The sequence below is a fragment of the Hahella sp. KA22 genome (assembly GCF_004135205.1).
GTDB lineage: Bacteria > Pseudomonadota > Gammaproteobacteria > Pseudomonadales > Oleiphilaceae > Hahella.
The window spans coordinates 5,505,172-5,562,842 of the sequence record NZ_CP035490.1 but is presented as its reverse complement, the minus strand read 5'-3'; the positions used below and the strand labels follow the sequence as shown (position 1 = coordinate 5,562,842).

The window sequence follows — 57,671 nt, the reverse complement described above, 5'->3', positions numbered from 1 at the left end:
CCGTCCCACGCGCAGCTTATCCAGCGCTTCCATATTCGCGTGCATCCTTTTGGCGGGGATGCCGTTCACAACAACATCTTCAGCGTCTCCAGGGGAGCTCCACATGGACATGACTTCGTTGGAGTCGTTAGCATCCAACTCATCATTTACTGGCTCAGGTGGAGGACCGTCGGCGGAAAAGTCCGCATCAGCCTGTGTCGCCGTGCTGGCGGGGGGCTGTGACGTGGTGGTCTGAGATTGGGCGTCAAGCGGCGCCGGAGAGCTGAATTCGGCAGCGGGGGCCGCGCCTCCAGGTTGTGCTTCATTGGAAGCGGCTGGCGTGTCGGGGCTTGGCTTGGGACCGTCGGAATAACGAAGTATTCCCACGACCGACGCCAAGGCGACCAGACCGGCTGCGCCCAGGATCAGTGGCTTCTTCATTTGCGTTCCTTTCTGACTGTGTTTGGAATAGAACAGTTAACATTCCGCTCACATTCATCCATAAACGAGCGATCTTACCGGGCGGTCCGAAAATTTAGCCAAATGCCACCATCGTCTCAATCGTGCAAATGGGCGTTGGACTAATGGCTTACTTTGGTTTGTCTACTTGGTCAGGATTTTTGATGGCGTAAAAATTTGGGTTTTAGGGGTGGCGGGTTTAGATGATGTAAAAATAAGGAGTTAGGCCTTTTTGCTTACCATTTGTTACATAAGGCGACACTTCTCTAACAGACACGAAGACGGGAGAAATTCATAATTCGTCTCGTAAGGGATGACTCTTTGAGGTTGTAGTTCTATCGAACTTTCCTTGTTTCATTGTGGGGCTATCTTAGCCCCTCTTTTTTTGCCTGCCCTTCAGACTTCAGACTTCAGACTTCAGACTTCAGACTTCAGACTTCAGACTTCAGACTTCAGACTTCAGACTTCAGACTTCAGACTTCAGACTTCAGACTTCAGACTTCAGACTTCAGACTTCAGACTTCAGACTTCAGACTTCAGACTTCAGACTTCAGACTTCAGACTTCAGGACTGAACTGCGCCTTTATTTTTTAAATGCGATTAAATGTTCCGCTTTCAGGCGAATAGCGACCTCCGCATCAATAGGGAAGTCCTGGTGGCTAGGCGTCAGCGCTTCCAGTTTGCGGCCTGAGCTGAGCAGAAGTCGATAGAGGGTTGAGGAGCCGGCGAATATCTTGTCGATAATCTTGGCTTTTTGAGGAGAGGTGTCGTCGAATACCAGGTCGTCAGGACGAATCAATACTTCAACAGCCTGTTGCGGATTCCAGGGATAAGCTCTGTTGCCGCGAATGACGCCAAGTTCAGTTTCAACGCTGTCATGGGTGGTTAACACGCCAGGTAATAAGGCTCCGCGGCCGATAAAGTTGGCGACAAAGCGGTTGGCGGGCTCGTGATACAGGTTATAGGGCGTATCCCACTGCTGTAAGCCTCCGCCGTGCAAAATACCAACATGGTCGGCCATGGCGAAGGCCTCATTTTGGTCGTGGGTCACCAAAATTGCGGTGATGTCCCGTTTTTTGAGTATTTCTCTGACGTCCAGGCTAAGACGCGAACGAAGTTCCGCATCCAGATTGGAGAAGGGTTCATCCATTAGTAACAGCACTGGATCTGGCGCAAGTGCCCGAGCTAAGGCGACGCGTTGCTGCTGGCCTCCAGAAAGCTGATGGGGGTAAGCATTGGCGTAAGCCGTCATGCCGGTGAGCTCCAGCATGTCTTTCAGCTTTGCGTCTGCTTCCGTCGCGCTACGATTATGCAGGCCAAACTTGATATTCGCGGCGACGCTTAAATGAGGAAAGAGCGCATAATCCTGAAATACCATGCCGACTTGGCGTTTCTCCGTCGGCACAGTGGCGGATGGTGTAGAAACAGGCGCGCCGTTTACTCTCACCTCTCCCGCAAAGACGGGCTGAAAGCCCGCCAGTACGCGTAGAACAGTAGTCTTGCCACAGCCGCTGGGGCCTAGCAAGCTGGCTATTTCGCCTTTGTTCAGCTGAAAAGACAGGTGAGATACGACAGCCTGATCGCCATAGCCGCAGCTGAGGTCTTTGGCCTCCAGCAGGGGAGCGCTCGCCACCATGTTAAACCTGCTTTCCGTAGAGCAGGAATTCCATGAGGGCCTTTTGTGCATGCAGGCGGTTCTCTGCTTCATCCCAGACGACGGAGCGCTGATCGTCCAGCATGTCTGTGCTGATTTCCTCGCCTCGGTGTGCGGGCAGGCAATGCATGAACAGCGCATCGGGTGCGGCTTTGTTCATTAGTTCAGGGGAAACCTGGAATTTGGCGAAGGCCTTTTCCCGCTCAGCCTGTTCTTGCTCTTGTCCCATGGAAGCCCATACGTCGGTAACGACCAAGTGAGCGCCTGCGACAGCGTCGGACGGGTTACGGAATATTTTTACGCGGTCCACGTTCTGCTCTACTAGCGACTGCATGGGCTCATATCCTTCAGGGCAGGCGGCCGCCAGTTCAAACCCGAATTGGCGCGCTGCATTGATGTATGAGTTACACATATTGTTGCCGTCGCCAATCCAGGCGACTTTTTTGCCTCGGATAGAGCCTCTGTGCTCGACATAGGTTTGTATGTCTGCGAGAAGTTGGCAGGGGTGGTAGTCATCGGTCAGCGCATTTATGACTGGCGCAGAGGAATACTTGGCGAAGAGTTCAAGTTTGCTGTGTTCAAAGGTGCGGATCATGATGATGTCGACCATGCGCGACAGAACACGAGCGCTATCCTCAATCGGTTCTCCGCGGCCCAGCTGCGTATCGCGGGGCGAAAGAAATATGGCTGAGCCGCCCAGCTGCGCAGCTCCTGCCTCAAAAGAGACTCGAGTACGAGTGGAGGACTTCTCAAAAATCATACCTAGAACCTGGCCTTGCATCGGCGTATAGGCCAGTTTGCTTTTGTGCTTGGCTTTTAGCTGGATGGCCCGCTCAATCAGATATTCCAGTTCAGCCGGGGAAAAGTCACACAATGTCAGAAAATGTCTGATGCTCATGGTGCGTTACTCGCCATTTCAGTAGGTTTAAGTCAAATATAGAAGGAATGAAAGACGACGGCTGTCGCCTTTCATTATGCGCGGCTAAACCTACCTTGGTTTTTTTCGATCGTCCGCAGCGTAGAGCTTGATCAGTCGCACCAGTGTCGTTACTAGGTGTTCGGCTTCAACGTCCGTCATGGTCAGAGCCGGCAGCAACCGGATAACGCGATCAGACGTAACATTGATCAGTAGTCCCACGGTTTGCGCCAAGGGAACTAATTCGGGGCAAGGCTCGGTCATTTCTATACCGATCATCAGACCCTTGCCGCGAATGTCCTTGATGTATTCGGCGCCACCGAACTCCTGCTTCAGTTTGCTGAGGATTTGCTCGCCAAGAGTGCGGGCTCTTTCGGTCAAATTGTTGCTTTGAATCGTCTTGATGACCGCCATCGCCGCTGCGCAAGCGAGTGGGTTGCCGCCAAATGTCGAGCCATGAGAGCCTGGGTGGAAGACCTCGGAGGCGACGCCTTTGGCCAGGCAGGCGCCAATAGGTACGCCATTACCCAGGCCTTTGGCGGTTGTCACGACGTCGGGAGCGATACCATAGTCCTGGTAGGCGAAGTAAGTACCGGTGCGGCCATTGCCGGTTTGCACTTCATCCAGCATCAGCAGCCAACCTTTGGAGTCACACAGTTTTCTTACTGCATGGAGATATTCTACCGGGGCGATGTTTACGCCGCCTTCACCCTGAATTGGCTCCATCATTACCGCAACGATATTGTTGTTCGCGCGGGCGATATTCTCCAGGGTTTTCATATCGTTGTATGGCGCTCTAACGAAGCCTGACACCAATGGTTCAAATCCGGCCTGCACTTTGCGATTGCCGGTTGCGCTCAATGTTGCGAGAGTGCGGCCGTGGAAAGAGTGATCCATGACGATAATCGAGGGGGATTCAATACCTTTCTTTTTGCCATATAGGCGGGCAAGTTTGATGGCGGCTTCGTTGGCTTCGGCGCCGGAGTTGCAAAAGAAGACACTGTCCATACCTGCGACTTGGCACAATAGATCGCCCAGTTGTTGCTGTAGAGGAACCTGATAAAGATTGGAGCAGTGCAAAAGCTTCTTGGATTGGTTGCAAACCGCTTCAGAAACGGCGGGATGCGCATGACCCAGCCCGCATACGGCGATTCCGGTTACTGAGTCAAAATAGCGGTTGCCTTGAGTATCGTATAACCAGCAACCTTCTCCATGCGTAAAGGCGATGGGCAGTCTGCCATAAGTATTCATCAGGGTTGGACCGGCCATTTTCTTCGTCCTCTTATATACAACCTTAAACTCTATATATGGTTTAAAACCCTATATAACGCAAAAAGGCAGCCCCGGCTGCCTGTTCCAACAACTATAGTATAGATAATTGTTACACATGGCAACGAAGCCCGGGGAGGCCCTGATCTGGCTCAAATTTCCTGGTTAACAGACGATTATTTGTCCCTGAAGAGGCGTCGCTTTTCGCGTATACTTCCGCTCCAGAAAGGGCGAAGAGCTTTATTTTTGGCGCACTATGTCGATGCCTGTTTAAATCGTCATCGCCAGCGCTTAAAAACATAGTAAAATAGTCAACCAATCACTCAATGACTGTTATCAAAGGTTAGGTTTATGGATGTCATCGAAGTTATCAAAGAGCAATTGACCAGCAACCCTGTCATTCTGTTTATGAAAGGGTCGCCCAATGCGCCTCAGTGTGGATTCTCCGCTCGTACTGTCCAGGCGTTGATGGCCTGCGGTGAGAAATTTGCTTATGTGAATATTCTGGAGCATCCAGAAATTCGCGAAGCGTTGAAAACCTACTCTAACTGGCCGACCTATCCCCAGCTTTATATTAAAGGCGAGTTGGTTGGCGGGTGCGATATCGTCACTGAGCTATATGAATCTGGCGAATTGCAGGGAATGGTGAAAGGCGCTGCAGTCGCAGAATAACCATTTCGAACATGCGGCTTTGGGCCTGCAGCTATAACTTAGCTGGCAGGGGTGTACAGGATCTGCACTAGATAACTGTAGCCAAATACGCTGTCTGTAGAAGGTGGGCGTTGGTAGGGGTTGGCGGCGTATGCGCTGCGAATCGCCGCTGCGTCCAGCTTCTCGTCCCCGCTACTTCTCTCAAGTTCCGCTTTCACTAGCATTCCCGATTCTTGAAATTGCAGCTTGAGTACGACCATACGGGGCTCTGTGAGGTCGCTATATTCATATTGATTGTTGTAGAGGCGATTTTGCGCTAAATGGCGCACGAGGTATGGCCAGAATGTCGAGTGTGTTGATGGCTGGCTTTTCAATAGCTCCAGGATGGATGCGTCCATCTCATATGCTTTGCTTTCTGGTTTATTGGGGTTCTTGTCGCCGGTGGGAGGCTCGCCTTTAAACAGGTTGCTCACCCAGTTCAAGTTAGTGCGATTTGCGTTGCTGCGAGGTATTCCTGAGAAGGTTTCTTGTTGCGCGCCTTTCCATGGAAGTGCGTCGTCGGCTATGTCCTCTACCGCATCGGCTTGTGTGGGCTTGCTTTGAGTTTGGGCTTTATGGAGAGTGGGCGCCCTTGCGCTAAGGGTGACTGTAATTGTTGAGTTTTCTTTTTGTGGAAGTTGGATGGAGAATAGTAGAAACAGTATGCCTGCGTGAGCGAGGATGGAGAAGAAAATGGCGTTGGCGGCGCGTACGCCGTTAAATTCACTGTCAGACATAAAATACATAGAACTTGAGGTCTGCAGTGAATTTAACTTATTTCCTAAGGCGGTAGAAATGAGTTTCCGTCAGTTATGTGAAACGGGTAGGCCTATTCCACCTCAGGCTGCCTTGCCTGACATCTTCCTCAGGTTGCCAATAACGGCATCCATCGCCCTGTCGAAGAGGAGACCTTCTTCCAGTGCTTTAATGCGCCCTTTGCGTAATTCGTGAGCCAGTTCGCCTCGGGTCTTCTCGACGACTTTCAGCCCAAGGCGATTAACGAATATGTAGGTGTCAGAGTCCTCGATCTTAGTGGACAACTTGCATCTGAAGCGAGCGCCATTTACCAGAGAAAACTCAATCCAGGCTCCACACTCCATCTCATCCACTTTTGCCAGATATTCCGCTAGCGCCGCGTCTTCATATTCGCTTTGCCGTTCTACCGCTGTTTTTGCGGCAGGGGTGAGTTTTTGTTCTATCACCACTGGGACTGGTACGGGCGGCTTGGGTGCGTCATTCTGTGCGCTGGTTATAGATTGTTGCTTGAAGGTTTCTGTTAGCGCCTTCTTCAGTTCTCCCAGCATATGCTCAAGCTTGGCTGAGTTGTAGGAAACTTCTTTCAAGCCTGCTTTGAGGTTTTTGAGTAACTGGGGAACAACTTTGACCCAGCGCTGTCTGGCTTCAACTTCTGTATGAGGTTGTAAGCACCAAGTCAGTTCGTCCACCACTTTGGTGCATTGGTTCAGACGGTGTTCAGTGTCTTCTTTCAAGTAAGCCAGGAACATTACGCGGCTCCACCCGCCGCGAAGCAGTTCAACGGCAACAGGGGGGAGAGGCTGCGCGGCGATTTTCTCGCTGAGAATCTGTTCCACTACCTGATGGGCTTTATGGGACTTGACGCGACCAATTTCCGCTTCTTTGGTCCGCTGCTCAACCAGTTTCGCTTTTCGCTCTTCGCGGCTTAAATATTGGGAGAACTCTTGGTATATCTCTTCGAAAAGCTCGCTTTCGCCGTTGAACTCCTCAAGGATGCGCTGAACGGCGCGGTGGATTTGTTCGTAGAGCTTGTCGCGTTTTTTCTCTGATGCGTCACTCCAGCCAATGCCTGCCTTCGCCAGTGCGTTTAATAGCTTGCGGGCAGGGTGAGATGGCTTGCTAAAGAAGCTCTTGTCTCTGATTGCGACTTTGAGAATAGGAATTTGTAGGCGACTAATTAGAACCTGAATCGGAGCCGACAGGTTGTAGTCATCGAGGATGAACTCGAAAAGCATGGAGACTAGGTTGATGAGGTCCTCATCAACTTGATCAAGCGCTGTCGCCTTGCCTGACTTTTGGCTTTCTTCAGTCAATAAGCCTTGCACCGCTGAGCGCAGGTCTAAAGCTACAACAGGCCCTTCCGCCAGATTCTCAGTGCGGACGCTATGCTGCAAACGGGATAGGATTGAAAGTAAGTCGGCGTCTGCAATGAATTGCACATTTCCTGGGGGCGGAGCTTGTCGTCCTCCAGCTCCAACGGTTGCGCCCTGTTGCTGCTCAGAAGAGTCTGAAGGCGTGTTCCTGAGCGCGGACAGTAGCTCTTGTACTTGACTAAAAACATCGCCTGCGCCGTCATGACTGTTTGCATCGCTTTGCGCTTCCAGGGGGCGTGCGGAAACGTCGGAAGTTGACCGAGGGGTGACGCGGGACTTTTTGGCCGTATATTTCAGGTTAGGCATAACACCCGCCTGAATCATTATTTTGTTGGCTTCTTCAAGGCATTCAACCAAATTGCCCATTACGTAGCGGTCGAACTGCTTATAAACGATCAGCTTTTCTTTTATCTCGATATCAAGTCCGATGCAGGCGTCGGAAAATGCCTTGCAGATATGCTCCGGGTCTAATGGGTTTACCGCATTTTCTTCATTGGTTTCGCCATACACGCTGGATACGCGAGTTTGAAACTGCAATAGCGAGCCGGAGAAGTTAGCTCTTGCCTTGCTGATCATGCTGTTAATCGCGACGGACTCTTCCAGGGCGTCGTTCTGCACTAAGCTCAGTACATCTGCATCAACATTGTCGGACAATATCTCGCTGGACTTGTGCTGAGAGGGGGGCTGATTGAACAGGCGTGCGAGTTCCTGCTGAAAGTGGTTTTCTATACCCTTCCGCTTTATCCGAATCTCACGCATGGCTTCGAAATAGCGATTTTGCTCATTATTTGTATGAGCGTGATTCGCTAGTTCAAAAAAGGAATCATCAACACCATCGAACATGCTGTTGAGGAAGTTAAGGAGCATTGAGATGGAGTGATCGCGAATACGCGTAAGCAACAGCTCATCCGCGGGCTTTGGGTGAGCCTTCACGCGCTCGCGAATGTAACTTACACCGCTCCCCTTATTCATAAACTTCTCCTGTTGCACCCAAATGGGGCGTCAAAAACAAGCTGACAACAGATATTGTTATTTTTTTGGGTATGAGTTTGGCGGTGAGTCGTTATAATAATTGCCGTCTATTTTACGGCTTTATATACAAAAATCTACCATAAGTTACTAAAACGGTCTTGCCATCTGGGGCCGGATCGCGTCATTTCAGTCAAATCAAGACGGTCGCACCCTGGGGTAGACCGCCTTGGCAAGGGCGTTAATAGCTTCAGTTGGTATAAACCGGACCGATGCCAACGCTCCAAATTACAACACTGGTGGCGATTAGCGCTACGAGCATAACCAGACCAACAGTCAGGACGCTTGTGGCGAACATGAAGCCCCTTTCTTTGGGGATCTTCATCAGAATCGGTAGACCTTCGTAAAGAAGATATACAGAGTAAGATACCCCTACTAATCCTGCGAACATGTCTACCCAGATGTTGGGGTAAACTGCTATAGCTCCCATGATAAATAATGGTGTCGCTGCATATGCAGCCAGCTCAATACCTCTGGGCGCATTTTTGTCTACGCCATAAGTAATTGCCATGAAGTCGATGAATTTGCCCAGAATAAAAATTCCAGACAGCATCGCCACGTAGAAAAGCGCGCATAAGTTAAATGCGCTGACTTGCGTTAGTTTGACGGTTTCTTCGCTGCCGATGATCCAGCCCACTTGTGTGGAGCCGATATAGGCGGCGATGGTTGGAATCAAGGCCAGTAATAGCGTGTGTTGTACGTACAGTCGCCCGGTTGTGGCGCGCTCTTCGCGTATTGACAGCCATTCCTGATCGGGATGTGTAAAAAGACCTAACGTGTGGCCCAGGATCATATAGGAAGCCTCCTTCTTATTTTTATGGTCACTATTACTTCATAGTGTTCCGGCTATTTTTAGTCAAGAAGTAGCTTATATTTTGATCTTTTAAGCGATTTTTTTTTATTCGCTAACTGCATATGGAGGGGCGCCGGGCGTTGATTTGAATGAGTTTTCGGCGCGTAATGTTTACTGTTGGGCGGCCTTTTTCTTTTTGGTGCTCTTGGGGGGGGCAAATGGGTCGTGGACGATTGCAGCCTTGACGACATTATCTTTGACCTGTTTGATTTCCACGTTGTATCCATGCAGCTTTAGGCAGGTGGGGTTCTCTGGGATGGTCTCCAGCAGTTCTATAATCAGTCCGTTTAGCGTTTTGGGGCCGTCGGTGGGGAGTCTCCATCCCAGTATTTTATTGATCGTGCGGATTGTCGCAAAGCCATCGATCATGTAGCGGTTGTCGTCCATGGGGGTGATATCTGGGCTGGTGGCGGCGATATCTGTGGTGAACTCTCCGACAATTTCTTCCAGTATGTCTTCCAAGGTGGCTATGCCTTGTACGTCTCCGTATTCATCTACAACGACTGCAATTCGCCGTTTTTCTTTCTGGAAGTTAAATAGCTGGGTGTTCAGCGGAGTGCCTTCTGGAATGAAGTAGGGCTCCCGGCAGCTTTGCATGATCATCGCCTTGTTTATATCGTCCTGAGTGAGAAATTTGGCGGCATTGCGAAGATGGAGGATGCCTATAATGTTGTTTATGTCGCCCCGGTAGACTGGCAGACGGGTGTGTTGGGCGGATCTTAATTGTTCGACAATTTCGTCGATGTCGTCCTCAATATCGATCCCTGTGATTTCATTTCGGGGGATCATGATGTCTTCTATGGTGACTTTCTCCAAATCCAGAATGCTAAGGAGCATTTGTTTGTGCCGTTTGGGGATTCGGACTCCCGCCTCGTGAACCAGTGTGCGTAATTCCTCGCGTGATAAATGGTCAGCGCCCGCTTGGTATTCAGTGACTCCAAATAGGCGCAACAGTGAGTTGGAGGCAATGTTGACGCACCGTACAAAGGGGTAGAGAAGCTTCAGCAAAGGAACTAGCGCTACCGAAGCGGGAAAGGCTACTCGCTCTGGGTAGAGGGCAGCGAGTGTTTTAGGTGTGACCTCAGAAAAAACCAGAATGGTTATTGTCAATGCCGCTGTGGCGATAGCAACGCCGGCGTCTCCCCATAGTCGGGTGGCAATAACGGTGGCGATTGCGGATGCGAGTATGTTGACGAAATTGTTGCCAATCAGAATGACGCCGATTAGCTGGTCTGGTCGCTGCAGTAAGGTGTTTGCGCGCTTTGCGCCTTTGTGTCCGTTTTTGGCCATATGCCTTAAACGGTAGCGGTTTAGGGTCATCATCCCTGTTTCTGATCCGGAAAAGAATCCAGAGAGGGCTATCAGTATGACTAATACAATAAGTAGAAAGGTAGTGGATAAGTCGTTCAAGGGAAGCGTTAAACCATTTGTTGTGATTACGAAGTCATCATAGAAACGCTTAGAGGCGTGTCAAGATCAGATTCTGGGTTGAATGATAAACTCTAAAGCAATCTTGCTGCCTAGAAACCCTAAGGCTAGCAATAAGCATCCGCCAATTGTCAGTCTGGCGGCAAGCAAGCCTCTCCAGCCCCATAGGTTACGGCCAACAGCCAGAAGTGCGAAGATAAGCCAGGATAGGATCGACAGCGCTGTCTTGTGGACTAAATGCTGAGCGAACAGGTCTTCCACAAAGAAGCTGCCAGTTACTATCGCAAGAGTGAGAAGGATCAAACCTGTCCAGATCATCTCAAATAAAATATCTTCGGTGGTTTGGAGAGGGGGGAGCGCTTTTACAAGACGGCCGGTCATGTGAGCCTTCAGCTGCTTGTTTTGGGCGTAGAGAAGTAAGGCTTGTAACCCGGCCAGGCTAAATACGGAGTATGCAATGACTGATAAGGTGATGTGCGCCATGAGTCCCACATGCCCAGGCTCCACTACCTGTGTGGGGCCTTTAAAGCTGACGGCGGCAATGACTGTTATTATCGCTATGGGATAAATTAATAGCTTTAGGTTATGTACGGGTTTGATGTAAGCGAAGGAAACAATCAGAGCGCTGAGGAATAGGCTGATTATCGAGATGATTTTGAAAAAGCCGAAGTCCGTTCCCAGAGAAGTTGAGCTCAGGAGCCAAACGCTAACTGCGTGTGCTGCGACAGCCAGAAAGCCCATTGCTCCAGCCAGGTGTGGGCGTTGTGGTGTCTTGCCCTCGTAAACAGCGTATTGAAAGGCTGTGGCGATAGTGTAAAAAACGGTGGCGACTATGCTAAGGGTGACAACGCTCATTAAATGTCAGTCATGTCGGCTGGGGTGTGTTAGCTGTTTTGGCCCTGCTGGTTACTGTCTTTGTTTATGGGAATGAGGCGCTTTGGCTTATTCTTGCGCTTACTTAAAAGCGCCGAAAGTCGCCTAATAAACAAAGAGTTGGAAAAATAGGTTTCGGCTGGGTCCATTTGTTAGATGAAGTATGCCGTAGGGTTGGATATAATCCAAGCCCTTTTACGACATACCTGATTATTAAGGGGAACGCTATATGTTTGATAGTCTGACGGAAAGGTTGTCCGACAGCCTAAAAAAGATTACCGGCCAGGCGAAACTAACTGAAGACAACATCAAGGATACTCTCAGGGAAGTTCGCATGGCTTTGCTGGAGGCGGATGTTGCTCTCCCCGTCGTAAAAGAATTCGTAGATAGCGTTAAAGCGAAGGCCGTAGGTCAGGACGTAATGCGCAGCCTGACGCCGGGGCAGGAGTTTATTCGCGTTGTGCAGAATGAGCTTATTGCTGTCATGGGGCAGGCGAATGAAGACTTGAATCTTAATTGTCAGCCGCCGGCTGTGATTTTGATGGCGGGCTTGCAGGGTGCTGGTAAAACAACATCCGTGGGTAAGTTAGCGCGGTTTCTGAAAGAGCGCCGCAAAAAATCTGTCATGGTGGTGAGTGCGGACGTATATCGTCCTGCTGCTATTAAACAGTTGGAAACGTTGGCCGGGGATGTTGGGGTTAACTTCTTCCCAAGCACTGCTGACCAGGATCCCGTTGATATTGCAAGCGCGGCAATTGCCGAGGCGCGCAAGCGTTTTAATGATGTGGTGATTGTTGATACGGCGGGGCGCTTGCATATTGATGCGGATATGATGTCCGAAATCAAGCGTCTGCATGCTGCGGTCAATCCGATTGAAACTTTATTTGTTGTTGACGCCATGACGGGGCAGGATGCGGCGAATACCGCCAAAGCGTTCAATGATGCCTTACCTTTGACTGGCGTGATTTTGACCAAGGCTGATGGTGACGCGCGTGGCGGCGCCGCTCTGTCTGTGCGTTCTATTACTGGCAAGCCCATCAAATTTATGGGGATGGGGGAAAAGGTCGAGGCTCTGGAGCCATTTCATCCAGATCGGGTTGCGTCAAGAATACTCGGTATGGGGGATGTGCTCTCTCTTATAGAGGAAGCTGAGCGCAAGCTTGATAAGAAGAAGGCTGAGAAGCTCGCCAAGAAAGTTATAAAAGGGAAGTCCTTTGATCTCGAAGATTTCCGTGACCAGCTGCAGCAGATGAAAAATATGGGCGGAATGGCTGGTATGCTGGATAAGTTGCCGGGAATGGGACAAATCTCTCAAGTTGCGCAACAGCATATGAACGATAAGATGTTTGTGCATATGGAGGCGTTGATAAATTCAATGACTCCGCATGAGCGGCGGTTTCCAGATGTTGTAAGCAATTCTCGCAAGCGCCGGATTGCAATGGGGGCGGGTTTGCAAATTCAAGACGTGAACCGCCTTCTTAAGCAGCATAAGCAAATGCAGAAGATGATGAAAAAATTCAGTAAGAAAGGCGGCGTCATGAACATGATGCGGGGAATGGGAGGTATGATGCCTCCTGGCGGTGGAATGCCTCCAATGGGGCGCATGAGATAGTTCTGGCGCCTAATTGCCAGAGAGCAAACAAAAAGGTTTTCAATGCTTGAATTATTGCGTAGAATATGCGCCCTTTCAGGTGTTGAGCCAACAACATTGGTTTATTTACAACAGGATTCAAACTGAGATGGTTACAATTCGACTAGCGCGTGGCGGTTCAAAAAAACGTCCTTTTTATCACTTTAACGTGACTGATAGCAGAAACGCCCGTGACGGCCGTTTCATTGAGCGTGTAGGTTTCTTCAACCCCACTGCGCGCGGTAATGATGAGCGCGTCCGTGTGGATGCAGAGCGTCTGCAGTTCTGGGTTGAGCGTGGCGCTCAGATGTCTGATCGCGTTCGTGATCTAGTGAAAGCCAGCGCTTAAGCTGGTTGGTGAAGCACGCCGATGAGTGAGAAAATTTGCATAGGCAAGATCGTCGGTGTGTATGGCGTAAAAGGTTGGTTGAAGGTTCACTCTTTCACGTCGCCACCGGAGAATATGCTTCGGTACGCTAATTGGGAATTGGTGCGCGAAGATGGGAATCGCTCCGGCGCAAAGCTACGATCTGGTAAGCCTCAGGGTAAGGGGATCGTGATTGCGCTAGCTGGCGTGGATGATCGAGATCTGGCAAAAAGCTACGTTGGTTGTCGGGTTGAAATTGAGTCGTCAGAGCTTCCAGTTTTGGAAGAGGGTGAATACTACTGGCGTCAATTGGAAGGGCTCACCGTTTTTACCTCGGAAGGGGTTAATATAGGGCGGGTGAGTCATTTGATTGAAACTGGCGCTAATGATGTGCTTGTCGTTGCAGGATCTGCGGAAAGCATTGATAAGCGTGAGCGGCTAATTCCTTACTTGCCAGGTCAATTCATAGAGAATATTGATCTGGATAAGAATTTAATGATTGTTGACTGGGATCCGGATTTTTAAAGTGTGGTTTGGCGTCATAACTTTATTTCCGGAAATGCTGAAGTCGGTTACGGACTTTGGCGTGGTGGGCAAGGCTATCAAGCAGAGTTCGATAGAAGTTTGCTCTTGGAATCCCAGGGATTACGCAACCGATAACTATCGCACGGTAGATGATAGGCCGTATGGCGGTGGTCCTGGAATGCTGATGAAGGTAGAGCCTTTAGAGGCGGCATTGAGTGCGGCGAAGTCTGTGGCTCCTGTGGGAAGCAAGGTTATTTATCTGTCTCCTCAGGGGAGGCGAATGGATCAAGCTTTGGTTCGCTCAGCGTTAAATGCCCCGGGATTGATTCTTCTGTGTGGTCGTTACGAAGGGATTGATGAAAGATTGATTGAGGATGAAGTCGACGAAGAGTGGTCTTTGGGTGACTTTGTTCTTAGCGGTGGCGAGATCGCCGCTATGGCTATTATCGATAGTGTTTCTCGGCTTGCGCCAGGAGTGCTCGGTCACAATGAGTCTGCTGAGCAGGACTCTTTCGAGAATAGCTTGCTGGATTGTCCTCATTACACGAGACCAGAGGTATATCGCGATAAGCGGGTTCCTGAGGTTTTATTGAGTGGCAATCATGAAAAGATTAGGCGTTGGAGGTTGGAGCAGTCTTTGCTTAGAACGCTTCAGCGCAGACCCGATTTGCTCGAGCAGCGTGAGCTATCCGAAGAAGAGGCTCAAATCATACAAGAGTTGCAGCGCGGGCAGTTAATATCAGAAACGTAGGATTACTTCGGATTAGTTAGGAGCGAGCCATGAGCAGCAAAAACACAATCATTAGCCAGCTTGAAGCTGAGCAAATGACTAAAGAAATCCCAGAGTTTGCTCCGGGTGATACAGTAACTGTAAGTGTGAAAGTAGTGGAAGGCTCTCGTGAGCGTCTGCAGGCTTTCGAAGGTGTTGTGATCGCAAAAAGAAACCGTGGTCTGAACTCTTCTTTTACTGTTCGTAAAGTTTCATATGGCGTTGGTGTGGAGAGAACTTTCCAGACTCACAGCCGTTTGGTCGACAGCATCAACGTTAAGCGTCGTGGCGACGTCCGCAAGGCTAAACTGTATCACCTTCGTGATCTTAGCGGTAAGGCTGCTCGCATCAAAGAGAAGTTGGATTAATTCCTGCTTTTGTCCTTTCAGAAAAGGGTGGTCATCTGACCACCCTTTTTTGTTTGTGGTCACGCTGGGAGTTTGATAAGGAAATGTGGCGAGTGATATGAGTTTTTCGCAGGCCTGCCAGGATGTTATCGATAGGTTCATAGAAATGTTGTGGCTGGAGCTGGGGCTGTCCGAAAATACAAGGATGTCCTACCGGTCCGATCTTCTGCGCTTAGCGGAATGGCTGGCGAGAAGTGAGAAGACGCTTGTTGATGCTTCTCGGGAGGATATATTCTCTTTTTTGGCTGCCCGCATGAAGAAGGGCGCCAAGAGCGCCTCTTCGGCTCGTATGTTGTCGACATTGCGAAAATTCTATCGCTATTTGCTAAGGGAAGGAGTTATTCAGGAGGATCCAACGTTAAGGATTGAGCACCCCAAAGTTGGGCGGCTATTACCGGGCGCGATTTCTGAGGCTGAAGTGGATCGGTTGCTAGCGGAGCCGGATATTTCATTGCCGATTGAGGCGCGGGATAAAGTGATGTTGGAGGTGTTGTACGCCAGCGGGCTGCGGGTGTCCGAGTTGGTTGGTCTTCAGCTTTATCAGGTTAACTTGAGACAAGGGGTGTTGCGTGTCGTTGGAAAGGGGGATAAGGAAAGATTGACTCCTTTGGGTGAGCAGGCGATAGAGCAATTAGAAGTTTATATCAAAGGCGTTCGGCCCCAATTGACGGGAGGGCGAGAAGATGGTGTCCTTTTTCCCAGTTTGCGTGGCGGGGAAATGACAAGGCAAACCTTCTGGCATCGTATCAAGCTATATGTGTCACGCAGTGGGATTGCTAAGAATGTAACGCCACATACGCTTCGTCACGCATTTGCCACTCACTTACTGAACCATGGGGCGGATCTGCGTGTGGTTCAATTGCTTCTTGGGCACAGCGACTTATCTACTACTCAGATATATACCCATGTGGCCAAGGCGAGGCTGCAGCAACTGCATTCGAAACACCACCCTCGCTCCTGATTTTTTTATGTATTTGCTTCATTTGAGTATGGGCTTGAAAGGGTTAGGTTAAATCTATTTCACGTTACACAATTGACCTAGTTTTGATAGGAACATTTGTGTAGTTTTAGGGTCTAACTGTATATTCAAGAACGGATGAAGGTATATTCATGCACGTAATGCGCCCTTTTGTATTGGTATTAATGGCACTGTCGGTCGCTTTCGGAGCGCGCGCCGACGAGCAGCAAGAGCAAGCCGTGAAAGTGATTAAACAGCGGTTGGCTGAGGCTGTGCCTGGGCTGAAAATCCTAAAGGTTAGCCCCAGTCCAATACCGGGAGTTTACGAAGTCGAGTCCAATAATCCGCAGCTGCTGTACACCAGCGCCGATGGTCAATACTTTGTAGCGGGCGATATTTACCAGGTGAGCGAGGGGCGCATCACTAACTTGGCCGAGCGCCGGCGCGAAGAAACTCGCGCAGAGTTGGTTAATTCGATTGATGAGTCAAAAATGATCGTATTCAAGCCTGAAGTAGTGAAGGCTTCTATCACTGTGTTTACGGACGTGGACTGTGGATACTGTCGGAAGCTTCATAAGGAAGTTCCTCGTTTGAATGAGCTGGGCGTGCAAGTTAATTATTTGGCTTACCCTCGTGCGGGTGTAGGTTCGGGAAGCTACCAAAAAATGGTTTCCGTTTGGTGTGCTGATGATCAGCAGGCGGCTCTGACAGAAGCGAAACTGGGGAAAACTCCGGCTTCCAAAGACTGCAAAAATCCGGTTGCTGATCAATATAATTTGGGGAATCAGATTGGCATTAGCGGCACTCCAGCAATCGTGTTGCATGATGGCCGCTTGATTCCAGGATATGTGCCTGCTGATTCTCTCGCTAAAGGCTTGGGGTTGGACGTTAAATAGTAATAGTGGCAGTTTGGCTAGCGGAAGAGAGACTCTTCCGCTAGCAGCGAAAGTTTTTCTCTTCCTTCCTTATTTCGCACTCCCTTTCAATATTGTTGCATCTTTGAGCTCCCCCGGGAGATAGTCCCTCTTTTTGGCACGCTCTGAATTCCATGCTTAGTTCATAATTGCTCAGTCCAGTGAAAGGTGTGCTGCTATCGCACCCGGCGAAAAGCAACGGGACGAAAAGAAGAGCTTTTGTTGTGCGAGATTGAGCTGGTTTTCTGGTTTGAGTAGCCATCTATATTTTCGTAATGCCAGTCTACGCCGAAAGGAATTACTTAACAGGTTAGCCGTAGTTTTCCGGCGGCGCCATTTCCTATGATCAGGTTGTCTCAGAGTGAGATAATATCCTTTTCTATCCTTGTAAAATAAGCGCCGCGCTGCGTTGACACACTACGGGGTGCGGGGTATTGTGGCCTGTTCCCAATATTGTACTTATCTTAATCTTCGCCCTCTGGCCGTTCAGGAGATCGCAATGGAATTTCCGCGCATCAGTCGCTTGCCGCCCTATGTTTTTAACATTGTTGGGGAGCTCAAGCAGCAGGCGCGAGCGAGAGGGGAGGATATAATTGACTTTGGTATGGGGAACCCCGACCAACCAACCCCTAAGCATATAGTCGACAAGCTGACTGAAACTGTGCAACGGGATGATACTCATCGTTACTCTCAGTCCAAGGGTATTCCCAGGCTAAGAAGGGCTATCGCCCGCTGGTATAAAAACCGCTTTGATGTGGATTTGGACCCTGAGAAAGAGGCGATTGTCACCATTGGCTCTAAAGAGGGACTTGCCCACTTGGCTTTGGCGACAATGGGTCCAGGAGATGCAGTACTGGTGCCGAACCCAAGCTACCCGATTCATCCTTATGGTTTTGTCATTGCTGGCGCAGATATTCGACATATCCCATTGGGCGAGGATACGGACGCCTTTTTCACAGAGTTGGAAAAGGCAATTCTAGATTCATGGCCCCGTCCCAAAATGCTGGTCTTGAACTTCCCTGGCAACCCCACTTCTCAATGTGTTGAACTGGACTTTTTTGAAAAAGTCATCGCCATCGCCCGAGAGCATAAAATCTGGGTTGTGCAGGATATCGCTTATGCGGATATCGTATTTGACGGTTATAAAGCGCCTTCGATATTACAAGTACCTGGGGCGAAGGAAGTGGCGGTTGAATTTTTCTCATTGTCTAAAAGCTATAACATGCCTGGCTGGCGCGTTGGTTTTTGTTGTGGAAACGCAGAGCTGATAGCAGCTTTGGCTCGGATTAAGTCTTATCTGGATTACGGTACTTTTACCCCTATTCAAGTGGCGGCGATTGCCGCGCTGGAGGGCGACCAGGGTTGTGTAGATGAAATTCGAGCGATGTATCAGTCGCGTCGCGACGTACTATGTCGTGGTTTAGATAGTATTGGCTGGGATGTAACTCCGCCTAAAGCAACCATGTTCGTTTGGGCGAAAATTCCTGAACATTATCGCCACTTGGGATCACTTGAGTTTTCTAAAAAGTTGTTGCTGGAAGCAAAGGTGGCAGTATCTCCAGGTCTTGGCTTTGGGCACTATGGCGATGAATATGTGCGGTTCGCGCTGATTGAGAACGAACATCGTACGCGACAGGCGATCCGGGGCATTAAGGCGATGTTTCGTAAAGATGGTTTGATACTGGATTAAGGCACTCTTAAATGCGCCATAGTAAGCGCGTAATGTTGTGGAGACGTGGTAGATGAAAATAGCTATTTGTGGATTGGGCACTGTAGGTAGTGGAACTTTTAACGTGCTGGCGCGCAATGGTGCAGATATTGCGGCGCGTGCGGGTATGGCTATTGAAGTAATCCGTGTCGCATCCCGTCGGATGAATCCGGCTTGTGGGCTGGACTCAACGCAATTTACCACTGATATCTTCGCTGTAACTTCTGATCCTGAAGTCGAGGTCGTTGTTGAGCTGCTTGGCGGCACGACAATCGCGAAAGAGTTGATCCTCAAAGCGATCGAGAACGGCAAACATGTAGTTACCGCCAACAAGGCGTTAATTGCAGAGCATGGCGGCGAAATTTTTGAGTTGGCTGCGCGCAAGGGCGTCACGGTGGCGTTTGAAGCGGCTGTGGCCGGTGGCGTGCCGGTGATTAAGGCGCTGCGTGAAGGCCTTGCTGCAAACCGAATCAACTGGCTGGCTGGGATTATTAACGGCACTGGCAACTTCATTTTGACGGAAATGCGTGACAAAGGTCGCGCGTTTGAAGATGTGCTGAAAGAGGCGCAAGCTTTGGGATACGCAGAAGCAGATCCGACGTTTGATGTGGAAGGCATTGATGCTGCGCATAAGCTGACCATTTTGGCGTCCGTTGCGTTCGGCATTCCTTTGCAATTCAAGCGTGCATATACGGAAGGTATAAGTGCGATAGCGCCGGAAGATGTTCAGTATGCGGAAGAGTTCGGTTACCGCATCAAGCACTTGGGCATAGCGAGACGTTTGGAGCACGGTGTCGAGCTGCGCGTACATCCAACGCTGGTGCCAGAAACTCAGCTGATCGCAAAAGTCGATGGCGTTATGAACGCCGTGATGGTCGACGGTGACGCTGTGGGTCCGACTTTGTATTACGGCGCTGGCGCTGGCGCTGAGGCTACAGCGTCTGCGGTAGTTGCAGACTTGGTGGATATCGCCAGGGCGTTGCGTCAAGGCGTGGCGGTTGGCGTTCCTTCTCTGGGGCATAACCCTGAGCACCTCAATGACCTTGAGGTGGTTCCAGTGGAGGAAGTGGTTAGTGCTTACTACTTGCGCATCCTTGTGCAGGACCACCCGGGAGTGCTAGCCAATGTCGCTCAAATTCTGAGTGAACACAGCATCAATATTGAGTCGATTGTGCAGAAGGAAAGCGAGCAGCATGACGGGCTGATCCCCATGATTATGCTGACTCACCGGGTGCAGGAGATGAATATGAATCATGCACTGGCGGTAATCGAGGCGCTCCCTGATGTGGTTGGCAAAGTGACGCGCATTCGCGTTGAATCATTCAGTTGAATAAATTTAGAAAACCTTGCCGGTGCAGGGTTTTCGATTAACAGTATTAGATGAAAGCGCAGTGCGGTAATCCGCGTTGCGCTAAAGGCAAAGGGTTTAAATCGTGAAGTATGTAAGCACCAGAGGTAAAGCGCCTGCGCTTAACTTTGAAGAGGTTCTGTTGACCGGGTTAGCTTCGGATGGCGGCCTGTACGTACCTGAATTTTTACCTCGTTTTACCCCAGAGGATATTGCCTCTTGGGCTGGATTGAGTTACCCGGAGTTGGCGGTCAAGGTCATGTTTCCATTCGTGGAAGGCTCTCTGTCTATGGAAGAGTTCTCCGCCATCGTCAATGACGCATATTCAGAGTTCGCTCATTCCGCTGTGGCGCCGCTGAAGCAGATTTCTGCGAATGAGTGGGTGATGGAGCTATTTCACGGACCCACTCTGGCGTTTAAAGATTACGCGCTGCAGTTGTTGGGGCGTCTGGTCGATCATTTTCTTGAAAAGCGTGGACAGAAAGTGGCGATTCTGGGAGCCACTTCCGGTGATACTGGATCTGCGGCGATTGAAGGTTGTCGTCATTCCAAGCATGTCGATATTTTTATTCTTCATCCCCATGGCCGCGTTTCTGAGGTTCAGCGTAGGCAAATGACTACGGCGCCAGGCGGCAATGTTCATAATCTGGCGATCGAAGGAAACTTCGATGACTGTCAGCGGATGGTGAAGGCGAGCTTTGGCGACCAGACGTTCCTGGGCGGCCGCCCTCTCGTTGCGGTGAACTCGATCAACTGGGCGCGGATCATGGCGCAGATCGTTTATTATTTCCATGCCGGGCTGAGTGTGGGGGCGCCTCATCGTAGTGTTGCTTTCTCCGTACCTACAGGGAATTTTGGCGATATCTTTGCGGGGTATCTGGCGCGCAATATGGGCTTGCCGGTGAGCCAGTTGGTCATTGCCACTAATCGCAATGATGTGCTACATCGCTTTATGAGCAATAACCAGTACAACCTGCAACCGTTACAACATACGCTATCTCCAAGTATGGATATTGTCGTGTCCAGCAACTTTGAGCGCCTGTTGTTTGATCTACACGGTCGTAATGGCTCTTTGTTGGCGGAGCTTATGGAGAAAATGAACAAAGAGGATGTCGCAATTGAAGAGTATCGCTGGCGCCATGCCAGGGAGCTATTTGACTCCTACGCTGTGGATGACGAGTCTACTCTGGCGAGCATCGATCAGATTTACTCTGAAACGGAAGAGATTGTAGACCCGCATACAGCGATCGGCATCAAAGCCGCCCGGGCATGCCGCCGGGACAAAAACACGCCAATGGTGGTCCTGGCGACTGCACACGCCGCGAAATTTCCCGAAGCTGTAACTAAAGCCGGCGTTGAGGAAGAACCGAAGCTACCTGCTCATATGTCTGATCTGTTCGACAGAGAAGAGCGCTTCACGGTGTTGCCGAATGACTTGCAGGCGGTTCAGCGCTTTGTGCAGGATCAGCTCAAGAAATAATCTCCATTGACAGATCGTGGCGGTGACTATTTACATGGTCCCGTCACGAGTCACTTCTATTTAGCCAACCAACAAATTGGATAGCCGGTGAGCGAGCTCTCCCAAACCATACCGAAAAAACGTATCGAACGTCGTTCTGTTCCGGCGGAATTTCTTGAGCAAGCTGGACTTCCTCCTTTGCTGCAGCGGATCTATGCCTCCAGAGGCGTCGCCAGTTGTGATGAGCTGGAGTACTCGTTAAGCCATCTGTTGCAATTGGATAGTCTGACGGGCGCGCAAAGCGCTGCGGATATTCTGGTGGAAGCCTTACAGCGCAATCAGCGCATTATTTTCGTTGGCGACTTTGACGCTGATGGAGCCACCAGCACGGCTTTGGGGGTGTTGGCGTTGCGTATGTTTGGCGCGGCCTATGTGGACTACATTGTTCCTAACCGTTTTGAGTTCGGCTATGGCCTGTCTCCTGAGATAGTCGATGTGGCGTTGTCACGTCAGCCGGATGTGCTGATTACAGTGGATAACGGCATTGCCAGCATTGAAGGCGTCAAAGCCGCCAAGCGGGCGGGATTGCAAGTCATCGTGACAGATCACCACTTGGCGGGTGACGAGTTGCCGGAAGCCGACGCGATTGTGAATCCCAATCAACCTGGTTGCGACTTTCCTAGTAAGTCTATCGCCGGAGTCGGGGTGATTTTCTATGTGATGCTGGCGTTACGGCAGGCGCTGCGCGACAAAGGGTGGTTCGCCGCTACGGGCATGATAGAGCCAAACCTGGCTAATTTACTCGATTTGGTTGCGCTGGGAACCGTTGCTGATGTTGTGTCGTTGGACGCCAACAACCGCATTCTGGTAGAGCAGGGGTTGCGACGCATCCGCGCCAAGCGCTGTCGTCCTGGCATTAATGCTCTGCTGCAAGTGGCTGGGCGTAGTCAGGAAAAGCTTAGCGCTTCCGATCTGGGGTTCTCAATTGCCCCGAGGCTTAATGCAGCGGGTCGTTTGGAAGATATGACCGTAGGTATCGAGTTGTTGCTGACGGAGGATTCCGCCAAGGCGTTGATGATTGCGCAGGAGCTCGATGGGTTAAATCAGGCGCGCAAGGAAATAGAGCGCGACATGCAGGCCCAGGCGCTATCGATTCTGGATCGCATGAACTGGACTTACGACAACCCTCCTGCGGCAGTGTGTCTTTATGATGAAAGCTGGCATCAGGGCGTCGTGGGAATTCTGGCTTCGCGCATCAAAGACCGTATGCACCGCCCCGTTATTGCTTTTGCGCCCGGGGATAATGGCGAGCTAAAAGGGTCGGCCCGATCAATACCCGGGTTGCATATTCGCGATGCGCTGGATGCGGTCGCCACCAAGCGTAGTGGACTGTTGTCCAAGTTCGGCGGTCACGCCATGGCGGCGGGACTGTCTCTGCGTCCGGAAAACTTCGCTGCTTTTTCGGAAGCGTTTCAAGAGGTTGTCGCAGCGGCTGTGAGTGCGGATGATTTGCAGGCGAAACTCTTGACGGATGGTGAGCTGTCTCCCGAAGAGCTTTGTATGAATATGGCGATTACTTTGAAGAATGCGGGGCCGTGGGGCCAATCCTTCCCGGAGCCCTTGTTTGACGGCCAGTTTCGCATCGCCAGCTGCCGAATTGTCGGCGAACGCCATCTCAAGATGACGCTGGCGGATAATCGCTCGGGCAATTGCTATGACGCGATATACTTCAATATTGATCCCGCGACGCCATTCAGTGAATGGGATCGGGTAAAGGTGGTTTTCAGGCTCGACATAAATGAGTTTCGCGGGCATAGCAATCTACAACTGCTAATCGAATATCTGGAGCCTTGTAATTAGGCTGTCTATCGTCTTTTCCTAGGTGTAACTCACTGTTCAGTTTGTTTACAATAGCGGGCTTTCTTTACGGTCGGCGGATGATCCGCCGCCGTTTCAACTGTTTTTTGAGGCCCCGACGATTATGTTAGAAGTGAATCCAATAGTTAATACCATCAAGGACTTGCGCACCCGCGTAGAATCTTTACGGAGGTATCTTTGACTACGACGTCAAAAAAGAACGTCTGGTTGAAGTAGAAAGGGAGCTCGAAGATCCCGGCGTCTGGAATAATCCAGAGCGTGCGCAAGGTCTTGGTAAAGAGCGCTCCTCCCTTGAAGTGGTGGTGAAGACTGTCGATGACGTCACCGGTGGATTGACGGATTGCTCCGATTTGCTGGATATGGCGGTGGAAGAGCAGGACGCGGATGCGGTTGCTGAAGTGGAAACCGAATTGGAATCAATCCGCGCTCAAGTGGAGACCTTGGAGTTCCGTCGGATGTTTGCGGGAGAAATGGACCCCAATAACGCCTACCTGGATATTCAGGCGGGCTCCGGCGGCACCGAAGCGCAGGATTGGGCGAGCATGATGCTGCGTATGTATCTGCGTTGGGGCGAGCGCCGTGGATTCAAAACTGACTTGATTGAGGAGTCCCCCGGAGAAGTGGCCGGTATTAAAAGCGCCACGATCCATTTCCAGGGTGAATACGCCTACGGGTGGTTGCGCACGGAAACGGGCGTGCACCGGTTAGTGCGGAAGTCGCCGTTTGATTCTGGCAACCGCCGTCATACTTCTTTTGCGTCCGTGTTTGTCTCTCCGGAAGTGGACGACGATATCGAAATCGACATCAACCCGGCGGATCTGCGCATAGACGTCTATCGCGCGTCAGGCGCCGGCGGTCAGCACGTTAACCGGACTGAGTCCGCCGTACGTATCACGCACATGCCTTCCGGCATCGTGACCCAGTGCCAGAACGATCGTTCTCAGCACAAAAATAAAGATCAGGCGATGAAGCAGCTGAAAGCGAAGCTGTATGAGCTTGAAATACAAAAGCGCAATGCTGAAGCGCAGCAACTGGAAGATAGTAAATCCGATATTGGTTGGGGCAGCCAGATCCGGTCTTACGTTTTGGACCAGTCGCGTATCAAAGACTTGCGTACTTCAATAGAAAACTCCAATTGTCAGGCGGTGCTTGACGGCGATATTGATGAGTTTATCGAGGCGAGTTTGAAGCAGGGCCTGTAATCAGGCCCTTCGCTTATATCTCGACCCGTAATTTTTGCCAACTGATTGATAAATAGTGGATTAAGCAAACCATGACAGAGAACCAAAATCCTGCAATAGATGAAAACAAACTGATCGCTGAGCGCCGGGGCAAGCTGGGTAAGTTGCGGGAAAAGGGGCAGGCGTTTCCGAATGATTTTCGTCGCGACAGCTACTGTGCAGACCTGCAGGCTCGTTATGGTGATAAAAGCAAGGAAGAGCTGGAAGAAGCGGGCGTGCGCGCCAAAGTGTCTGGCCGCATCATGGCGATGCGTGGACCTTTTGTCGTCATTCAGGACACAACGGGACGTATTCAGCTGTATGTAGATCGTAAGGGGTTGCCGCCGGAGCAGTTGGAAAACGTCAAACTGTGGGATTTGGGCGATATTGTGGCGGCGGAAGGCGCTCTGCATAAATCAGGCAAGGGCGATCTCTACGTGAATATGGAAAACCCGCGTTTGATGGTGAAAGCGTTGCGTCCTTTGCCGGACAAACATAAAGGACTGACCAACACTGAAATGCGCTATCGCCAGCGCTATCTGGACCTGATCACGAATGAAGAAGCGCGGGAAACCTTCCGTATTCGCTCCAAAGTGATCGAAAGCATCCGCTACTTCCTGACCAAGCGTGACTTTATTGAGGCGGAGACGCCAATGTTGCAGGTCATTCCTGGCGGCGCTACGGCGCGTCCTTTTGTGACCTATCACAATGCCCTGGATATCGAAATGTTCCTGCGTATAGCGCCTGAGCTTTATCTGAAGCGTCTGGTGGTAGGCGGTTTTGAGCGGGTATTTGAAATTAACCGCAACTTCCGCAACGAAGGCTTGTCCACTCGCCACAATCCTGAATTCACCATGATTGAGTTCTACCAGGCGTTCGCTGACTACAAAGACCTGATGAACCTGACCGAGGAAATGCTGAGGTGGGTGGCTCAGGAAGCGCTAGGAACGACGGAAGTGCGCAACACTTCCAAGAATGCTGAGGGCGAGGTGGTCGATGAAATCGTCTATGACTTCGGTAAGCCTTTCCTGCGTATGACTGTCGTGGAGTCCATTCTGCACTTCAACCGTGAATTGACGCTGGCGGATATTGATAATATGGACGGCGCTAAAAAGGTGGCGACTGACCTGGGTATCCCTCTCAAAGCATCCTGGGGCCTGGGCAAGGTTCAAATCGAAATCTTCGAGAAGACAGTTGAGCATCGTTTGATGCAGCCGACCTTTATCACTGAGTACCCGACGGAAGTATCGCCGTTGGCGCGTCGCAATGACGATAATCCATTCGTCACTGACCGGTTTGAGTTTTTCGTGGGCGGCAGAGAAATCGCCAACGGTTTCTCGGAGTTGAACGACCCGGAAGATCAGGCTGAACGCTTCCGTAAGCAAGTGGAGGAGAAAGAGGCTGGCGACGACGAGGCGATGTTCTTCGACGAAGACTACATCACTGCGCTTGAGCACGGCATGCCGCCTACTGCGGGCGAGGGTATTGGCATCGACCGATTGGTGATGCTGCTGACCGATTCGCCCTCAATTCGAGACGTTATTTTGTTCCCTCATATGCGCCCGTTGGCGGACTGATCGTTCCGCCGTAATGAACGGATAGAGAAAAGGAGAATGCAGATGCAAAGCTGCGCAGAGGTGCTGTTTGGGGCTTTGGCCCCAGACACCCGCTGGAAGGATGCCCTGAAAGACGAGTTTTCCAAGCCCTACATGGTGCAACTGGAGCAGTTTCTTGGGGCGCAAGACGAGCAGGGCAAGGTGATATACCCCAGTCTGAATAATTGCTTCAATGCTCTTAACTCGACGCCTTTTGAAAATGTGTCGGTAGTTATATTGGGGCAGGATCCTTATCACGGTCCGGGTCAGGCGCATGGACTTAGCTTTTCCGTGTTGCCAGGGATTGCGCCGCCGCCATCGTTGGTGAATATCTTTAAGGAAATCAACAATGAGCTTGGATTAGGCGTGCCGGAGCATGGATGTCTGGCCTATTGGGCGCAACAAGGTGTTTTGCTGCTGAACAGCGTACTGACAGTGGAGCAGAGCAAGGCCGCCTCGCACCAGGGGAAAGGGTGGGAGCAGTTCACTGACAGAGTGATACAGCTGATAAACAGCGAGCGGGAAAATGTGGTGTTTTTGTTGTGGGGCAGTTACGCCCAGCGCAAAGGCGCCTTTATCGACCGCCAGCGTCACTGTGTGCTGGAAAGTGTTCACCCGTCGCCGTTATCCGCTCATCGCGGTTTTATGGGTTGCGGTCATTTCGCCAGCACGAATGATTATCTGCGCGCACATCAAAAGAAAGCGATTGACTGGCGGCTGCCCCCGAAGGATCGGTTGGATGAGAAGGGGCAGCTCATCAAGAAAGCGCCAGCCTCTGTAGAGTAAGGCCAATGCGGCGGACCCAGGTCCGCCGTTTTTTGTTTGCGTCAGGAAGGTGAAAGTAGCGCCATGGCGGCTTCCATTTCCGCGCTTAAGTCCTCCGCCTCGTTCATATCTATTTCCGGGTCGAGTCCGAGCCGGTTGAACGCCGATATCTGCCCCCAATCCATCTCAGTATAAGGATGCTGGCTGCCTATCAGACTTTGCAGCTTGGCGACCATCACCACGTCTGCGTAATCGACGTTGGGCGCTTCCCGATGGAAGTTGCTGAACTCTGTCGGTACGATTTGGAGTTCTGCAGGGAAGTCCCACTTTTTGAGAATGTACTGTCCAATCGTGGGCTGCAGGGTTTCGATCAGCTTGTCGAGCGTTTCGTTGTCGACATGAATGTCGTGGTGCTCGATATACGTCAGTACGGGGAGGGCGCCAATCTGGTGCACCAGTCCTGCGAGGGTCGCCTGATCGGGCTTTAACTTGGTGTAATGCTGCGCCAGCACGTGGCAGATGCCGGCCACTTCCGTACTGCTGCGCCAGATTTCTCGCATACGTTGATCTATTTGTTCCGAGGTGGCCTGGAACATTTGCTCCATCGCCAGCCCTGTCGCGAGATTAGCGGTATAGGCCATGCCAAGGCGGCCAATCGCCATGGTCAGGTTCGATATTTCCCTGCTGCCGCGTAAAAGGGGGCTGTTGCATACACGTATAATGCGGGCCGTCATGGCGGTGTCGTTGCTAATGACTTTAGCGAGGTCCTGAACGGAGGAGTCCGGACTTTCCGCCACTTCTCGAACTTGCAGAGCGACCTCCGGGAGGGTGGGCAGCACCAGCTTATCGGAATCTATTGCCTGAAGTATGTCTGCTTTGATTTTCTCTTCTAATTCTGCCATTTGCATATCCGTGAATAGGTTGGCTGCATTGGATTCGGGCCCACTGAGAAGCGCTTCAGCCTCTTGCAAGGTCCAATTTAAGTTATAGCAGAATTTTTGAGGGATGCTTGTCGGCGGCGCATAGAAACGCGCCGCTAAGGTATGGAATTATGCTAGAGCTTTTTCTTTGTGTTGCTAACTTCTTCAATCGCGTAGGGAAGTTCAAGCAATTGCAATGAGGTTTCCGGAGCCTCCTCCAGGCGTAGCGCTTTGTCTATTGCCGCAGATTTGTCCAGCACGGCGAGGGTTTGTCCTTGAGCGCTGCGCACGACCGAACCAATGCGAGCCCCGGTCTCGTCGATAACCGCTGAGCCGGGCGCAGGAGCGAAGCTATCAGAAGAGAGTAGAAACATGCGTTTCTTCAGAGTGCCGAGGTATTGCATGCGGGCGACGATTTCTTGCCCCGTATAGCAGCCCTTTTTGAAGCTGATGGCGCCCAGCGCCTGCAGGTTCAGCATTTGCGGGATAAATTCATCCAGGGTCTCTGGGTAAACCTCTCCCAATCCTGAAAGAACTTCCAGGCGTTCCCAATCCTCAATAGAGCCAGCCGCGCATTGATTATCCAGCTCCGGTAGTAACTTTGACGCCTGATCGCTATCCAGCCAGCACTCCACTCGGGAGGCTTTACCGGGTGGACGAATAAGCAATAGGCCTTCGCCGACATGGCTGGCGTCTATGGAAGCAGGAATGTTGGAAGAGAGAGGCTGGATCGCATCCAGATCTCCGCTCAATCCTATTACGCCCCAATCATCCAGCAGGGTGACGGTGCACTTATAAAACACCTTGTACTTATTAAGGTGAGCGAGAAAGCTTTGAGCGACCTCTTCGGGCAGTCTCAGCAAATAGCAGTCAGGCTTGGCTTGCGCTATGCGGAACAATGCAACCATGCGGCCTTTAGGGGTACAGCACGCGGCCAGCGAAGAATGGTTGCTGGTAATATCCTGAACGTCGCAGGTAAATTGACCTTGCATGAATTTGATGGCGTCAGGCCCTTTTATCTCCAGTAAGGCGACGTTGGTCAGCCTGTGGATATGCGGGGCGCCGTCGCTTTCCTGTGTCGCCGGAGTATTTGCGGGGGCGGCGAAGGTGTTCCAAAAGGACGTCATATAAATGGATCTCCCTTAATTCCTGGCGAAGCGTAAACAAACTCGAAAACGGCGAAATGCATCCGGATCACAATTATCCCGGACGAGAAATACCAGATCTCGCCAGCCTGTGCGGCAGACCAGCAAGGTAACAATTGGCGTGACGCAGGTGTCTCCGTGCAGACGGGTATCCAGCTCGCGTTGATTGCGTTTGAACAGTCTGACTTTCACGTCTTCATCGCCGTTTTTTTCATAGCGGATTTTTATCACGCTAGTCGGCCAGGTTAACAGAGCATACTGGCCGACGGTGAAGACAAAATGAGCGCCTAACAGGGCGCTCAAAGAAAGTTTTAGCCAGACCGGCATCGCCAGAGCCAATAACACTACGCCAATCAGTCCGAAAAAGACGGTAAAGAACAGCGTCAACTGCAGCGATGGTCGCAGCTCAATCGTAGCTTGGTTGAACACGGTCTAGGATGATTTTAACGATGCGCGCCAGATCAGGATCTTCCGGCGTGGATTTTTGCATAAACCACTGGAACATATCCGTGTCTTCGCACTCTAAGAGCATACGGTAGCGCGCTTTGTCTTCGTCCGGGAGTTCGGGGTAGGCTTCCTTGAGAAAAGGAACCAGCAGCACATCCAACTCCAGCATTCCGCGTCGGCTGTGCCAGAATAAACGCTTGTATTCTACATCTTCAGTCATTTGCGCCTCTGTATGTTGCCCGTGGGCCGTCATTCTGGCTGCATGATAACGGTCCCAGGCCCTCGCCGCCACCCATGGCGGCGTGAAACCTTATCGGGACGATTTATAAACGCTCACCAAGGCTCCGCGGGAAAGTTAACGGGGGTTAAAATCGTGTTTTCCGGCGTTTTGAGCGGGTGGGGGTAGTCCAGGGTGTAATGCAGGCCGCGGCTTTCTTTACGTTGGATCGCCGAGCAGATAATCAGGTCTGCAACCGTCACTAGATTACGCAGCTCAAGCAGGTCATTGGACACTTTATAGTTGCTGTAATACTCACGGATTTCCTGATGTAACAGGTCTACGCGATGCTTCGCGCGTTGCAGGCGTTTGTTGGTTCGTACGATGCCGACATAGTCCCACATGAAGCGGCGCAGCTCGTCCCAGTTGTGTGAGATCACAACATCTTCGTCGGAGTCTGTTACCTGACTTTCGTCCCAGGACGGAGCGGGCGGCGGCTCAGGCGTATGGGCGATACGGCTGGCGATGTCTTCTGCACAGGATTTGCCGAATACCAGACATTCCAGCAGGGAGTTGCTGGCCATGCGGTTGGCCCCGTGGAGTCCGGTAAATGCAGTTTCGCCTACGGCGTATAGAGAGTTCAGGTCTGTACGGCCGGCGCTGTCGGTAACTACTCCTCCGCAGGTGTAGTGTGCGGCGGGAACCACAGGGATGGGCTCTTTGGTGATATCGATACCGTAAGACAGGCAGCGTTGGTGCACTGTGGGGAAATGTCCGAGGATAAAGTCTTTGTCTTTATGGCTGATATCCAGATACAGGCAGTCCGCGCCAAGTCGTTTCATTTCGTGGTCGATAGCGCGGGCGACGACGTCACGTGGAGCGAGCTCTTCGCGCTCGTCAAATTGACCCATGAAGCGCTTGCCGTTGGGCAGCAGAAGCTTGCCGCCTTCGCCGCGAACGGCCTCTGTAATCAAAAAGGATTTCGCCTGAGGGTGATAAAGGCAGGTTGGGTGGAACTGGTTGAACTCCATGTTGCCCATGCGGCAACCTGCCCGCCAGGCCATAGCGATGCCGTCGCCGGTCGCCACGTCAGGATTGCTGGTATAGAGATAGACTTTGCTGGCGCCGCCGGTGGCGAGCACCACAAATTTGGCGCGGAACAGCTCTACATGACTGGTTTTTTTGTTCAGCACGTAGGCGCCGACACAGCGGTTGCCGGGAAGAAACAATTTGCTATGGGTGATCAGGTCGATGCCGACGCGGTCTTCGAATATTTCAATATTGGCTTTTTCACGCGCGCGATCGGCCAGTGAGCCTGATACTGCACGGCCGGTGGCGTCTGCAGCGTGAACAATGCGGCGATGGCTATGTCCGCCTTCCTTGGTGAGATGGTATTTCTGCGTGGACTCTTCGGATTCGTCTGTATCGAACTGCACTCCCTGGGAGATAAGCCATTCAATGGCCTCACGACCATGCTCAACGGTAAGGCGTACGCTGTCCTTGTCGCACAGCCCAGCGCCGGCCACCAGCGTATCCTGCAGGTGGGATTCAGTGCTGTCGTCATCGTCCAACACCGCCGCGATGCCGCCTTGCGCCCAAAGCGTGGAGCCGCTTTTGAGTTCAGTCTTGGACAATACCGCCACTCTTAAATCGGTGGGAAGATTCAGGGCGACGGTAAGGCCAGCGGCGCCGCTGCCGATAATGAGAACATCGTGTTCGAAGCTTAAACTCATAGCCTTTGCGTGACTCCAGCAATCAAGGAAAAAACAGCCAGGAAAAAGGACCGGATAGTTGTTGGGCCCAAGCAGAATAGCTGAATATACTAACATTAATGGCTAAGAGTGAACTATCCGAAAAAAGTTGTGTCTATAGGGCTATGCAAACAACTTTTATAGACGCAGCAAACGGTGGTTCTTTTATGTCAGTGCAGGTTTTGACCGCTCTTGAATCAACGCGTGGTCGCGCTGAATTACTGGATAATAAGGAAAATATGAGCGCTCCTAACAAGACGACAGACCAACAATTGGTCGAGCGGGTTCAGCGCGGGGACAAGCGCGCCTTTGACATGCTGGTGGTGAAATATCAAAGCAAAGTCATGGCGATTATCGCCCGCTATATTCGCGATCACCACGAAGTGATGGATGTTGCGCAGGAAGCGTTTATCAAGGCCTATAAGGCGCTCGCCAACTTTCGCGGTGAGAGCGCGTTTTACACTTGGCTTTATCGTATCGCCATTAACGCGGCGAAAAATCACCTGATGGCTCAAGGGCGTCGCCCGCCAGGGGAGGATGTGGACGCAGACGAGGCGGTTTTATATGAGGGCGGCTCCGCTTTGAAAGATATTGACTCCCCCGAGCGCCAAGTACACCGCGATCAGGTTAAACAGGCGATATTCCAAGCGTTGGATGAGTTGCCTGAAGATTTACGCTCAGCCCTGACGCTGCGTGAGTTCGATGGCCTTAGCTATGAAGAAATAGCAGAGATCATGCAGTGCCCCGTAGGCACCGTGCGATCGAGAATTTTCAGGGCCCGGGACGCGGTGGATACGCGAATTGCGCCGATGTTGGAACAGAAAATGCGCGCCTGAAATGGGCGGGAAGCGACGGGAGTCTTGAGCGTCATGGGTTTTTCCAACGGGGATGCCGGGAATCACCAAGGTTGGCGAAATGAAAAGTATTACAGAGAGGCCGGAGCGGCGCACAGGCTCCGGATTTGCAGAGGTTGACGGTTATGAATGAACGACTGAAAGAATCTATGTCCGCGCTTTTGGATGGAGAGGCGGATGAGTTGGAGGTGCGCCGTATACTGGCGCAGTCCCATGATGAAGAGGTGATGGCGACCTGGAGTCGGTATCAGCGTGTTCGCGATGAACTCCACGAAGAAGCTGCGCAATGGGCGCATGTTGACCTGCGTCAGGGCATTTGGTCTGCGCTGGAGGAAGAGGAAGGCGTTGATCGCAATGAGAACATTGTAGAAGAGGTGGCTGAGCCGGAAGAAGCTCGCGCTGGCGGCGGTTGGTGGCGCGGAGTCGCTGTTGCGGCGTCGGTCGCTTTCGCTGCTGTATTTATGGTGGAGTTTTCCGGCGGGCCAAACTCGACGCAACCTGCTCCTGCTGTCGCCAGCGGACAGCAAAGTGCGCCGGCGTTGAATGTGAACGGCGCCGGCTCTCATTTGGTGGCGGATTCCGGTGCGGAAAGCGAAGATGCTGTTCAGTTCTCCGCAGAGCATGCAAGCAGGCTGAACGCCTATTTGATGAAGCATGCCGAGCAGGCTGCGCTGAATGGCTCGCAGGTTATTTCTCCCTATGCCCGTTTGAGCGCCTTTGAGGTGGTAGAGGGGCAAGGAACAGAGCAGCGCAGGTAAGCAATGAAACTGGTAATTCGTAAAGTGGCGGTGATCAGGGATGGTGTCCGGCAGTGGAGTCTGGTCTGGATTCTGGCGCTGATGTCACTGACTTCTGCAACAGCGCAGGCTTCAGGCCCGCAAGGATGGCTGCAGCGCATGTTGGAGGCGCGTCAGGAACTCTCTTACCGCGGCGCATTTATCTACAGCCGTGGCGATGAAATGAGTTCTATGAAGGTCTTTCATCGTACGCAGAATGGCGTGGAGAGAGAGCGTTTGGTCGCCATGGACGGAGAGATGAGGGAGATCATCCGGGATGGAGACATGCTGATTTGCGTGTTTCCCGGCGGCAAGCAGGTTCGACTGGAGCAGGCTGCTTACACCGGGCCATTTCCGGGGGCGGTTTTGAATGGCGGCTCCGATGTTGATTCGGTCTACGAGTTGAAAATGGCCGGAGAGGAGCGGGTAGCCGGGCATGATGTGTTGAAGATGGCGGTCATGGCCAAAGATCAATACCGCTACAGCTATTACCTGTGGTTGGAAAAAAACTCAGGTATGCTGCTTAAGTCTCTTTTGACCAACCGTAAGGGAGAAGTGCTGGAGCACTTCCAGTATACGGTGCTGGAGCTGGACGCGAAGGTGACGGATCAGGAGTTGGCGCCTTCAATGCCTGAGACAGACGCCAAAGCGTTAGAGCCAAAACAAGGAGCAACCTCAGAGACGTTGCCCGAACAATGGATGCCCGCCTGGCTTCCGAAAGGGTTCAGCATGTCGCCTAACGTAACCAAGCGCAACGACGTTATGCCTGGAGATATGCGCACGCAGGTGTACGGCGACGGTTTGACCATGTTCAGCATATTTGTCGAAGAGAATAGCCCCCAGGCCATGCCGGAGGGGGCTTCCCGCATGGGGGCGACCACTGCTTACTCGAAACATATCAAGCACGGAGGCATGACCTACGTCATTACGGTGGTGGGTGAGGTGCCCATTGAGACGGTCAAGCGGGTGGCGGATAATATGCAGTCAAGTCCATCCGCTGGAGACGCCTCTTGATATTGGAAACCGGGAAAGTCGTTGCTGTTGGCGACCATGAAGTCTGGGTTAGGACCATCAGGGAGTCCGTCTGCCAGAGCTGCTCGGCTAGAAAGGGTTGTGGTTCGCGACTTCTCAATCAGATGAGCGCTGGCGCCTCGACTCAGATTAAAGTGGCGAAAACCTTTGATGTCGAAGTTGGAGATGAAGTGGAGATTGGCGTTGCTGAGCAGGCTTTGCTCAACGCCTCTCTGCTGGTTTATCTGGTTCCCCTGGTTGTGATGATTATTTTGGCTGGAGTCAGTCAATCACTGCTGCATTGGCCGGATCTTGGCGTCGCCCTGGCGGGCCTGTCAGGACTGGGCTTAGGCTTTGTTTTTGTTAAAATCTTGTCATCAAGGCTGTCTTGCAATCCCTCCTACCATCCCCAATTATTACGCAAGCTTTGTTAAGCGTCGTATAGCCTAGTTCCAATTATCTAAAGGAAATCTGACGCCACTATGTGAGCCGGGAGGCGTTGGCTCGTTTGGTTGGAGCGCCTGGGGCAAACGACTGTGCCCATGCTTCGTGTGGGTGGTTTGGGTAACCAAGTGGAGTTGCATATGAAGGTTTGTCAGAAATATACGGCGGTTTTGCTGTTCTGGATGAGCGCCGTCATCAGCATGCGAGCAGGGGCCGTTGATCTACCTGACTTCACCGGACTGGTGGAGAAAACTTCTCCGGCGGTGGTAAACATCAGCACCGTACGTAAAGTCGGAGACGATAGCGCCCAGTATTATTTTGGCGGTCCCGAGCAAGACCAGATTCCTGAATTCTTTCGCCACTTCTTTGGCGATCCATACCGTCGCAGAGGCCCGCAGGAAGCCCAGTCAATGGGATCAGGCTTCATCGTTTCCAAAGATGGTTACATCCTTACCAACAATCATGTCGTAGCGGGCGCGGATGAAATATTCGTTCGGCTGATGGACCGTCGCGAGCTGACGGCGAAACTGATCGGATCGGATGAAAAGTCGGATTTGGCGGTTTTGAAGGTGGAGGCGGATGATCTGCCCGTTCTCAAGCTGGGCAAGTCTTCTGAGTTAAAGGTGGGTGAGTGGGTCGTCGCCATCGGCTCTCCATTTGGCTTTGAATATACTGTGACGGCGGGCATCGTCAGCGCCAAGGGGCGCAGCTTGCCGAATGAAAATTATGTTCCTTTTATCCAGACGGACGTGGCGATTAATCCCGGCAACTCGGGCGGGCCGCTGTTCAACCTCGAAGGGGAGGTTGTCGGCATCAACTCTCAGATTTATACCCGCTCAGGTGGGTTCATGGGAGTTTCTTTTGCGATTCCCATTGATGTCGCATTGGATGTGATGAATCAGCTGAAAGATACAGGCGCGGTCAAGCGCGGCTGGTTGGGCGTGCTGATCCAGGAAGTGAATAAGGATCTGGCTGAGTCCTTCAATCTCAACAAGCCGCGTGGCGCATTGGTGGCGCAGGTCATGAAAGGCTCGCCCGCCGATAAGGCCGGTTTGCAGCCAGGGGACGTCATCGTCAGTTATAACGGCAATGAGATTGGATTATCCTCCGAGTTGCCGCATCTGGTCGGGCGCTCTACGCCAGGAGTGAAGGCGAAGATGAAAGTTGTGCGACGCGGGGATGAAATGGATGTTGACGTCGAGATTGGCCAGTTGCCGGCGGACGACAACGGCGTCGCCAGCGTACCGGCAGGTCAGACCGCTCCGCAGAATAACGCCCTGAATTTACAGGTTCGCGATCTGACGGATGAAGAAAAAAAGAGTATGCAGGTATCGGGAGGCGTCATGGTGGCGCAAGTGTTTCCTGGACCCGCCGCGACGGCTGGCATTCAGCCCAATGACGTGATCAGCAGCATCAACAACAAAGATGTTGGGTCCGTAGCGCAGTTCCATGAGGTGGTTGAGAAGCTGCCGGTTGGCAAGTCGCTGCCAGTACTGATTGTCCGTGAGGGCAATCCCGCATTCATTGTGTTGAAGTTGAACAACAAGTAGGTTCAGGTTTGGCTGGACGAAGCCGGCGGCCGGGTTTCTCAGGATGAAGCCCGGCCGTTGCTCGTTTTATTGTAGGGAAAACGGCGTTTCTCCCAATATCGGTGTGAATTCTGAGGGTATTTTGTTAATTCGCTGCAATTTACTCGGCGGAGCTGTTAAAATTTCGCCGCCTTCAACTTTGAATCTGAGTGACAGTAGTCCGTGAGTAAACTCAACCATATTAGAAATTTTTCTATCATTGCCCACATCGACCATGGCAAGTCCACTTTGGCTGACCGCTTTATTCAATATTGCGGCGGTTTGTCTGATCGGGAAATGTCCGAACAGGTGCTCGACTCAATGGATATCGAGCGAGAGCGGGGCATTACCATCAAAGCGCAGAGCGTAACGCTCTATTACGACGCAAAAGATGGCTCCCGTTATCAGCTGAATTTTATCGATACTCCCGGACACGTAGACTTCTCATATGAAGTTTCTCGTTCGTTGGCCGCCTGCGAAGGCGCTTTGCTGGTGGTCGACGCCGCGCAAGGCGTTGAAGCGCAGTCCGTGGCGAACTGCTATACCGCCATCGAAATGGGGCTGGAAGTTATTCCTATTCTGAACAAGATGGACCTGCCGCAGGCGGAACCAGCGCGCGTGCGTCATGAAATTGAAGAGATTATAGGCATTGATGCTGCCGGCGCCGTGGAAGCCAGCGCCAAAGCCGGTATGGGGATCCAAGAGAGCCTGGAGCAAATTGTTCAGTTGGTGCCGCCCCCTGAAGGCGACCCGGATGCGCCGTTGCAAGCCCTTATTATCGACTCTTGGTTTGATAACTATCTGGGCGTTGTGTCTCTGGTTCGAGTTAAAAACGGAACGCTGAACAAAGGCGATAAAATCCTGATCAAGTCAACCAAGACCCAGGAACTGGTGACTTCAATCGGCGTGTTTACTCCGAAGCGTACGGAGACCGGCTGTCTCAAGGCGGGTGAAGTGGGGTATGTCATCGCTGGTATTAAAGATATCCACGGCGCTCCCGTCGGCGACACCATTACACTGGCGAAAACGCCGGATGTAGCTTCTTTGCCTGGGTTCAAGCGCGTGCAGCCTCAGGTATACGCTGGCGTATTCCCGGTCAGCTCTGACGACTACGAAGACTTCCGTGATGCGCTGGACAAGTTGACGCTCAACGATGCGTCATTGTTTTTCGAGCCCGAAACGTCTGACGCCTTGGGATTCGGTTTCCGTTGCGGTTTCCTCGGGATGCTGCATATGGAAATTATTCAGGAGCGTTTGGAGCGGGAATACGACCTGGATCTGATTACCACTGCGCCGACAGTAGTCTACGAAGTTCTGACTAAAAAGAACGAAGTCATTAAAGTCGACAACCCTTCCAGGCTGCCGGACCCTGGTTTTATCGAGGAAATGCGTGAGCCCATCGTCGAGGCGAATATTCTTGTGCCGCAGGCTTATCTTGGCAACGTCATCTCCCTTTGTGTGGAGAAGCGTGGCGTACAAAAGAATATGCAGTTCCTGGGGAATCAGGTCGCGCTGTCCTATGAATTGCCGATGGGAGAAGTCGTACTGGACTTCTTTGATCGACTCAAGTCGGTAAGCCGCGGCTATGCGTCTTTGGACTACCACTTCGTTCGTTTCCAAGCCGCCAACCTGGTGCGTCTGGATATTCTGATCAATGGCGATAAAGTCGATGCGTTGGCGCTTATCGTTCACCGCGATAACGCCGCTTCGCGTGGTCGTCTGCTGACTGAAAAAATGAAAGAGCTGATTCCGCGTCAAATGTTTGATGTGGCGATTCAAGCGGCGATCGGTGGACAGATTGTATCCAGAACAACGGTTAAGGCGTTGCGCAAGAACGTATTGGCCAAATGTTATGGCGGCGATGTTTCACGGAAGAAAAAGCTGTTGCAGAAGCAGAAAGAAGGTAAGAAGCGGATGAAGCAGGTGGGCAGCGTTGAAATTCCACAGGATGCGTTTCTTGCCGTGCTCAAGGTCGATAAATAAGACAAATTGCGGACTGAAAGCAATAAATACAAACTGAATAGGACACACGATGGACTTCGATTTCTCTTTGATTCTGGTTGTACTGACCCTGGTCTCAGGTCTGATTTGGTTAGGCTTTTGGCTATTTGTTAAGGTCAGGACGCGTGGGGGAAGCAACGCGATGATCAAAGAGCCGGTTGTAGTGGAGTATTCCCGGTCTTTCTTTCCTGTTTTGTTTTTGGTGTTGGTGGTCCGCTCCTTTCTTATCGAGCCATTCCAGATTCCGTCCCAGTCCATGATGCCTACTCTGGAAGTGGGCGACTTTATCCTTGTTAACAAGTATTCCTACGGGCTGCGAGTTCCGGTTTTAGGGTACAAGTTCCTGGATTTGGGGGATCCACAACGGGGAGATGTGATGGTATTTCGCACTCCGGAAGATAACACCACCAACTACATCAAGCGCGTAGTGGGTGTTCCTGGCGATACAGTTGAATATAAAGACAAGCGGCTTACCATCAATGGGGTGCCTATTGACGAAAAGCTAATCGCTGCATTGCCGGCGGGCGCTCCCAGAGAGCTTTATTACGAAGAACAGTTGGGCGAGAAGCTCCATCGCATCATTAAGGAAAACTATCCAAACACTGGGCATGAAGGCAAATGGGTCGTGCCTGAAGGTAAGTATTTCATGATGGGCGATAACCGGGATCGCAGTAAAGATAGCCGTTATATCGGACTTGTGCCGGATGAAAATATCGTCGGCAGGGCATTCGCTATTTGGATGCACTGGGAAAAGTTTTTGTCATTGCCTTCATTCACACGAGTTGGTTCGATACAGTAAGTGCGCATTAGTGTAAAAACAGTGAGTTAATGTCTATTATTTAAATATTATTGATTAATAAGAGGATGATAAGGAGTGAATATGCGCAAGAGTCAACAGGGCGCTTCTCTTCTCATGGTGTTAGTTTGGATTATCATTGGCCTTTCTGTCATTACCTTGGGTATCAAGCTTACACCTATATATATCGAAGATTATGCTGTGGCATCATCTTTACAAGGTCTGAATAGAGAAGCCGATCTAACGAAAATTTCAAACAAGGAAATTTTTTCGCGAATTGATAAACACTTTACTGTGAACAATGTCCGTAATTTTGATAAGGATAATATTCATATTTCGCGTGAAAAAACCAAGTTGATCATAGATATCAATTATGAAGCACGCACCAGCATTATCAGCAATATTGATGCTGTACTTAGTTTCAAACATCACCTGGAAGCCAATAATCAGTGACAGCTAAGCTGGAAAGACTGCAGCGTGCGCTCGGATACACATTTAAAGAGCCTGCTTTGCTTACTTTGGCGCTCACCCACCGCAGCTTCGGTGGTCGTAATAATGAGCGTTTGGAATTTTTAGGGGACTCTGTCCTCAATTTTATTATCGCCGATTACCTCTTTGGCCGTTTTGAAGAGGCGCGGGAAGGTCAGTTGAGCCGTTTGCGCGCAAGAATGGTTAAAGGGGTGACGCTGGCTGAAATCGCCCGGGAATTTGATTTAGGGGAGTATCTGCGACTGGGGTCAGGGGAGATGAAGAGCGGCGGCTTTCGTCGGGAATCTATCCTGGCTGATGCGTTGGAGTCCATTATTGGCGCCATTTATCTGGATGCTGGCTTTGAAGGCTGCGCAGACAGGGTGCTGAACTGGTTTGAAACGCGTTTGCAGAAGCTTAACCTAAAGGATACTCAGAAAGACTCCAAGACACGTTTGCAGGAATATCTGCAGGCGCGCCAGCTTAACCTGCCTCGCTACGAAGTTATTTCCGTACAGGGGGAAGCGCATGCGCAAACTTTCCATGTGCGCTGTGAAATAGACGGCCTGTCTGACCCGACGGAAGGGACCGGCAGCAGCAGGAGAGTGGCGGAACAAAAAGCGGCTAAACAGGCCTTGGTGGCGTTAGGAGTGGATCAGTGAGTATTGAAGTAAGTTCACAAGAAAATAGCCGCTGTGGTTATGTTGCGATTGTAGGTCGGCCGAACGTGGGCAAGTCGACCCTGTTGAACCATATTCTCGGGCAGAAGATCAGCATTACTTCGAAGAAGCCGCAAACTACCCGGCATCAGATTTTAGGTATCAAGACAGAGGGCGACTATCAGGCTATTTATGTGGATACGCCCGGCCTGCACCAGCTGGACAAGAAAGCGCTCAATCGGGTGCTGAACAAAGCCTCCTCTTCAGCGATCAAAGATGCGGATGTGATAGTTTTTGTCGTTGATAGAAAGCGTTGGACGGAAGAAGACGACTATGTTTTGTCAAAAATCGCCAAGGTGAATCGCCCGCGCATTCTGGTGATCAATAAAGTGGATAAGCTGGAAAATAAAGATGATCTGCTGCCATTTATCGATAAGGTACAGAAGATGTGCGAGTTTCAGCACATTATTCCACTTTCCGCTCTGCGTGGACTGAATATTGATCGACTGGAAGCTGTTATTAACGAAATGCTGCCGCAGGGGATTCATTTCTTCCCTGAAGATCAAATCACGGATCGTAGCGAACGCTTTATGGCGGTGGAAATTATTCGTGAAAAAGTCATGCGCCAGTTAGGCAACGAAGTGCCTTATGAAATTGCTGTAGAAATCGAGCAGTTTAAGCGTGAAGGCGCATTGCTGCGTATCAGCGCCCTTATCCTGGTGGAAAGAGAAGGTCAGAAAAAAATTGTGATCGGCCAGAAAGGGGAGCGAATCAAGCGTATTGGTTCCGATGCCCGTAAGGACATGGAAAAGTTGTTTGAAAGCAAAGTCATGTTGGAAACCTGGGTGAAAGTGAAGTCCGGCTGGAGCGATAACGAGCGCGCTCTGCAAAGCCTGGGTTACGACGACCGCTAGCGGAAATATCGGCCGCTATGCACCGGGTTTCGCTTCAGGCCGCCTATGTGCTGCATAGTCGGCCGTATCGCGAAAGCAGCCAGATTGTCGATCTGTTTACCGAATCTGACGGTAAGGTTTCCGCTGTTATGAAAGGCGGCAGTCGCAGGAAAGGCGCTCCAAACACACTCCAGCCTTTTACCGAGCTGGAGGTTGAGCTGGGAGGGCGCAGCGAACTTAAATCCCTCATTCGTTGCGAGACTAACCTCCGCTATCCCCTGGCGGGAGCTGCTCTCTATGCTGGTCTTTATCTCAATGAGCTGTTGCTGAAGTTGCTGCAGCCATTGGAAGCCAGCCGAGATGCTTTTGATGCTTATAAATCCAGTCTGGTATTTTTGTCGCTTCCACAAACGAACCTTGAACCCGGATTGCGGGAGTTGGAGTTTGCGCTGCTGAATGAGTTGGGCTTTGGCGTGGATTTTTGTGTGGAGAGCGCGACAGGGGATATTGTAAAAAATAACATCGCTTATCACTTTTCTCTTACCGAGGGCGTTAGCCGAACGCCAGAGCCATACTCAGTTGTGATAGAAGGGCGGCATCTGCTGGCGATAGCTGAGCGGGACTGGTCGGTTCCTGGGAGTCTTGCCGCTGCCAAGAAGCTGACGCGTCGCTGCCTGGATGAACTATTGGGCGGGCGTCCTCTGCACTCCCGAGAGCTAATGCGCAGTTACCTCAAGCTCACCAAGAGCTGAACGCCGCCAAAGTTAAATGTCGCGAAATCCCAGCCTTGCTAGGACTGAGAAGCTGACTGGGTCTGATACTCTCTGAACTCTGTTTGCCAGTCATTTCTGTCTGACCAGTAAAGCACTCTTTCTATCTCTTCAAATAGCGCGGAAACAGCTGCTTCCAGTGGCTCTACGTCACGTTTGATCTGCCCTTCCAGCTCCGCCGCGGCGTTGCGCAGCAAGGGGACTCCACAGTAGCGCGTCGCGCCATGTAGGCGGTGAACACGCTCCAGCAGCTCAGACCTGTCTTGTTGCTCCCAGGCGCTCTCAATAGACTTGCGTTCTTCCGGCAGGTTCTCAAGCAGCATGGAAAATAACTCTTCCGCCAGTCCTTTTTTACCTCCGGCAAGAGTGACGCAACTGCGAATATCCACGCACGGCTCGGTGGCGGCTTTCACTGATGGCTTTATCTTGCCTGGCTCTCGTGCAGGCTGTTGAGTCAGCAATGGTTGGGGTGACAACTGGAAACCGGTTCTGCGCTCGATAATACGCTGCAGTTCATCTTCATTGGTGGGTTTGGTGAGGTAGTCGTCAAAACCGCTCTGCAATAGCTGTTTGCGCTCTTCCGACATCGCATGTGCGGTAAGAGCAATGATCGGCGTGCGTCGTTTACCTGCCTCGAACTCACGAATCTTGATTGTAGTTTCAACTCCGTCCATTCCCGGCATTTGTACGTCCATGAAAATCACGTCAAAGCGCTTCTGTTTGGCTTTGGTGAGCGCTTCATAGCCGCTCATGGCAGTCTCCACCACAGCTCCCAAGTCTAATAGAAAGGCTTCCACCAGTTTAAGGTTGGCGAGGTTGTCGTCAACCGCCAATACCAGCGGTTTGCGGCCACTGGTGGCGTTCAACTGCTTGATGGATATTGCTGATGGGGCTTCCTCCTCCTCGGAGCGTCCTTCGATCAGCCAGCTAAGTGCGTTCGCCAGTCGCCGCTGTGAAGCCGGTTTAATCAGGAACGTTGAAGCGTCGGTCAGTATCGGAGGTTCTTCGTTGCCAGTGTCAATGGTGGGAGTCAGTATTAGCGTGCGGCAGTCGAGTTTATACTCCAGCTTACGCACGGTCTGCAGGTACGAATTAGAGCGCAAGTGGTGACGGGTCAGGCCAATAATGGCGACGGCGAAGCCTTCGCCTTTGCGTTGGGCCTCTTCCACCTTGTCCGCAAGATCTTTGATATTGTCCACCTGGGTGACGTTGGAGCCCCACTTGTTAAGCGTATGCTCCACCGCCAGCCCGGTTTTTTTCTGGTGCTCAAGATAGATGACGCGCTCGCCCTCGAACAAACGGTGGTTAAGTTCGTTGTCCGGTTGGTTGGGGGCGATTTCGACGGGGAGCTCGATCCAGAATGTAGACCCTTTGCCCAACTCGCTTTCAACACCAATCTGGCCGCCCATTTGCTCGGTCAGGCGTCTGGAAATGACCAGGCCAAGGCCCGTGCCGCCGAAACGCCTTGCTGTTGACGCATCCGCCTGACTGAATGCGCTGAAGAGCGTCTGCTGCTGAACGCGAGAGAGTCCTACGCCGCTGTCGGTGACCGTGATTTTGATGAGTGAACTCTCATCGGACTCGTCCTCCAACATGACGCGCACCACCACTTCGCCGCTTTGAGTGAATTTAATACCGTTGTTGACCAGATTGGTGACGATCTGTTTGATTCGCAGTGGATCGCCCATGATGTGGCTGGGAACATCGGAATACACGAGCCCCGCCAGATCCAGGTTTTTCTCGTGGGCGCCAGGGGCGAGCATGGTGAGAACGTCTTCCACGATTTCCTGAAGATTGACGGTTGTGTTGTCCAGCACCAGCTTGCCGGCCTCGATTTTGGAGAAATCCAGGATGTCGTTGATGATCGTCAGCAGGATCTCGGACGATTTCAGGATGGTGTTGAGCTGGTCCCGTTGCTGTGGTCCCAGATTGGATTTCAGCAGGAGGTGCGTGAACCCGATGATACCGTTAAGCGGTGTGCGGATTTCATGGGACATGTTGGCGAGAAATTCGGACTTCACCCGGCTGGCTTCAATTGCCTCCTTGCGAGCCATGTCCAGTTCAATGTTCTGGATTTCTATGGTTTCCAGAGTTTCTCTCAGGTCTTCCGTGGCCTGATCTATATTTTGCTGCATTTCACTGCGCGCCTTGGCGAGAGCTTCCGCCATGGAGTTAATGCCGTCTTGCAGTAAAGCGAGTTCGGGGCTGGCTTCTATGTAAACGCGGGTATCCAGCTTGCCTTCTTTTATGCGAGTAAGCGCTTGCGCCACTTGAGACAGCGGCGAGGTAAGGTCGCGACTTAAGCGCAACGCCAAGATGGTGCAGACAATAATAGCGGTGAATACGGCGCTGAGAGCGAAGAGTATCGTCCGATACTTGGCGACCTGTGTCGGCGCTCGGGAGACTTCAATGACCGCCCACCCCAGAATATTGTCCTGCAGACCATTGGTGGTTTCAGACTCCTGCAAGTTGGCGTCTTCGCTCAGGCTAAGATCCTGTAAGGTGACCGGCGCGGTGAAGCGCAGCACATCCTCGCTAGAATAAATCGTAAGCTGGGTGGATAGGCTGGCGGGGATCGTATGCTCTTCCTGAATGCGCGGACCAGCATGGGCTAATATCTGACGCTGGCGTCCGTAGATCGAGACTGAACGAATGTCTTTCTCTTCCAGAACGGCGTTGGTCAGCCCAATCAATTGACGACGGTTTCCGGTGAAAACGCCATACTCCGCAGCATTGGCGAGGTGACGGGCGGAGTCGGAGCCGCGCTCCAGGAGCACGTCGCTAAGATCGTCCAAACGTGTAAATACAAAGGCTGCGGACAGCGTGAACGCAATGGTGAGCGACGGCGCCAAGGTCAATAAAATGACCTTTACTTTTATTCCCCAACGTTTCATGCAGGGGCCCTTCGGCGGCTTGTAGAGGAGGCGCGGGTAAACGGCATATTATGGTATTTATGATATAAAGTGATTTTTATATTAAAAAAGAATATATCGCCACTCTCAGATTATTGCTTATCATGGCCGATGTTCGGCCAATATCAAGTCCGAACGCGGCCATCGGCGGAAATGCTTCGATGGCGTTACAGGGACCGGATTTTTTTCTCAGGCGACGTCGAGTCATTGTCACAGCGGCGCCGCAGCGGACAAGGACATTTCCGATTCTACAGCTAATTGATTGAATTTAAAAAGAAGCGAACGTTAAAGATGTCATACCCCACGATTGAATCCTACGTTGGAAACACACCGCTTGTTCGACTGCAAAGACTGCCCGGCGACACCAGTAACGTCATCCTGGCGAAACTGGAGGGGAATAATCCAGCGGGATCAGTCAAAGACCGTCCCGCCATGAGCATGATCCAGGAGGCGGAAAATCGGGGCGACATCCGGCCCGGCGATACGTTGATTGAGGCGACCAGCGGCAATACCGGGATCGCTCTGGCTATGGCCGCAGCGATCAAAGGCTACCGTATGGTTCTCATCATGCCGGCGCATATGAGCGAAGAACGCCGCGCCGCAATGACCGCCTATGGTGCGGAAATCATCTCTGTATCCAAAGAAGAGGGGATGGAAGGCGCGCGTGACCTCGCCAAACAGATGGAGTCAGAGGGAAAAGGCAAGGTGCTGGATCAGTTCGCTAACCCGGATAATCCCCTGGCTCACTACAAAACGACGGGCCCGGAAATCTGGCGGCAAACTGATGGCGCTATTACCCACTTCGTCAGCTCCATGGGAACCACCGGCACTATTATGGGGACCTCTCGCTATCTCAAAGAGAGCAATCCGGAGATTCAAATTGTCGGCCTGCAGCCCGCTGACGGCGCATCCATTCCCGGCATTCGTCGCTGGCCGGAAGCGTATCTGCCCAAAATATACCAGCCTGAGTCAGTAGACCTGGTTTTGGATATCGCCCAGCAGGAAGCCGAAGAAACCATGCGCGCACTGGCTCGAGAAGAGGGCATCTTCTGTGGCGTATCTTCCGGCGGCGCCATCGCTGGAGCATTGCGAATTTCCCGTGAGGTTGAAAATGCGGTGATCGTCGCCATTATCTGTGATCGGGGCGACCGCTACCTGTCTACCGGCGTATTCCGCAGCTAAAGCGGTTGCGCCGGAACGCGACGCCAAAGCCCTTATATCTGTTGCGGGAGGCCGCTATAATGGCCGGCTTTTTATCCAGATCGGCCCCATAGCCCAGGTTTATAAGCATGTCTCGTCGTAGAAAGAAGTTACCCCAAGAGTCCATTACCTGCGAAATTGAATCCCTCAGTCACGAAGGGCGTGGCGTCTCTCATAAAGACGGCAAAACTCTGTTTGTCGAAGGCGCATTGCCCGGCGAAACGGTGACTGCGCGATACGTAAACAGTCGTCGCAGTTATGATGAGCTTGCTGTAGAAGAGGTGCTGACGCAGCATCCGCAACGCATTGAGCCTGACTGCCAATTCTCCAAACTGTGCGGCGGCTGCAGCATGCAGCATGTCGATCTGGGCTTTCAGATCAATCACAAAGAGTCTGTGTTACTGGATCACCTGCGACATTTTGGCGACTTAAAGCCAGAGCAGGTTGTTCCGCCTCTGGTGGGCGCGGGGCGCGGTTATCGCACAAAAGCGAGACTGGGCGTTCGTTATGTCGCCAAGCGGGATGAAGTCCTGGTTGGATTCCGCGAGCGCTACAGCAATTTCCTGACCGCCATTGATGAATGCCCGATCTTGATCGAGTCCGTCGGCGGCCGTATTCCTGAACTGAAAGCGCTGATCAGAAGCCTTACCGGCTATCAGCGAATTCCGCAGATCGAAGTGGCGGCGGGCGATGATGTTTGCGCTTTGGTGATTCGCCACATGGACCCGCTCACTGAAGAAGATTTGCAAAAACTGATCGCTTTCTCTGAACAAACCGGGTTGGCAATCTATTTGCAGCCAAAAGGTCCCGACACAGTCGCGAAACTATGGCCGAAAGATGGTCAGGAACTGCTGAGTTATCAATTGAGCGACTATGATTTGACGATGCAGTTCCATCCGATGGACTTTACTCAGGTCAACCGCGATATCAATCGCCGCATGTTGGCGCAGGCCCTGGAATGGTTGCAGCCGCAGGCTGGCGAGACCATCCTTGATCTTTTTTGCGGGCTGGGTAACTTCACTCTGCCTATCGCCCGTTCGGCGGCGCATGTGGTGGGGGTAGAGGGCAGCGAGGACATGGTGCGTCGAGGCTACGCCAATGCGGAACTTAACAGCGTTAGCAACGTAGAGTTTCATGCGGCGGACCTGCATCTTCCATTGGCTCCGGCGAAAGAGGCGAAGCATGCATGGCTGCGCACTTATGACAAAGTTCTGCTGGACCCGCCTCGCTCTGGCGCGGAAGAGTTAGCGAAGCAAATGACCCGTTTCGGGGCGAAGCGAATTGTTTATGTGTCCTGTAACCCCGCTACTTTGGCGCGGGACGCCGGCATTCTGGCGGCGCAGGGATACAAGCTGATCAAGGCCGGGGTAATGGATATGTTCCCGCATACGGCCCATGTCGAGTCAATGGCCTTATTCGAGAAAGCATAAGCCCGTTACTCAGAAAATAAGAGAGTCTGGCGAAAGGCGTCACTATGGTTAAAGTTCGCGAAGATTATCCTTTGGCTCAGGACGGGTCAGTTGATATCAACGGTTGGATTGACCGTTTACAGCAACAGGTTGAACTGGAGGATGTGGCGTCGTTTCGTCGCGCCTGCCTGCTGGCGAAAGAAATCGAGTCAGAGGCGGTGCGCGCCGGAAACCTTTGGTCGGAAGGCTCCAGCAGTTTTCTGACGGGTTTGGAAATGACGCAGATTCTGTCGGAGCTGCAGCTGGATACGCCCAGCTTAATGGCGGCTGTGCTCTACCGTGCGGTGCGTGAGGGCAAGCTCTCCCTTGTCAGAGTGAATGAAGAGTTTGGCGAAGAAGTCTCCAAACTGATCGAAGGCGTTTCGCAGATGGCGGCGATATCCAGCCTGCGCCATCCCATTCAGGGCAGCGTGCTGGGGCAGACTCAGACTCAGGTGGACAACATTCGCCGCATGCTGGTCACCATGATTGACGACGTGCGCGTGGCGTTGATCAAGCTGGCGGAGAGAACCTGCGCCATTCGGGACGTCAAGAACGCAGGGTCCGACAAACGTCACCGCGTAGCCAGAGAAGTATTTGATATCTATGCGCCGTTGGCGCACCGCCTGGGTATTGGTTATCTGAAGTGGGAGCTGGAGGACTTGTCCTTCCGCTATCTGCATGAGACGGCATACAAGAAAATAGCCAAGCTGCTGGATGAGCGCCGCCTGGATCGGCAGAAATTTATTGAAGAAGCGCTCTCTGCTTTGCGTCAGGAGCTGGAAGCCAGCGGCATCAAGGCGGAGCTTTCCGGCCGGGCCAAGCACATTTACAGCATATGGCGCAAAATGCACCGCAAGGGAATCGACTTTTCTCAAGTCTATGATATCCGCGCTATTCGTATTCTGGTTCCCAGCATTCGCGACTGCTACTCCGCTTTAGGGGTGGTGCATGCATTGTGGCGACACATTCCCCATGAGTTTGACGACTATATCGCCAACCCGAAGCAGAACGGGTATCAATCTTTGCACACCGCCGTAGTGGGTCCTTCCGGGAAAATCATGGAAGTGCAGATCCGCACGCAAAAAATGCATGAGGAAGCGGAACTGGGTGTTTGCGCGCATTGGCTATATAAAGGCACGGATACACAGCAGAAATCTCACGGTTACGAACAGAAAATCGCCTGGCTTCGGCAGGTGCTGGAGTGGCAGGACGAGCTGGGAAGCAAGACTTCGGAGCTTGTTGATCAATGGCGCAACGACATTGTTAGCGACCGCATCTATGTGTTCACGCCGGACGGACATGTTATTGATTTGCCTGCAGGATCGACGCCTATTGATTTCGCCTACAAGGTGCATACGGAAATCGGGCACGCTTGCCGGGGAGCCAAGATTCACGGCCGAATCGTACCGCTGAACTACAAGTTGAAAACCGGCGATCAGGTGCAGATTCTGACCTCGAATCAGGCTCGCCCCAGCCGCGACTGGCTTAACTCGGATCTGGGCTATGCCAATACGTCCAGAGCGCGGGCGAAAATCACCCATTGGTTCAAACTTCAGGATCGTGACCAAAATGTCGAAGAGGGCCGTGAGATCCTGCAAGGCGTGCTGAAACGTCTGTCATTGGAGCAGTTGGACTTCGACGATCTGGCGCAAAAAGTAAACTATCCTTCCGCAGAGGACATGTTCGCCGCTATCGGCGCCGGCGATCTCAAGCCGATGCAGGTGGCGCATACGGCGCAGAACATGTTGGAGCCCCGGGATGAGCAGCTGTCGCTGCATCTACGCGCTGCACAGGAGAGCGCTAAGTCTTCCGATGTTCACATCCGTGGCGTCGGTAATCTAATGACTCAGATGGCGAACTGCTGTAAGCCCGCTCCGGGCGATCCTATCGTTGGCTATATCACTATTGGACGGGGTGTTTCCATTCACCGGCAAGATTGCATCAACGCGCTGCAGTTACAGACGGTAGAGCCCAATCGTATGATAGAAGTAAGTTGGGGCGATACTGAGTACACCTATCCAGTAGATGTGGTTATTAATGCTTATGACCGCCCTGGACTACTGCGGGATATCACCTTGTTGCTGGCGAATGAGAAGATCAACGTGACCGCCGCATTGACAAATACTGACAAGAATCAGAGTACAGCGGATATTCGTCTCACCGTGGAAGTAACCTCCATCGATGTATTGGGTCGCATGTTCGACCGTATTCGGAGGCTGCCCAACATTATCGATGCGCGCCGCGCCAAGCCGGGAGAAGGCTGATGAGCGAGAAAGACGAGGGCGTTCAATACACCTTGGAAGATCTTTTATATCTGATGCGCCGCTTGCGAGATCCGAAGGATGGTTGTCCATGGGATATAAAGCAGGACTTTGCATCCATTGTTCCGTTCACCATAGAGGAAACCTATGAAGTAGCGGATGCGATTGAGCGTGAAGATTGGCCGCATTTGCGTGATGAACTAGGCGATTTGCTGTTCCAGGCGGTTTTCTACTCACAAATGGCGCAAGAAAAAGATTTGTTTCAATGGCCTGATATTGTGGATGGCGTCGTGCGAAAACTGCTGCGCCGGCATCCTCATGTGTTTCCCGATGGAACCCTGGAAAGTCGTTTGGCCCCAGGAGAGACAATCAGCGAAGAACAGATCAAGGCCAACTGGGAGCGTATTAAGCAACAGGAGCGAGAGCTGAAGAAGCTGGGAGAGGAACAGGAATCGACAGCGTCTTCAGGCGTGTTGGCGGATATCCCAAACGCCATGCCTGCGCTGCAGCGGGCGCAAAAGCTGCAGAAGCGCGCTTCGCTGCATGGCTTTGACTGGCCGGAAATAAACCCTGTTCTCGACAAGATTCATGAAGAAATTGAGGAGCTGCGCCATGAACTGGCGGCGCCGGTTCTAGATCAGGATAAGCTGGAAGATGAGCTCGGAGATGTGCTTTTTTGCTGCGTGAATCTGGCTCGATTTGTTAAAGCTGACCCAGAAGCCGCATTGCGCAGAGCTAACGCCAAATTCATAAGGCGCTTTTCCCGCATAGAGTCACTGCTGCAAGAGCAGGGTAAGACACTGGACGATGCGTCGCTGCAGGAAATGGACTTGCTTTGGGATAAAGCTAAAGAAGAAGGCCTGTAAAGCCAAGTGCGCGCTGTCTGCGCGCACCTTTGAAGGCGGTTAGCTATTGGCCGCTTTCAGCTCTTGCTTGAGCAGGCTGATGTACTTCTTGCTCAACTGCAAAAATCTTGGCGTCGGGCCGACATCTTCGTACATGGGGTCGCCCATTTCATCTTCCGCTACTACTTTGGCTCCTTGCACGTAAGGAAAGCTGCTTTCCAGCTCATCCAGCGCGGCTGACAGCAGCTCGCTGATGATTTCTTCCTGACTGCGAAGCGGATACATTTCTGCAAGGGCTGCGACTCTGGCTGCGTCTTCTATGCGCAGGCGCAGGGGATATTCCTTGTTCGTAAGACGAACGTTGGCGGTGTTTTCCCAGTTTTGTACGAGAGCGTTAATTTTCATAAAGCGGCCTATGTAAAACAAACGACATCAATTTCAGTCTAGGAGGCCCCTAATAATCGGGCCATAAGAGCATGTACGTAGCGGCCTAAGAGGGCGGCCGAACGTGACGCGGGCGGTTCCGCGGGGGTTATATTCAGTTTAGACCGTCTTCGGTGGAGCGGCTTCCGAAGAGGGTGAATGATGAGACAACCAAGACGGGGGGTGCTATTGTTCTAGTTCGGAATTTTTCGATATTTCACTGAGTTATAGTTGAGAAAAGGCGATTGCAACAAAACGTCAACGAAGAAAAGACTTTTGAAAAAGCGGCGGAGTAAGAGAAATGATGAAGGAATTGCATCCAGAGCTGAGAGAAAACGTACGCCTTCTGGGAGAGTTGTTGGGACAGAGCATCCGCTACCACCTTGGCGACGAAATATTCAATAAAATCGAGAAAATCCGTATCGCCGCAAAAGCTGACCGTAATGCGGAAATCAGTCAGAGGAAGCAGCTGAAAGAGGTGCTGTCGGGCTTGAATGATGAGGAACTGGCGCCCGTTGCAAGAGCGTTCAACCAGTTTCTAAACCTTACCAATATTGCTGAGCAATACCATATTGTAAGGCGTCGGGCTCCCGCCAGCGAACTGGTGGACAACCGCCTTGACACTATTGAAGTCGTGTTTGACCGTCTGATAGGCCAAGGCGTCAGTAAAGATAAATTCTTCACACAACTGGCGGACTTGAATCTGGAGTTTGTGCTGACGGCGCACCCTACTGAAATTACCCGTCGCACTTTGATTCAAAAATATGATCAGATTTCTGAGTGTCTCGAATCCCTGGACCGCAGCGATTTGCTGGACGAAGAATACGCCAAAATCGTTGAGCGTTTACGCCGCCTTATCACCGAGGCCTGGCATACGGATGAGATCCGTTACGAACGTCCTACTGCGGTGGATGAGGCTAAGTGGGGCTTCGCCGTTATAGAGAACTCATTGTGGCAGGCGGTGCCGGATTTCATGCGTCAGATGGGCGCCGCTCTGCAGGAGCGTTTTGGCGAAGGGCTGCCGATCAATGTGAATCCCGTACGGTTCGCATCCTGGATGGGGGGGGACAGAGACGGTAATCCCAATGTCACCTCAGAGGTCACTCGGGAAGTCTTTTTGTTGAGTCGTTGGATGGCGGCGGACCTGTATTTGCGTGATATTGAAGCACTGCGCTCAGAATTATCTATGACTGCCTGTAATGGCGAGCTGGCGCGCGCCTCGGGGCAGAGCCGTGAGCCTTACCGAAAGATTCTCGCCAAGTTGCGCAGCCGGCTGGAGGCGACAAGGGCCTGGGCTGCTGAGGCTTTGGACTCCACGAAGAAACCTTCCGCCGATGTATTGCTCAATAATGCTGAGCTGATTGAGCCGTTAATGGTGTGCTATCGCTCGCTGCGAGACTGTGGCATGGAAGTTATCGCCAATGGGCCGCTTCTGGACGTCATCCGCCGGGCGCAATGTTTCGGCCTGCAATTGGTAAGACTGGATATCCGACAGGACTCTGAGCGTCACAGCGACGTTATGAAGGAAATATGCGCATACCTCGATATTGGCGATTACTCACAATGGACGGAAGAAGAGAAGCAGGCGTTTTTGATTCGAGAACTGGAGGGCCGGCGTCCGCTGCTTCCCAAAGAGTGGCCGGCGTCTGCGGAAGCCAGGGAGGTCCTCGATACCTGCAAGGTAGTGGCGATGCAGCCTCCAGAAGGGCTGGCTTCCTATGTTATCTCCATGGCGAGCGACCCATCTGATGTGCTGGCGGTGATTCTGTTGCTGCGAGAGAGCGGTATGCGCCATCGCATCCCGATTGCGCCGCTGTTTGAGACCCTGAGCGACTTACAAGGCGCGGCGGACAGCATTGGCCGTTTGCTGGATCTTCCATGGTACCGGGAGTACATAGGCGGTAAACAAGAGGTCATGATTGGCTACTCGGACTCAGCCAAGGATGCGGGGCAGATGGCGGCGGCCTGGGCTCAGTATCAGGCGCAAGAGGCGCTGGTCAAAGTGGCCGCGAAGCACGATGTGAAACTGACGCTGTTCCACGGTCGTGGTGGAACGGTTGGTCGTGGCGGCGGTCCTGCTAACCGCGCAATTTTGTCGCAACCGCCAGGTTCCGTCGCGGGTAACTTCAGGATTACCGAACAAGGTGAAATGATCCGCTTTAAGTTCGGGCAGCCCAAGGTCGCCAAGCAGAGTTTTAACCTTTACCTCGGCGCTGTATTGGAAGCTTCCTTGGTGCCGCCGCCTGAGCCGGAGCCCGCTTGGCGCGAGATGATGGACAAGCTATCCGGTCTGGCGGTGAACTCTTATCGTGAAGTGGTGCGTGAGCGCCCAGGTTTCGTGGAGTATTTTCGCTCCGCGACCCCGGAGCAGGAGTTGGGCAAACTGGCGTTAGGCAGTCGTCCTGCGCGCCGTAAGGCCTCTGGCGGCGTCGAAAGTCTGCGCGCGATTCCGTGGATTTTCGCCTGGACGCAAATGCGCTTGATGTTGCCGGCCTGGTTGGGCAGCGATACAGCGCTGCAAACAGCAGTAGATGATGGCGGCGCTGATACGCTGAAAGCCATGCTGACTGGCTGGCCATTCTTTGAAACTCATGTGGACATGCTGGAAATGGTGTTGTCCAAAGTCGATCCGGAAATTGCGCGTTTTTATGAGGAGCGTTTGGTTAAACCCGAGCTGCATCCACTGGGGGATGAGCTGCGTCGCCGGGCGGGGTGCGCCGTGCGCTTGATCAATGAGCTGAAAGGGCAGGATGAACTATTGCTGGATAACCCGGTCTTCATGCACTCCCTGCAGGTTCGTAACCCCTATACGGACCCGCTGCACTATTTACAGGTAGAGCTATTGGTGCGTGACCGGGCTGAGGGTGAAACCAACAAGGAAACAGTTGAAAAAGCGCTCAAAGTTACCATGGCGGGCGTCGCCGCCGGCATGCGTAATACTGGTTAATCTCACCGCCGACCCGGCGTCGCCGGGTCGGTTACCAAACTCCAACATTGCGCAACGCAAGCTTACCTTTGCATGTGATTCATATCACGCACGTCCCCTCAACCACATATAAACTAAACTATTATTTGTACTTATTTAGTAGAACGGGGGAAGTGTGCCGCTTGCATCCAGAGTTATGCAGTATCTGAATCGGCAGGGAGTGCCGTATCAACAGATACACCATGATCGCGCAGGCAATATCGACGCTGCTTTGAGGGCGGCTGAGGTGCTGCCTGATTGTGTAGCGGTTGCGGAAATCCTGGTGGACGCCAAGGGCGTCGTGATGGCGATCACCGAATTCGGCACGCAAATGAACCTGGAAGCCCTCAATGGCGCGATTCGGCGTAACCTGCAGCGTCTTACCGGACGGCAGGCGGATCGCTTGTTTCGAGACTGTGAACCCGGTTCACATCCTCCCATCGCCAGCGCCTATGGCGTTCATGCGGTATGCGATGAGCGTCTGTTCGCTAAGGAACAGATATATATCCAGTCGGGGTGTCATAACACTTTGCTGCGTTTGGATCGCGAAAGCTTTCAGAGAGTGATGAGTAGTGCTATAAAACTTAAGCAAGGTTGTTGCGAGGCGCAGGCAATGAATCCTTTATCATCAGATACTCCAGAAAGTCCCGATGTAGGCGAAGCCAACGCTGAGCGCGTGGCGGAGCGACTGAAGCGTCTTTACAAATTGCCGCCGATGCCGACGGTTGCGACGCGGATACTGCAGGCCACCTCCGATCCAGATGCGACGGCAGGCGAACTGGCGGCAATTATTGAGCAGGACCCCAGTCTTGCGGCGCAGATTATGCGGCAAGCCCGCTCTGCGTTGTATGGATACAGAGGTAAGCTGGAAAGCGTTAAAGATGCGGTGATGCGTGTCCTTGGATTTGAGCGCGTCAGTCAGTTGGCGCTGTCTATTTCCGCCAGTAAGGCTTTTGATTTGCCCAATGAAGGCCCGCTTGGCATCGTGTGTTTCTGGCGACATGCGTTGCATGTCTCCCTGTTGGCGCAACGTCTGGCTTTCCACGTGCCGGATGAGCGCATCAATCCCTCCCTGGCGTACTTGACCGGGCTGTTGCACAACTTTGGTATCTTGCTCTTGGGGCATTTGTTCCGCCCCGAATACACCATGCTCAATAAACTTGCGGAAGCGGACCCGATGACTGAGTTGGCGGTGCTGGAGAAGCAGGTGCTTGGCATGGGAGGCGCCAAGGAGCTGGTGGGACTAGGGCATGGGATGCTGGGCTCCATTCTGTTGGAGCATTGGCGATTGCCGAAGGAAGTCTCCATGACCGCCGCAGGACATCAGGTCAAAGATTATCATGGCCCCTATGAGGACTATGTCCTGCTGATCCAGCTGTCCAACTGCTTACTCAAAGAGCTTGAGTTGGGCGACGACCAGGTTCCAGATGATCCGGTGTACTACGCCAAGCGTCTGGATATACAGCCTGAGATCGTGTTTGAAGTGTTTGAACAACTAAAGCAATCCAGTGATTCATTGAATCAACTGGCCTCCCAAATGGGCTAGATCCGCCTAGGCGCCGCCGCCCGGGCGGCTTTATCGAGATTGGCGCTTCAGGTTACCTGCCTATATCCGTATAATTCAGCTCTTTGCTAATCTTCCCTACAATGTGCAGCGTCTCTAATCGGATGTAAATTGTCGCCGAAATCGCGGGGAAATGCGATTAGAATCAATGTGTTGAGAGTGGTCTCACAAAAGGCCATGATGGAACTCGACAATAATAACTCGTCGACAGACTGCTGCGTCGGCCTGTAGCCGGCGCAAGCGCACAGGAATTTGTTGCTTGGATCAGGAGTGTAATTGGTATGAGAATTATTTTGTTGGGCGCTCCCGGCGCCGGAAAGGGCACGCAAGCGCAGAATATTATGAAGAAATTCGGGATACCCCAGATTTCCACCGGCGACATGCTGCGCGCTGCGGTAAAAGCAGGCTCTCCTCTGGGTCTGAAAGTGAAAGAAGTCATGGCGTCGGGGGGATTGGTGTCAGATGAAACCATTATCGCGCTGGTCAAAGACCGCATTAAAGAAGACGATTGCGCCAACGGTTTCCTGTTTGACGGCTTTCCTCGCACGATTCCGCAAGCGGAAGCACTGCGTGAAGCTGGTGTAAAAATTGATAATGTCGTAGAAATCGCCGTAGATGACCAAGAAATCATCAAGCGTTTGAGCGGGCGTCGCGTACATGAAGCGAGCGGTCGCGTTTATCACATTGATTACAACCCACCCAAAGTGGAAGGTAAAGACGACGTTACTGGCGAACCTCTGGTTCAGCGTGTAGACGATACAGAAGAAACTGTGCGCAAGCGTTTGGAAGTTTATCACTCACAAACAGCCCCGTTGGTCGATTATTATCGTAACTGGGCGGAAAAAGATGCAGGCGCCGCACCTGAGTATCTGCGGGTTGAAGGTGTTGGTTCTGTAGACGATATCCGTGACCGTGTTTTCGCGGGTCTGCAGAAGTAATACTGATATCTTCATCTTCGGGCGGCGCTGTTCTGCGCCGCCTTCTCTTCAGAATTGATTGAACAATCCTCATGGCAAAAATACTCGCGCTCGATACATCAAGTGACGCCTGTTCCGTAGCCTTATGGAACGACGGCGAGTTGACCGAATTGCTGGAAGCGACGCCAAGAGCTCACGCTAAACGCTGCCTGCCTATGATTGATAGTTTGCTTGGCGATAGCGGCTTGCGTGTGGAGCAATTGGATGCGTTGGCGTTTGGAAGAGGGCCGGGCTCATTTACCGGGCTCCGCATTGCAGCTGGTATGGTGCAAGGATTGGCTTTTGGCGCCGATTTACCTGTTATTCCTGTATCTACGTTGCAAGCAATGGCGTTCGCGTGGTTCAAGCGCCAGGAAAGCCCCCCCGGCCAGGCTATTTGTCTGCTCGATGCGCGTATGAGCGAAGTCTATTGGGCGGGCTATGAGCATTCCACAGATGGCGTTAAAGAAATCTATGCAGAGCAAGTGGCTCCTCCGGAAATGGTTGATGTAAAAGTCTCGAAGCAGGAGGTGGTGATATTGGGGAGTGGTCTGGTTTATCTTGAGCGTTTGCCGGCGGCGTTGATCGAAAGCTCGGTCATACGGGAGCCTGAGTGGGCGCCGCGAGCAGCCGCCATGGCGGAAATTGCTGCGTCGATGTTTGAGATGGGGCTTACTGTGTCCGCCATTGAAGCCCAGCCTATTTATTTACGTGATGAAGTAGCCTGGAAAAAACTTCCCGGTCGCTAAAAGCCGTTAGTGTTTCTTTCTGTTTACCTCTCCAAACTTTCACGAATGTCGTGCTTGACGTCGACCTCGACAAGTGGAACTTTAAGGGGCTTTTTTGTGCTTAATATTTTATGGGAACATTTTAGATGACTTGGCTTGAAATCGTTGTTTTGGCGCTGATTCAAGGGTTGACGGAGTTTCTTCCTATTTCCAGCTCCGCGCATTTGATTCTTCCGTCTGAGGTTTGGGGCTGGCAGGATCAGGGGCTGGCGTTTGACGTGGCCGTCCATGTCGGCACTTTGCTGGCGGTTATGGTTTATTTCCGCGCAGATATTTTCAACTTGCTCAATGGATGGTTTAAGCAGATTACCGGCGGCGGCGCATCGCAAGAGTCACGTCTCGCCTGGGCGGTCATTCTCGGTACTATCCCTGCGGGAATAGCGGGAGTACTGCTGGACAGCTGGATTGAAGAGAATCTGCGTTCCGCTTTGGTTATCGCGCTGGCGACGATAGGGTTTGGGGTGTTGCTGGGGCTGGCCGACCGCAAAGAAGGAACTCGTGATATTGATCAGTTTACTCTGAAAGACGCATTGGTTATTGGATTCTCCCAGGCGCTAGCTTTGATTCCAGGCACGTCGCGTTCCGGCATCACCATGACTTCGGCTTTGTTTCTTGGGTTGAACAGGGACACTGCAGCTCGTTTTTCATTCTTGCTATCCATCCCTCTTATCGCTGCAGCAGGGCTTTTCAAAGGAATGGAGTTGGTGGGTACCGGCACTAGCTCGCAATGGTCGGAGATTGCGGGGGCGACGCTTATTTCCGCC

The 57,671-nt window shown here is 52.0% G+C and carries 51 protein-coding genes (2 of these 51 only partly in view); 35 read left to right on the top strand and 16 right to left on the bottom strand.

The annotated features are described in order from the left end of the window. The 4 genes from EUZ85_RS24510 to EUZ85_RS24495 form a co-directional block, all read right to left on the bottom strand. Positions 1–420: the 5' portion of a hypothetical protein gene (locus EUZ85_RS24510; RefSeq protein WP_127972783.1), read on the bottom strand. 333 nt of this gene lie to the left of the window's left edge; 420 of the gene's 753 nt are visible here — the first part of the coding sequence; its start codon is at positions 418–420; the stop codon falls past the left edge of the window. Positions 421–1,021: 601 nt separating this feature from the next. After that, complete coding sequence (locus tag EUZ85_RS24505; protein ID WP_127972782.1) at positions 1,022–2,074, bottom strand: ABC transporter ATP-binding protein; 1,053 nt, start codon at positions 2,072–2,074, stop codon at positions 1,022–1,024. A gap of 1 nt (position 2,075) precedes the next feature. Next, positions 2,076–2,990 carry an ornithine carbamoyltransferase gene (gene argF, locus EUZ85_RS24500; RefSeq protein ID WP_127972781.1) on the bottom strand — a complete coding sequence of 305 codons (915 nt, stop codon included), beginning with the start codon at positions 2,988–2,990 and terminating at the stop codon, positions 2,076–2,078. 90 nt (positions 2,991–3,080) lie between these two features. Next, the gene (locus EUZ85_RS24495; protein WP_127972780.1) at positions 3,081–4,277 is read right to left on the bottom strand and encodes an aspartate aminotransferase family protein; all 1,197 of its coding nucleotides are present in this window, start codon (positions 4,275–4,277) and stop codon (positions 3,081–3,083) included. A gap of 351 nt (positions 4,278–4,628) precedes the next feature. Here EUZ85_RS24495 and grxD point away from each other — a divergent pair, with 351 nt between their 5' ends. Beyond that, positions 4,629–4,949 (top strand): Grx4 family monothiol glutaredoxin, encoded by a 321-nt coding sequence (gene grxD, locus EUZ85_RS24490; RefSeq protein WP_127972779.1) that lies wholly within the window; start codon positions 4,629–4,631, stop codon positions 4,947–4,949. A gap of 38 nt (positions 4,950–4,987) precedes the next feature. On the opposite strand, the gene EUZ85_RS24485 is transcribed toward grxD, so the two are convergent. The 5 genes from EUZ85_RS24485 to EUZ85_RS24465 all read right to left on the bottom strand — a co-directional run bounded on the left by EUZ85_RS24485 (position 4,988) and on the right by EUZ85_RS24465 (position 11,261). Then, positions 4,988–5,704 (bottom strand): TonB C-terminal domain-containing protein, encoded by a 717-nt coding sequence (locus tag EUZ85_RS24485; RefSeq protein ID WP_164887345.1) that lies wholly within the window; start codon positions 5,702–5,704, stop codon positions 4,988–4,990. Between the two features lie 102 nt (positions 5,705–5,806). Then, positions 5,807–8,086, bottom strand: coding sequence for a DUF1631 domain-containing protein (locus EUZ85_RS24480; protein ID WP_241566850.1), 2,280 nt, complete (start codon positions 8,084–8,086; stop codon positions 5,807–5,809). 229 nt (positions 8,087–8,315) lie between these two features. Then, positions 8,316–8,918, bottom strand: coding sequence for a Yip1 family protein (locus tag EUZ85_RS24475; RefSeq protein WP_127972777.1), 603 nt, complete (start codon positions 8,916–8,918; stop codon positions 8,316–8,318). Between the two features lie 171 nt (positions 8,919–9,089). Continuing rightward, positions 9,090–10,388, bottom strand: a complete 1,299-nt coding sequence (locus EUZ85_RS24470) for an HlyC/CorC family transporter (RefSeq protein WP_127972776.1) — start codon at positions 10,386–10,388, stop codon at positions 9,090–9,092. Positions 10,389–10,454: 66 nt separating this feature from the next. Then, positions 10,455–11,261, bottom strand: coding sequence for an inner membrane protein YpjD (locus tag EUZ85_RS24465; RefSeq protein WP_127972775.1), 807 nt, complete (start codon positions 11,259–11,261; stop codon positions 10,455–10,457). A gap of 247 nt (positions 11,262–11,508) precedes the next feature. On the opposite strand from EUZ85_RS24465, the gene ffh reads away from it, so the two are divergent. From ffh to ung, 14 genes are all read left to right on the top strand, one after another. After that, positions 11,509–12,891, top strand: a complete 1,383-nt coding sequence (ffh, locus tag EUZ85_RS24460; RefSeq protein WP_127972774.1) for a signal recognition particle protein — start codon at positions 11,509–11,511, stop codon at positions 12,889–12,891. Positions 12,892–13,018: 127 nt separating this feature from the next. Next, positions 13,019–13,258: a 30S ribosomal protein S16 gene (gene rpsP, locus EUZ85_RS24455; RefSeq protein WP_127974562.1), complete on the top strand. Its 240-nt coding sequence runs from the start codon at positions 13,019–13,021 to the stop codon at positions 13,256–13,258. 21 nt (positions 13,259–13,279) lie between these two features. Beyond that, positions 13,280–13,801, top strand: coding sequence for a ribosome maturation factor RimM (gene rimM / locus EUZ85_RS24450; RefSeq protein WP_127972773.1), 522 nt, complete (start codon positions 13,280–13,282; stop codon positions 13,799–13,801). Next, the gene (gene trmD / locus EUZ85_RS24445; protein ID WP_256372707.1) at positions 13,776–14,552 is read left to right on the top strand and encodes a tRNA (guanosine(37)-N1)-methyltransferase TrmD; all 777 of its coding nucleotides are present in this window, start codon (positions 13,776–13,778) and stop codon (positions 14,550–14,552) included. Before rimM ends, trmD begins: the two co-directional genes overlap by 26 nt. A 29-nt stretch (positions 14,553–14,581) precedes the next feature. After that, a complete protein-coding gene (rplS, locus tag EUZ85_RS24440) occupies positions 14,582–14,938 on the top strand; it encodes a 50S ribosomal protein L19 (protein ID WP_127972772.1) in 357 nt (118 codons plus the stop codon). Positions 14,939–15,035: 97 nt separating this feature from the next. Next, on the top strand, positions 15,036–15,938 hold the full coding sequence (xerD, locus tag EUZ85_RS24435; protein ID WP_127972771.1) for a site-specific tyrosine recombinase XerD: 903 nt from the start codon (positions 15,036–15,038) through the stop codon (positions 15,936–15,938). 149 nt (positions 15,939–16,087) lie between these two features. Next, positions 16,088–16,831: a DsbC family protein gene (locus EUZ85_RS24430; protein WP_127972770.1), complete on the top strand. Its 744-nt coding sequence runs from the start codon at positions 16,088–16,090 to the stop codon at positions 16,829–16,831. Between the two features lie 517 nt (positions 16,832–17,348). After that, positions 17,349–18,539, top strand: a complete 1,191-nt coding sequence (alaC, locus tag EUZ85_RS24425) for an alanine transaminase (protein WP_206617946.1) — start codon at positions 17,349–17,351, stop codon at positions 18,537–18,539. 52 nt (positions 18,540–18,591) lie between these two features. Continuing rightward, positions 18,592–19,887 carry a homoserine dehydrogenase gene (locus tag EUZ85_RS24420; RefSeq protein WP_127972769.1) on the top strand — a complete coding sequence of 432 codons (1,296 nt, stop codon included), beginning with the start codon at positions 18,592–18,594 and terminating at the stop codon, positions 19,885–19,887. A 103-nt stretch (positions 19,888–19,990) separates the two neighbouring features. Further along, positions 19,991–21,385: a threonine synthase gene (gene thrC, locus EUZ85_RS24415; RefSeq protein ID WP_127972768.1), complete on the top strand. Its 1,395-nt coding sequence runs from the start codon at positions 19,991–19,993 to the stop codon at positions 21,383–21,385. A gap of 87 nt (positions 21,386–21,472) precedes the next feature. Next, positions 21,473–23,224 carry a single-stranded-DNA-specific exonuclease RecJ gene (recJ, locus tag EUZ85_RS24410; protein WP_370454854.1) on the top strand — a complete coding sequence of 584 codons (1,752 nt, stop codon included), beginning with the start codon at positions 21,473–21,475 and terminating at the stop codon, positions 23,222–23,224. 121 nt (positions 23,225–23,345) lie between these two features. Next, a protein-coding gene (gene prfB, locus EUZ85_RS24405) for a peptide chain release factor 2 (RefSeq protein ID WP_127972767.1) occupies positions 23,346–24,444 on the top strand; the annotation gives its coding sequence in 2 pieces (ribosomal slippage) (positions 23,346–23,420 and positions 23,422–24,444; 1,098 coding nt in all). A gap of 71 nt (positions 24,445–24,515) precedes the next feature. Next, positions 24,516–26,039, top strand: coding sequence for a lysine--tRNA ligase (gene lysS / locus EUZ85_RS24400; RefSeq protein ID WP_127972766.1), 1,524 nt, complete (start codon positions 24,516–24,518; stop codon positions 26,037–26,039). A 42-nt stretch (positions 26,040–26,081) separates the two neighbouring features. Next, the gene (gene ung / locus EUZ85_RS24395) at positions 26,082–26,843 is read left to right on the top strand and encodes a uracil-DNA glycosylase (RefSeq protein WP_127972765.1); all 762 of its coding nucleotides are present in this window, start codon (positions 26,082–26,084) and stop codon (positions 26,841–26,843) included. A gap of 41 nt (positions 26,844–26,884) precedes the next feature. On the opposite strand, the gene EUZ85_RS24390 is transcribed toward ung, so the two are convergent. The 5 genes from EUZ85_RS24390 to nadB all read right to left on the bottom strand — a co-directional run bounded on the left by EUZ85_RS24390 (position 26,885) and on the right by nadB (position 31,284). Next, the gene (locus EUZ85_RS24390; protein WP_127972764.1) at positions 26,885–27,724 is read right to left on the bottom strand and encodes an HDOD domain-containing protein; all 840 of its coding nucleotides are present in this window, start codon (positions 27,722–27,724) and stop codon (positions 26,885–26,887) included. 152 nt (positions 27,725–27,876) lie between these two features. Continuing rightward, a complete protein-coding gene (locus EUZ85_RS24385) occupies positions 27,877–28,869 on the bottom strand; it encodes a folate-binding protein YgfZ (protein WP_127972763.1) in 993 nt (330 codons plus the stop codon). Between the two features lie 15 nt (positions 28,870–28,884). Then, entirely contained in the window at positions 28,885–29,316 is a 432-nt protein-coding gene (locus tag EUZ85_RS24380) for a protein YgfX (protein WP_127972762.1), read from the bottom strand. Beyond that, the gene (locus EUZ85_RS24375) at positions 29,294–29,554 is read right to left on the bottom strand and encodes a succinate dehydrogenase assembly factor 2 (protein WP_011395704.1); all 261 of its coding nucleotides are present in this window, start codon (positions 29,552–29,554) and stop codon (positions 29,294–29,296) included. Before EUZ85_RS24375 ends, EUZ85_RS24380 begins: the two co-directional genes overlap by 23 nt. Before the next feature lie 113 nt (positions 29,555–29,667). After that, positions 29,668–31,284: an L-aspartate oxidase gene (gene nadB / locus EUZ85_RS24370; protein WP_127972761.1), complete on the bottom strand. Its 1,617-nt coding sequence runs from the start codon at positions 31,282–31,284 to the stop codon at positions 29,668–29,670. Positions 31,285–31,541: 257 nt separating this feature from the next. On the opposite strand from nadB, the gene rpoE reads away from it, so the two are divergent. From rpoE to recO, 11 genes are all read left to right on the top strand, one after another. Continuing rightward, on the top strand, positions 31,542–32,138 hold the full coding sequence (gene rpoE / locus EUZ85_RS24365) for an RNA polymerase sigma factor RpoE (RefSeq protein ID WP_127972760.1): 597 nt from the start codon (positions 31,542–31,544) through the stop codon (positions 32,136–32,138). Positions 32,139–32,281: 143 nt separating this feature from the next. Further along, on the top strand, positions 32,282–32,914 hold the full coding sequence (locus EUZ85_RS24360) for a sigma-E factor negative regulatory protein (RefSeq protein ID WP_127972759.1): 633 nt from the start codon (positions 32,282–32,284) through the stop codon (positions 32,912–32,914). A 3-nt stretch (positions 32,915–32,917) separates the two neighbouring features. Next, positions 32,918–33,946 (top strand): MucB/RseB C-terminal domain-containing protein, encoded by a 1,029-nt coding sequence (locus tag EUZ85_RS24355; protein ID WP_127972758.1) that lies wholly within the window; start codon positions 32,918–32,920, stop codon positions 33,944–33,946. After that, the gene (locus EUZ85_RS24350; protein ID WP_127972757.1) at positions 33,943–34,377 is read left to right on the top strand and encodes a SoxR reducing system RseC family protein; all 435 of its coding nucleotides are present in this window, start codon (positions 33,943–33,945) and stop codon (positions 34,375–34,377) included. The genes EUZ85_RS24355 and EUZ85_RS24350 overlap by 4 nt, the downstream gene beginning before the upstream one ends. Positions 34,378–34,527: 150 nt before the next feature. Beyond that, the gene (locus tag EUZ85_RS24345) at positions 34,528–35,937 is read left to right on the top strand and encodes a DegQ family serine endoprotease (protein ID WP_127972756.1); all 1,410 of its coding nucleotides are present in this window, start codon (positions 34,528–34,530) and stop codon (positions 35,935–35,937) included. A 201-nt stretch (positions 35,938–36,138) separates the two neighbouring features. Then, positions 36,139–37,938, top strand: coding sequence for a translation elongation factor 4 (lepA, locus tag EUZ85_RS24340; RefSeq protein WP_011395711.1), 1,800 nt, complete (start codon positions 36,139–36,141; stop codon positions 37,936–37,938). 49 nt (positions 37,939–37,987) lie between these two features. Then, positions 37,988–38,755, top strand: a complete 768-nt coding sequence (gene lepB / locus EUZ85_RS24335; RefSeq protein WP_127972755.1) for a signal peptidase I — start codon at positions 37,988–37,990, stop codon at positions 38,753–38,755. 81 nt (positions 38,756–38,836) lie between these two features. Beyond that, positions 38,837–39,205 carry a DUF4845 domain-containing protein gene (locus tag EUZ85_RS24330; protein ID WP_127972754.1) on the top strand — a complete coding sequence of 123 codons (369 nt, stop codon included), beginning with the start codon at positions 38,837–38,839 and terminating at the stop codon, positions 39,203–39,205. Next, a complete protein-coding gene (gene rnc / locus EUZ85_RS24325; protein ID WP_127972753.1) occupies positions 39,202–39,882 on the top strand; it encodes a ribonuclease III in 681 nt (226 codons plus the stop codon). Before EUZ85_RS24330 ends, rnc begins: the two co-directional genes overlap by 4 nt. Further along, positions 39,879–40,793, top strand: a complete 915-nt coding sequence (gene era / locus EUZ85_RS24320) for a GTPase Era (protein ID WP_127972752.1) — start codon at positions 39,879–39,881, stop codon at positions 40,791–40,793. Before rnc ends, era begins: the two co-directional genes overlap by 4 nt. Before the next feature lie 17 nt (positions 40,794–40,810). Then, complete coding sequence (recO, locus tag EUZ85_RS24315; protein WP_127972751.1) at positions 40,811–41,524, top strand: DNA repair protein RecO; 714 nt, start codon at positions 40,811–40,813, stop codon at positions 41,522–41,524. A 38-nt stretch (positions 41,525–41,562) separates the two neighbouring features. Here the strand turns inward: recO and EUZ85_RS24310 are convergent, their stop codons facing one another. Next, positions 41,563–44,436 carry a response regulator gene (locus EUZ85_RS24310; RefSeq protein WP_127972750.1) on the bottom strand — a complete coding sequence of 958 codons (2,874 nt, stop codon included), beginning with the start codon at positions 44,434–44,436 and terminating at the stop codon, positions 41,563–41,565. 309 nt (positions 44,437–44,745) lie between these two features. Between EUZ85_RS24310 and cysM the strand changes: the two genes are divergently transcribed. The 4 genes from cysM (at position 44,746) to mazG (ending at position 50,232) form a co-directional block, all read left to right on the top strand. Further along, positions 44,746–45,636, top strand: coding sequence for a cysteine synthase CysM (gene cysM, locus EUZ85_RS24305; protein WP_127972749.1), 891 nt, complete (start codon positions 44,746–44,748; stop codon positions 45,634–45,636). Positions 45,637–45,743: 107 nt separating this feature from the next. Continuing rightward, a complete protein-coding gene (gene rlmD, locus EUZ85_RS24300) occupies positions 45,744–47,084 on the top strand; it encodes a 23S rRNA (uracil(1939)-C(5))-methyltransferase RlmD (RefSeq protein WP_127972748.1) in 1,341 nt (446 codons plus the stop codon). 44 nt (positions 47,085–47,128) lie between these two features. Continuing rightward, positions 47,129–49,369 carry a GTP diphosphokinase gene (relA, locus tag EUZ85_RS24295; protein WP_127972747.1) on the top strand — a complete coding sequence of 747 codons (2,241 nt, stop codon included), beginning with the start codon at positions 47,129–47,131 and terminating at the stop codon, positions 49,367–49,369. Further along, complete coding sequence (gene mazG / locus EUZ85_RS24290) at positions 49,369–50,232, top strand: nucleoside triphosphate pyrophosphohydrolase (protein ID WP_127972746.1); 864 nt, start codon at positions 49,369–49,371, stop codon at positions 50,230–50,232. Before relA ends, mazG begins: the two co-directional genes overlap by 1 nt. A gap of 39 nt (positions 50,233–50,271) precedes the next feature. Here mazG and EUZ85_RS24285 read toward each other — a convergent pair whose 3' ends face one another. Next, entirely contained in the window at positions 50,272–50,616 is a 345-nt protein-coding gene (locus EUZ85_RS24285) for a hypothetical protein (protein ID WP_011395722.1), read from the bottom strand. Between the two features lie 319 nt (positions 50,617–50,935). On the opposite strand from EUZ85_RS24285, the gene ppc reads away from it, so the two are divergent. The 5 genes from ppc to EUZ85_RS24260 all read left to right on the top strand — a co-directional run. Next, positions 50,936–53,581, top strand: coding sequence for a phosphoenolpyruvate carboxylase (ppc, locus tag EUZ85_RS24280; RefSeq protein ID WP_206617945.1), 2,646 nt, complete (start codon positions 50,936–50,938; stop codon positions 53,579–53,581). 175 nt (positions 53,582–53,756) lie between these two features. Continuing rightward, positions 53,757–55,145, top strand: a complete 1,389-nt coding sequence (locus tag EUZ85_RS24275; RefSeq protein WP_241566849.1) for an HDOD domain-containing protein — start codon at positions 53,757–53,759, stop codon at positions 55,143–55,145. Positions 55,146–55,444: 299 nt separating this feature from the next. After that, positions 55,445–56,101 carry an adenylate kinase gene (gene adk, locus EUZ85_RS24270; RefSeq protein WP_127972744.1) on the top strand — a complete coding sequence of 219 codons (657 nt, stop codon included), beginning with the start codon at positions 55,445–55,447 and terminating at the stop codon, positions 56,099–56,101. A 71-nt stretch (positions 56,102–56,172) separates the two neighbouring features. Beyond that, positions 56,173–56,868 carry a tRNA (adenosine(37)-N6)-threonylcarbamoyltransferase complex dimerization subunit type 1 TsaB gene (gene tsaB, locus EUZ85_RS24265; RefSeq protein ID WP_127972743.1) on the top strand — a complete coding sequence of 232 codons (696 nt, stop codon included), beginning with the start codon at positions 56,173–56,175 and terminating at the stop codon, positions 56,866–56,868. Between the two features lie 125 nt (positions 56,869–56,993). Continuing rightward, positions 56,994–57,671, top strand: the 5' portion of a protein-coding gene (locus EUZ85_RS24260; RefSeq protein ID WP_127972742.1) for an undecaprenyl-diphosphate phosphatase. It continues 123 nt past the right edge of the window; only the first 678 of its 801 coding nucleotides appear in the window; its start codon is at positions 56,994–56,996; its stop codon lies beyond the right edge, outside the window.

Bases quoted from the DNA above. Each gene is read 5' to 3' on its own strand.
- lysS (WP_127972766.1), top strand. From the start codon at position 24,516: ATGACAGAGAACCAAAATCCTGCAATAGATGAAAACAAACTGATCGCT.
- EUZ85_RS24355 (WP_127972758.1), top strand. From the start codon at position 32,918: ATGAAACTGGTAATTCGTAAAGTGGCGGTGATCAGGGATGGTGTCCGG.
- EUZ85_RS24505 (WP_127972782.1), bottom strand. From the start codon at position 2,074: ATGGTGGCGAGCGCTCCCCTGCTGGAGGCCAAAGACCTCAGCTGCGGC.
- ffh (WP_127972774.1), top strand. From the start codon at position 11,509: ATGTTTGATAGTCTGACGGAAAGGTTGTCCGACAGCCTAAAAAAGATT.
- EUZ85_RS24360 (WP_127972759.1), top strand. From the start codon at position 32,282: ATGAATGAACGACTGAAAGAATCTATGTCCGCGCTTTTGGATGGAGAG.
- EUZ85_RS24495 (WP_127972780.1), bottom strand. From the start codon at position 4,277: ATGGCCGGTCCAACCCTGATGAATACTTATGGCAGACTGCCCATCGCC.
- ppc (WP_206617945.1), top strand. From the start codon at position 50,936: ATGATGAAGGAATTGCATCCAGAGCTGAGAGAAAACGTACGCCTTCTG.
- EUZ85_RS24345 (WP_127972756.1), top strand. From the start codon at position 34,528: ATGAAGGTTTGTCAGAAATATACGGCGGTTTTGCTGTTCTGGATGAGC.
- EUZ85_RS24430 (WP_127972770.1), top strand. From the start codon at position 16,088: ATGCACGTAATGCGCCCTTTTGTATTGGTATTAATGGCACTGTCGGTC.
- EUZ85_RS24420 (WP_127972769.1), top strand. From the start codon at position 18,592: ATGAAAATAGCTATTTGTGGATTGGGCACTGTAGGTAGTGGAACTTTT.
- lepB (WP_127972755.1), top strand. From the start codon at position 37,988: ATGGACTTCGATTTCTCTTTGATTCTGGTTGTACTGACCCTGGTCTCA.
- xerD (WP_127972771.1), top strand. From the start codon at position 15,036: ATGAGTTTTTCGCAGGCCTGCCAGGATGTTATCGATAGGTTCATAGAA.
- rimM (WP_127972773.1), top strand. From the start codon at position 13,280: ATGAGTGAGAAAATTTGCATAGGCAAGATCGTCGGTGTGTATGGCGTA.
- EUZ85_RS24285 (WP_011395722.1), bottom strand. From the start codon at position 50,616: ATGAAAATTAACGCTCTCGTACAAAACTGGGAAAACACCGCCAACGTT.
- mazG (WP_127972746.1), top strand. From the start codon at position 49,369: ATGAGCGAGAAAGACGAGGGCGTTCAATACACCTTGGAAGATCTTTTA.
- rplS (WP_127972772.1), top strand. From the start codon at position 14,582: ATGAGCAGCAAAAACACAATCATTAGCCAGCTTGAAGCTGAGCAAATG.
- recO (WP_127972751.1), top strand. From the start codon at position 40,811: ATGCACCGGGTTTCGCTTCAGGCCGCCTATGTGCTGCATAGTCGGCCG.
- EUZ85_RS24375 (WP_011395704.1), bottom strand. From the start codon at position 29,554: ATGACTGAAGATGTAGAATACAAGCGTTTATTCTGGCACAGCCGACGC.
- ung (WP_127972765.1), top strand. From the start codon at position 26,082: ATGCAAAGCTGCGCAGAGGTGCTGTTTGGGGCTTTGGCCCCAGACACC.
- nadB (WP_127972761.1), bottom strand. From the start codon at position 31,284: ATGAGTTTAAGCTTCGAACACGATGTTCTCATTATCGGCAGCGGCGCC.
- argF (WP_127972781.1), bottom strand. From the start codon at position 2,990: ATGAGCATCAGACATTTTCTGACATTGTGTGACTTTTCCCCGGCTGAA.
- adk (WP_127972744.1), top strand. From the start codon at position 55,445: ATGAGAATTATTTTGTTGGGCGCTCCCGGCGCCGGAAAGGGCACGCAA.
- EUZ85_RS24485 (WP_164887345.1), bottom strand. From the start codon at position 5,704: ATGTCTGACAGTGAATTTAACGGCGTACGCGCCGCCAACGCCATTTTC.
- rlmD (WP_127972748.1), top strand. From the start codon at position 45,744: ATGTCTCGTCGTAGAAAGAAGTTACCCCAAGAGTCCATTACCTGCGAA.
- EUZ85_RS24275 (WP_241566849.1), top strand. From the start codon at position 53,757: ATGCAGTATCTGAATCGGCAGGGAGTGCCGTATCAACAGATACACCAT.
- EUZ85_RS24385 (WP_127972763.1), bottom strand. From the start codon at position 28,869: ATGACGTCCTTTTGGAACACCTTCGCCGCCCCCGCAAATACTCCGGCG.
- tsaB (WP_127972743.1), top strand. From the start codon at position 56,173: ATGGCAAAAATACTCGCGCTCGATACATCAAGTGACGCCTGTTCCGTA.
- EUZ85_RS24475 (WP_127972777.1), bottom strand. From the start codon at position 8,918: ATGATCCTGGGCCACACGTTAGGTCTTTTTACACATCCCGATCAGGAA.
- grxD (WP_127972779.1), top strand. From the start codon at position 4,629: ATGGATGTCATCGAAGTTATCAAAGAGCAATTGACCAGCAACCCTGTC.
- cysM (WP_127972749.1), top strand. From the start codon at position 44,746: ATGTCATACCCCACGATTGAATCCTACGTTGGAAACACACCGCTTGTT.
- EUZ85_RS24390 (WP_127972764.1), bottom strand. From the start codon at position 27,724: ATGGCAGAATTAGAAGAGAAAATCAAAGCAGACATACTTCAGGCAATA.
- rpsP (WP_127974562.1), top strand. From the start codon at position 13,019: ATGGTTACAATTCGACTAGCGCGTGGCGGTTCAAAAAAACGTCCTTTT.
- rpoE (WP_127972760.1), top strand. From the start codon at position 31,542: ATGAGCGCTCCTAACAAGACGACAGACCAACAATTGGTCGAGCGGGTT.
- relA (WP_127972747.1), top strand. From the start codon at position 47,129: ATGGTTAAAGTTCGCGAAGATTATCCTTTGGCTCAGGACGGGTCAGTT.
- EUZ85_RS24310 (WP_127972750.1), bottom strand. From the start codon at position 44,436: ATGAAACGTTGGGGAATAAAAGTAAAGGTCATTTTATTGACCTTGGCG.
- EUZ85_RS24330 (WP_127972754.1), top strand. From the start codon at position 38,837: ATGCGCAAGAGTCAACAGGGCGCTTCTCTTCTCATGGTGTTAGTTTGG.
- alaC (WP_206617946.1), top strand. From the start codon at position 17,349: ATGGAATTTCCGCGCATCAGTCGCTTGCCGCCCTATGTTTTTAACATT.
- EUZ85_RS24465 (WP_127972775.1), bottom strand. From the start codon at position 11,261: ATGAGCGTTGTCACCCTTAGCATAGTCGCCACCGTTTTTTACACTATC.